We start from the raw sequence: 45,710 nt of genomic DNA on the forward strand, positions 1-45,710 counted from the left end.
GTCGCCCTCTTCATTCCACACTTCCGGCAGTCCCGTGTACCCGCCCATGGGCCGCCCGGCCGGCCCGAAGGGTACGGTCCGTTCCGAGGACTCCAGCAGTTCCTTGTCCTCGGCGGACAGCTTCACGCCGATGGTGGACCCGAATAGCCCGGCGAACATGTTGCCATTGACGAAGGCCCCCAGGTTGCCGAACATCGGTTTCACCACCACGCCAGGGCGGTCCGGGACCACGCGCCGGAAGCGCTCCTTCTCTTCCTCGGTTGCCTTGGGCATGTCCATGGCTTCATCTCCCGTTGAAAGGGCTGCGTCCGCAGATCTGGAGGCAGGATATGCCTATTCCCGCCGGTGGTCGAGGACGTGCGGGCGGCCGCTGCGGGGCCGGAAGAAACTCATGCCTGAACAGGTGAAACATCCGGAAGGAGTGCTATATATAGCTCAAGGCAACTATTTTTTGGTTGCCGTGCCGCAGGTTATGGATCCGGGTGCCACCCGGGGGCTGGAGGCAAAGGTGCTGAACATGCCGGGCCCGGCCTCCGCCGCCAGCAAGAAGTTCCTTGCCGCCCTGGCATTTTCCGCGCTCGCACTCCTCACCGCGTGCACCGGCAGCACCAGCGAAACGGTCGCGACGGCTGTCAAGGACAGCTCTTCGGCGGTCGCCACCGCGCGCCTCGCCCTGCGGCAGGACATGGACGGAAAGCTGACCCGGGCCGCAACCTCCACAGCCCTCGACGACGGGCTCAAGGAAGTCCAGGCCAGCCGCGGCACCGTCCTGAAGCTCTCGGCCGCCACCCAGGGGGACCGCGACACCCAAAAGCAGGCCCTTGATGTGCTGGACCAGTGCGCGGCAGGTTTCGCAACCGCCCGCGCCGCGCTGTCAACGTCCGACGGCGCTGCCCCCTCCCTGCCCGACGGGGACAGGGCGCTCGCAGCGGCCGAGGACGTCCTGGACCAGCTGGCCAGGAAGGTGGGGTCCACATGAAGCGGCTCCTCGGCGTCGCACTGGGAATCCTCACCGCCATCGGCGGGTTCGTGGACATCGGCGACCTGGTGACCAACGCCGTCGTGGGTTCACGCTTTGGCCTCTCCCTGGTGTGGGTGGTGGCTGTTGGGGTGGTGGGGATCTGCCTGTTTGCCAACATGTCCGGCCGGGTGGCAGCAGCCTCCGGCAGGGCCACGTTCGAGGTGATCCGGGAACGGCTGGGCGCGCGGGCCGGGCTGGCGAACCTTTCGGCGTCATTCCTGATCAACCTCATGACCGTCACGGCGGAAATCGGCGGCGTTGCGCTGGCCCTGCAGCTGGCCAGCAGCGTGAACTACCTGCTCTGGATCCCGGTGGCGGCCGTGGCCGTGTGGCTGGTGATCTGGCGGGTCAAGTTCTCCATCATGGAGAACGTCACCGGCCTGCTGGGCCTGACGCTGATTGTGTTCGCCGTGGCGCTGTTCATGCTCAAACCGGATTGGGGGTCCCTTGCGGGACAGCTGGTCCCCAGTGTTCCGGAGCAGGAGACCGCCTGGACCTACAGCTACTACGCCATCGCCCTGTTCGGCGCCGCCATGACGCCATATGAGGTGTTCTTCTTCTCCTCCGGCGCTGTGGAGGAAGGGTGGAACGTCAAGGACCTGATCCAGTCCCGGATCAACGTCCTGGCCGGCTTCCCACTCGGCGGCCTGCTGTCCGTCGCCATCGCCGGCTGTGCCGCCGTGGTGCTTCTGCCCGCCGGCATTGCGGTGACCTCGCTCTCGCAGGTGATCCTGCCCGTGGCAGAGGGCGCGGGGAAGCTCGGCCTGGCGTTCGTCCTGGTGGGAGTGGTGGCCGCAACGTTCGGTGCCGCACTGGAAACCACGCTCTCCAGCGGCTACACCCTGGCCCAGTACTTCGGCTGGTCCTGGGGCAAATTCCGCCGTCCCGCCCAGGCTGCGCGCTTCCACCTGGCCATGATCGTGTGCCTGCTCGTGGGCAGCGCGGTCCTTGCCACCGGCGTTGACCCTGTCCTGGTGACCGAGTACTCCGTGGTCTTCTCCGCCATTGCGTTGCCGCTGACCTACCTGCCCATCCTTATCGTGGCCAACGATCCGCAGTACATGGGCAAGCACGTCAACGGCCGGGCAGTGAACATGCTGGGCATGGTGTACCTGGTGATCATCCTGGTGGCGTCCGTGGCGGCAATTCCCCTCATGATCGTGACAGGAGGCGGCTCATGACTCCCTCCAAGGGCCCACTGGCCCCCGCGCCGCACCTGGCGGGGCGCACCCTGGACGCGCAACTGCACCTGATGGACCGGCAGGTCCTGGACCACGACGGCGTCCCGGTCACCACCGTTGACGACCTCGAGCTGAGCGGGCCTGCTGTGGACGAAGAGATCCCGCCCGGCACCCCGGCCCCGGTCCTTACCGCCCTGCTGACCGGCCCCGTCCTGGGGACACGCATCTTCGGCGGCAGGCCGCCGTCGGCCCGGCTGATCCGCATCCCCTGGAAGGACGTGGCCGCGGTGGACGTTGTCCTGACGCTGGGTGTCAGCGGCGAGAACCTGGACGCCGGCTGGGTGGAACGCTGGATCCGCGACAAGATCATCGCCCGCATCCCGGGAGGCCGCCGTGATCCTCGGTGATTTGCTGGGCACCGCCGTGCATGATCCCGACGGCGGGTGGCTGGGCAGGGTGGCCGACGCCCGGTTCGTCCTGGACGGCACCCCGCGCCAACTGCTGGCGGAGCCGCGGCTGCTGGGACTTGTGGTCAGCCCGCACAGCGTGGCCTCGTTCCTGGGGTACGAGCGCACCGGACTGACCCAACCCTGGCCGCTGGCGAACCTGCTGCGCTGGCGGCACCGGGGTTCGTTCCTGGTGATGTGGGAGGACATCGCCATGATTGGTGCCGGTTCCGTGCGCCTCCGGCCAGGATTCATCAGGTACAACCCACAGCTTGACGACCGGGGGCAGGAATAGCCGGGTTGTACGGCGTGGTAATGCGCGGCGGCAATGTCATGTAGTGTGGAACCTGTTGTTGTGTTTATGCAGTTGGTAGTTCAGGCAGTACGCGCGGTCGGAAGTCCGCGTTCTTCTGAAGTAGCGGTTTTTGAACACCCCACGCCGGAGGGCCCGAAAGTCGGGATTTTCCCTCCACCTTCACGAAGGACAAAAATAATGGCTACTGGTACCGTCAAATGGTTTAACGCTGAAAAGGGCTTCGGCTTCATCTCCCCGGACGACTCCTCACAGGATGTTTTCGCGCACTACTCCGCGATCAACTCCAACGGCTTCCGCTCCCTCGAAGAGAACCAGAAGGTTTCCTTCGACACCGAGCAGGGCCCCAAGGGTCCCCAGGCCACCAACATCCAGGCTCTCTAATTCCTTAGGGTTCCGGGACCGTTAGGTTTCCAAGCAGGGCTTGCCGTTCATCGGCAGGCCCTGCTTTTTGTTAACCCGGCTTAGCCATAACCGGCCCGTGACCGCATAAGCGGCGCTGGGCAGCAACGGTTATGCGGTGCGGGGCCGCCCTCAGGCCGGGCCCCATAGTCCGTGAGGCGGGAATGTCTGTCGTCTCGACAAAATTCAGTTGAAGGAGCAAGCTAAAAGTGCGTCCGCCTTACGCGTCCTAACCCCGCGTGAGGGACGGCGTGTGGAATAGATTCCAGCCCTGCGCGCACCAGTTGGGGTGGTGCAGGTCCGGCATGAGAGTGCCGGTTCCGGCTGCCAGCGCCCCGAGAGCCCAGGCGGCCGGTATCTCTACCGAAAAAAACCCTGGCCGTTTCGGCCCATCAGGCAATGTGCTGAACGGTCAGAGCCGTGTGCACCGGCCACTGCGGCCGGACGCATCCGAGAAAGCATTGCTATGAAGCACATTCGGGGAACCAATCCCAGATTCAGAATGCTGGCGTTTATTGTTGCAGTCGCTGTTGCGCTGCTGGCTTCAGTAGCCGCAGCGGTCCCCGCCTCGGCGGACGGGGGTGGCCACCGGACCTGGACGGTGCTGGTGGGCTCCGAGTCCCGCGACCAGGAGATCCAGGGCATGGCTTTCCTCCCCTCGGAGATCTACATCAATGAGAGGGACAGCATCAGGTGGGAGGCGAACTCCGCGGAAATCCATACCGTGACATTCCTGGCGTCAGGGCAGTCACTGCAACCCTTCAATCCGTTCAATCCCGATGAGTTACTGAAGCGCGGACGGAGCAGTTATGACGGGCATTCGTATTACAACTCCGGCCTCCTTGCCAATGTGGACGTCCCTGGCTTCCCCGATGCGAGGAGCTACACGCTGACGTTCCCGCGGGAAGGCGATTTCACTTACTACTGCCTGGTCCACGGCGAGATGATGAAGGGCACCGTCCACGTCCGGGAACAGGGCACTAAGTACCCGTACAGCCAGGCTGACTACGACAAGTCGGCGAGGGCCCAGGAGCGGTCCATCCTGCGGGACGGGCACCAGCTCGATGCCGCCCTGGCGCAGCAGGCCAGTAACCATCGGGTCATCGCAGGCGGTGACGACGGCGTGGCGATGGTCATGCGCTTCGTCCGGCCCACCGTCACGGTTCACGTGGGTGAGACCGTCGTCTTTGCCAATACCGGGATGGGCGCTCCCCACACTGTCACGTTTGGCGCCGAACCGGCCAACATCTTCGCCCCGTCCGGCGACCGGTCCCATTTCACCGGGGGAGACCTCAACTCCGGAATCATGTGGCCCGGCGATGAGTTTGCTGTGACGTTCCAGGCAAAGGGAACGTTCGAGTACATCTGCGCACTCCATGACTACATGGGCATGGTGGGCGAGGTGAAGGTCGTCGGCTGACGCCTTTTCCAGCGACGGTCCGGTAGGGGGTTGCCCCCGGCCGGACCGTTTGCGTTATGCCGGGCCAGTCCAGGCGGTCAGTGCAGCCCCATAGCCTCGCGCACCTCGTCGAGGATGTGGTGCATGGCCCGTTCCGCTACCGCGGTATCGCCACGGGACACGGCGGCGGCAACATCCTCGTGCGCCTGGAGCGCCTCCTTGCGCGGCTTGAACGGCATGAGCCCCTGCTGCGTCCGGCTGGTCAGGACCTCCGCCACCATGCCTTCGAGGGCGCGGAACATCTCGTTGCCGCAGCTCCGCAGCAGCAGTTGGTGGAAAGCTATGTCTGCGGCCAGGAAAGCCTGGAGGTCACCGGCCTCGCCCAGGCGCCTCAGGTCGGCAGCCAGCGAGACAAGCTGCGCACGCTCGGCAGCGCTCGCCCGGCGGGCCGCGCCGGCAGCGGCAATTGGTTCGACGGCGATGCGCAGCTCGGTGAGGCTGCTGTACTGCAGCTCCCGCCGGTCCGAGGCCAGCCGCCACCGCACCAGCTTCGGGTCAAAAACGTTCCACAGGGTCGGCTCCTGCACCACGATGCCGACCCGCCGCCGCGAATAGACCAGGTTCATCGACTCCAGGACCTTCATGGTGTCCCGGGCCACCGTGCGGGAAATCCCGTACTCCTGCTGCAGTCCTTCCAGCGTGAGGCGGGTGCCCGGGGCAAGGCCGCGGGATGCGATGGCTACCCCCAGCGCATCAAGAACCCGGCCCTGCATGGCAGGCGACAACCCGCCGTCCTGCACTTCATCGCCGTCCTGGACTGTCGCCGTCGACATTTTCTCCCCGTTCCCTTACGCGCCGCTGCGCCTTCCCAGAATACCCGCAGGAGCGTCAAAGGTATGACTTGTGACACGCAAAGATAGTATCTATGGACGAAAAAGGTGATACCTTATCGCGTAGCCCAATCGAGACAGGGCCCGTAACGCGCTTCTTCCAAAGCCAAAGACGTCTTCTCCGGAGGTATGACATGCAGTATCCAGCCACGCACCTGGTGGTCATGGGCGTTGCCGGTTCCGGCAAATCCACCCTGGCCGCGGCCCTTTCCCAGCAGCTGGGCTGGGCCTGCGCGGAGGCGGACGAGTTCCACCCCGCAGCCAACATCGCCAAGATGTCCCAGGGCGTTCCCCTCCAGGATGAAGACCGCTGGCCGTGGCTGCAGCAGATCCGGGACTGGATGACAGCCCGAGCCGTCGGGGGCCAGAGCACGGTACTTACCTGTTCCGCACTCAAGCAGAGCTACCGGGAACTCCTTTCCCAAGCCGCAGGCCGGGTGCTCTTCCTCCATCTCGACGGCGGAGCCGACCTGATCAGCCAGCGCATGGAGGGCCGCGAAGGCCACTTCATGCCGCCCACCCTGCTGCCCAGCCAGCTGGCCACCCTGGAGCCGCTCACCGCACAGGAGCTCGACGCCGGCAGCCTCCGCCTGGACATCTCGCGCTCACCCGACGAGCTGGTTGCCACCGTCGTCAACGCCCTTAGCCTCCCCGCCGGCCAGGCGCCCCAGGCGTCCTGACCCCCCTGATCCCCAACCCTGTTTCAAAGGAGAACCATGACCATCGAAGGATGGACCCAGACGCTGGGCGCAGGACCGCTGCTGCTCATCGCCGCGGCAGCGATTCTTGTGCTGCTGTTCCTCATCATCCGGCTGCGGATGCACGCCCTCATCGCGCTGATCCTCATCAGCCTCGCCACCGCCTTCGCCACCGGCATCCCCGCCAACAAGGTGGTCCCGGTCCTGGTGGACGGCTTCGGCACCACCCTCGGCACAGTGGCGCTGCTGGTGGGCCTGGGCGCGATGCTCGGCCGCATCGTGGAAACCAGCGGCGGCGCCAAGGTCCTGGCGGACTACCTCATCGGCGTGTTCGGTGAAAAGCGCGCCCCCTTCGCGCTGGGCCTGGCCTCACTGATCTTCGGCTTCCCCATCTTCTTCGACGCCGGCCTGGTGGTCATGCTGCCCGTGGTCTTCGCAGTTGCCCACCGCTTGGGCGGGGGAGTGCTGCGGTATGGGCTGCCCGCCGCCGGCGCCTTCTCCGTGATGCACATCTTCCTGCCGCCGCACCCCGGCCCGGTCTCCGCCGCCGCCTTCTTTGACGCGAACGTCGGACTCGTCCTGATCGCCGGCCTGATCACGGCCATCCCCACCTGGTACGTCACCGCCTACCTCTACGGCCTGTACACCGGCAAGAAGCTCGTCCTGCCCGTGCCCGAAATCCTGGGCCACGCCAGTGCCGAGGCCGAGGCGCACCCGCCGAAGTTCCGCACCATCATCGGGCTGCTGCTGCTGCCGCTGGTGCTGATCTTCCTCAACACGGGCCTGAACACCCTGGCGTCCTCCGGGGCACTGGATGAATCCGTCAAGAAGGAACAGTGGTTCCAGGTCCTCCGCACCATCGGCGAAACCCCGGTGGCGCTGCTGATCGCCGTCCTCGCAGCGCTGTTCGTCCTGGGCACCCGCCGCGGCCGGGACGCCACCGCCATGGAGAAGCTGCTCGAGTCCTCGCTGGGACCGGTCTGCTCCGTCATCCTCATCACCGGCGCCGGCGGCATGTTCGGTGGTGTGCTGCGCACCTCCGGCATCGGCAAGGCGCTGGCTGACGTGCTGGGCAACGTGGGTATCCCGCTGATCCTGGCAGGGTTCCTGATCTCCGCCATCCTGCGCATTGCCCAGGGCTCGGCAACGGTCGCACTGACCACCACCGCAGGCCTTATCGCCCCCGCCGTCGCCGCGGGCGGGCTGAACGGCATGCAGGTCGCCGCCATGGTCATCGCCGTGGCCGCCGGTTCCGTGGTGGTCTCCCACGTCAACGACTCCGGCTTCTGGCTGGTGGGCCGCTTCTTCGGGATGGACGTCAAGACCACGCTGAAGACCTGGACCGTCATGGAGACGCTCATCGGCGTGATGGGCTTCGCCATCGCCGGCATGATCTTCCTGGTGGCCGGCCTGGCGGGCTGACGCAGCACGCTTGGGAGCGGGGCGGGGCGGCTGGTGGGAACACCGGCCGCCCCGCCGTCGTTATCCCCAAAGCCACCGTCACCGGAAAGAACCGACCAAAGGACACCCCCTTGACTCCTCGCACCATTGTGATCACCGGCGCCAGCGACGGCATCGGAGCGGCAGCCGCACGGACGCTGGCCACGGCGGGGGAGCAGGTGGTCGTCGTTGGCCGGTCTCCCGGGAAGACCCGCGCTCTGGCCGCGGAGCTCGGCGCGGACCACTACGTGGCCGACTTCGCCGACCTTGCGCAGGTCCGCGATCTTGCGGAAAAGCTGAAATCCAACTACCCGCACATCGACGTGCTCGCCAACAACGCCGGCGGCATGATGGGCAAGCGCACGCTCACCGTGGACGGCAACGAGCTGACATTCCAGGTCAACCACCTGGCGCCCTTCCTGCTCACCAGTCTCCTGGTGGACACGCTGACCGCCAGCCAGGCGAAGATCATCAATACCGCCAGCCACGCCAACTTCCACGGCAAGCTGAATCTTTCCGACCTCAACGCCGAACGCGGCTACAGCACCTACCGCGCGTACGGCACCGGCAAGCTCGCCAACATCCTGTTCACTTCCGAGCTGCACCGCCGCTTCCACGACCAGGGAATCACGACGGCGGCCTTCCACCCGGGCGTGGTCCGCACCAACTTCGCGGCGGACTCCCCGAGCCCCTTCCGGCATGCCTACAAGACCCTGCTGAACCGCTTCATGCTCAGCCCGGACCAGGGTGCCGACACCATGCTCTGGCTCATCAACGGCACCGCCGGCACCGACTGGATCTCCGGCGCCTACTACGCCAGGCGTGCCCTGGCCAAGGCCAACCCGCAGGCCTACGATGCCGAACTGGCGCGAGGGCTCTGGGAGAAGAGCGAACACCTGGTCGCCGCCCTCGTTTAGCCGGACGCCGGTCCTGGAGCATTCGTGGCGGAAAGGCGTAACTTATGGACGCCGCAGCCGCCGCAATTCAGGTAAATCCCCGCGCTGCGGGCACCGCAGCGTCTTCATCCCTGCCGCGCCAGGGCCTCGCCGATGATCCGGGTGCCTTCCGGGTACGCGCCCGGGTTCGGGCCCGAGTAGTTGAGCCGGATGAAGGCGCCGGCGGGCTCGGCCGGGAACCATTCCGTCCCGGCTGCGATGATCACGCCGGCGTCCTCGCAGTCGCGCACCAGCCGGGGCAGGTCCGTCCCGTCGGGTAGGCGCAGCCACAGATTCAGCCCGCCCTTGGGCAGGGCGTCGATGTGCGCCTGCGGGATATGCCCGCGGACGCTGGTGGCCAGCAGGTCGCGGCGTGACTGGAGCTGGTGGCGGAGGCTGCGCAGGTGCGTCTGCCATCCCGGCTGGGTCACCACGTCCAGGGCAGCGGCCTGCAGCAGGCCGCTGACGTACATCGACTCCGCGGCGCGGTGGGCCAGGATGCGCTCCCGCGCCGGTCCGCGCGCGATGACCGCCGCGATCCGGATGGCCGTGGAAACGCTCTTGGTCAGCGACCGGATGTAGACCACGTGGCCCGCGTCGTCCTGGGTGGCCAACGGCAGGGGGTCCGAGGTGATGCCGAAGTCGTGGGCCCAGTCGTCCTCCACCAGGAACGCGCCGTGCCGCCGCACCACCTCCAGGATCTCTCCGCCGCGGCCGCGCGACCACTGCGCGCCGGTGGGGTTCGCGTAGTTCGGCTGGGCATAGAACGCGCGGGCCCCCGATTCCGCGAAGGCCCGGTCGAGATCGTCCGGGTCCGGACCCTCCGGGCCGCTGGGTACCGGCACGGTCCGCACCCCGGTCTGGGCAGCGGCGAGGATCGCGCCCCAGTATGAGGGTGACTCCATCAGCAGCGGCTGCCCTGCTCCCACCAGGGCCCGGAAGATCGAGCTGAGCCCGCTTTGGCTTCCGGGCAGCACGATCACGTCATTCGCTGCCGGGGGAGTGACGCCCACCGGAGTCGCCTGCCCCAGTTCGTGGGCGAACCACTGCTGCAGTTCCGGCATCCCGGCGGCAGGTGGCCGGGACAGCGCGGCATCCCCGCGCGCCGCCCGGGCCAATGCTGTCCGGACCAGCCGCTCGGGCAGCAGTTCCCTGGCCGGGTACCCGGAGTGGAACCAGATGGAGTCGCTGGGCACGTTGCGCATGGTGCTTGACGACGGCGGCAGTGCGGACGACGGCGAGCGCAGTGCTGCCGTCTGCCAGCCATAGTCCAAGGGCCGCGCGGTCCGGACGGCACGGACGAAGGTGCCCACTCCGGGCCGGCTCTCGATCAGCCCCTGCGAGGTCAGCGCCTGCAGGGCCTTCTGCACCGTCACCGGGCTCGCCTGGTAATCAGCCACGAGGGAGCGGGTGGATGGCAGCCGCGCCCCGGGGGCGGCGCTGGAAATCCACTGCTTGAGTGCCAGAACGATCCGCGCACTGCTATCGTTATTCATGAAAGTACATAGTAGCGCTACTCTTCTTTCCCGCCCAGTGATACCGCCTCGGCCCTTAATCGGGATCTGGTGGGGACTCCTCGGCGTGGCCGCCTTCTCCTTCACGGTTCCCTTCACCAGGGTTGCGGTGCAAGGCCTGTCCCCGCTGTTCATCGGTTCGGGCCGCGCCGTCGCCGCCGCAGTCCTTGCCGCCGCGGCCCTGGCCATTACCCGGCAGCGGCTGCCCCGGCCCCGCACCTGGGCCAGGCTGGCACTGGTGGCCGGCGGCGTCGTCGCCGGCTTCCCGCTACTCACCTCCTACGCCCTCACCGCAGTGCCTGCCGGACACGGTGCCGTGGTCATCGCGCTGCTGCCCGCGGCCACGGCAACTGCCGCCGTCCTGCGCACCCGCGAGCGTCCGCCGCGCGCCTTCTGGGCCGTGATGGCCCTTGGCTCACTGGCCGCCATCGTGTTCGCGTTCCTGCAGTCCGGCGGACCAGGCCACCTGCACTGGGCCGACCTGCTGCTGCTGGGAGCCGTGGGATGCGCCGCCGTCGGCTACGCCGAAGGGGGACTGCTGGCCCGTGAACTCGGTTCGTGGCAGACCATCGCCTGGGCCCTGGTCCTCGCCGCGCCGGCGATGCTGCTCCTGATGCTGGTCGCCATGGCCGCCCAGCCGCCGTCGGCCACCCCCGTCCAGTGGGCCACCTTCGCCTACCTCGCCGCGGTAAGCATGTTCCTGGGCTTCTTCGCCTGGTACCGCGGCCTGGCCATCGGCCCGATAGCGCAGGTCAGCCAGATCCAGCTGGTCCAGCCGGTCCTCAGCATCGGCTGGGCAGCGCTCCTGCTGGGGGAACCGCTCACCTGGACCACCGTCATCGGCGCCCTCGCCGTCATCCTCTGCGCCGCGGCAGCCGTCCGCGTCCGGCTCAAACCAGCCCGCTGACCTCCTGGAAGGACTTTCCCATGTACATTCCCGCCCATTTCGCCGCCCGATCCGAGGCCGTCCAGGACCTCCTTTCGAGCCCCGGGGCGGCCAACCTCATCACCGTGACGGACCAGGGACTGCTCGCCACCCTCCTGCCCTTCGACTTCGCCCCGGACGTGGGGGAGCACGGGGCGCTGCAGGCCCATATGGCGCGCAACAACCCCCAGTGGTCGGCGTCCAGCAAGGGCGAGGCGCTGGCCATCATCCAGGGTCCGGACGCCTATGTTTCGCCGTCCTGGTACGCCTCCAAGGCTGAGCACGGCCGCGTGGTGCCCACGTGGAACTACAGCACCGCCCACGTGTATGGCGAGCTGGTCATCCATGACGACGCCGGCTGGCTGGCGGGGCACGTCCGGCGCCTGAGCGACATGCATGAGGGCGCCCGGGAGCATCCGTGGTCGGTGGACGATGCTCCGAAGAAGTTCATCGCGGGCCAGTTGCGCGCCATCGTGGGCGTGGAGCTGGTGATCACGCGGATCGAGGCGAAGGAGAAGCTGAGCCAGAACCGCTCCGCCGCCGATGCCGCGGGGGTGGCTGCGGGGCTGCGGGCCGGCGGGAAGGAAGCCGGCGCTGCCGCCGTCGAACGCGTCCGGCGTTGACGCAGCGCCTCAGGCTGCCCGCTCGAGCAGGACCATCACTTCGTAGTGCGTGGTCTGCGGGAACATGTCCAGGACCCGGGCCCGCCGCGCGGTGAATGAGGGGAGCGCTGCGAGGTCGCGGGCCAGGGACTGGGCGTTGCAGCTGGAGTAGACCACGTGCTGCACGTCCGAGGACTCCAGCCAGCCGCACAGTTCCTTGCCGATCCCGCGCCGCGGAGGGTTGACGATCACCAGGTCCGGAGAATGTTTCGCGGCGAGGGCAAAGGCGGTGGCGTCGCCGGCCTCGAACTCCATCCCCTGCAGTCCGGCTTCGTCGCTGCTGAGACGGGCCGAGACGATGGCCTCGCTGCTGAATTCGATGCCGGTGACCGCGCGGCCCGGCCCTGCGCAATGCAGGGCAAAGCCGCCCACGCCGCAGTACAGGTCCCAGACGGAGGCCGGCGCCAGCTCGCTGACCCACTCCCGCCCCTGCCGGTACAGCGCGGCGGCCATGTCGGTGTTGGTCTGAAAGAAGCTCTGCGGCCGCAGGTGCAGGTTGACGTCGTTGACGCGCATCTCCAGCGTGGACTGCTCCGTCAGCAGGATTTCCCGGTCGCCTTCCAGCACCGCTTTGTGTTCCGGGAGCAGGTTGACCGAGGCCACCTTCACCTGCGGCAGGATGGCCAGCAGGTCCGGGAGGTTCTTGCGGATGCGGGGCAGCAGCTGCTCCGAGCGCAGGACCAGGCGGAGCATGATGCTGCCGTCCGGCGACTCGGTGATGATGACGTGCTTGAGTTCGCCGCTGCGCTTGGGGACGTCGTAGGGGGTAAGGCGGTTCCTGCGGATGAAGCCGGCCAGCGCGGGGAAGACAGCGCGGAGGCCCGGGGAGCAGACGCCGCATTTGCGCAGGTCCACGCCATGCCCGTCGGCGTCAAGGATGCCGATGGTGGGGTTCTGCGCTGTCCCGCCGACCACCATTTTGGCCTTGTTGCGGAAGCCGGATTCCTGGCTGGCAACCGGCGGCAGCCACTCCATGTCCGTGTGCCCGGCGAGGAGGGCCTGGCAGTGCAGCTGCTTGCCCGCCAGCTGCTCCTCGTAGGGCCTGCCCATGTGGGTGCAGGAACGGCAGCGGCCGGCATCAAAGTAGGAACAGTGCATGACCGGACAAGTTTACCCGCTCGCCTTCCCGGCCACGGAGCGAACGCCCGACGGCGGCACCCGGCCAGGTGCCGCCGTCGTCCCCAGGAAGACCGGCACGAAAGTAACACCGTGCAATATGTGCATGAAGAAATGCTTTTAATGATGAAAAGTTCGAGCACCGTGCTAGTTTCGCAAGGTCATCGTGCATTTCTTCGTTTGGAGACCCGTGGAACCCTCACCCCTCACGCTGGACCCCAGCCCGGCAGCGACGCAGGAGGCGGAGTCCGCCCTTCGCCGTTCCATGGGACCGCGGCATTTGGTGATGATCGCCATGGGTGGGGTCATCGGGTCCGGCTTGTTCGTCAGTTCGGGCTACACGATCTCCCAGGCGGGTCCGCTCGGTGCGGTGATCGCCTACCTGGTCGGGGCGTTCGTGGTGTACCTCGTGATGGCGTGCCTGGGCGAACTGGCCATCGCCTATCCCGTGTCCGGGGCCTTCCATATTTATGCCGCCCGTTCCATTGGGCCGGCCACAGGCTTCGCCACCGCCTGGCTCTACTGGCTGTGCTGGGCCGTCGCCATCGGCTCGGAGTTCACCGCGTCCGGCCTGCTGATGCAGCGCTGGTTCCCGGATGTGGACGTGTGGGTCTGGTGCCTCGTCTTCGGCGCCGTCCTCTTCGGCCTCAATGCCGTCTCCTCCCGGTTCTTCGGCGAGTCCGAGTTCTGGTTCGCGATCATCAAGGTCGGCGCCATCATCGCCCTGATCGTCCTGGGTGGCGCCGCACTGTTCGGCTTCCACCCCCTGGCCGGCGAGGGCGGCCACCCAAGCCTGTTCGGGAACTTCGCCACCGAATCCGGACTGTTCCCCAACGGTTTCACCGGCGTCCTGGTCACCGTGCTTGCGGTCTTCTACGCCTTCTCCGGATCCGAACTGATCGGCGTCGCCGCCGGCGAGACCAAGGATCCCGCCACCGCCATCCCCAGGGCGATGCGCTCCACTGTCATCCGGCTGCTCATCTTCTTCGTCGGCGCCATCGCGGTCATCGCCGCCACCATCCCGTACACCGAAGTGGGACTGGACGAAAGCCCGTTCGTCACAGTCTTCTCCGCCGTCGGACTGCCCTTCGCGGCGGACATCATGAACTTCGTCATCATCACCGCGCTCCTGTCCGCCGGGAACAGCGGGCTGTTCTCCTGCGCCCGGATGCTCTATTCGCTCGCGGACGAAGGCCACGCCCCGCGTGCCCTGAAGCGGCTCACCCGCCGGGGCATTCCCCTCACCGCGCTGGCACTGAGCATGGTGGGCGGCCTCGCCTCCCTCATCAGCAGCGTGGTGGCACCGGAAACGGTGTACCTGGTGCTGGTGTCCGTGGCCGGGTTTGCCGTGGTGGGCGTCTGGATGTCCATCACCGCCTCGCATTTCTTCCACCGCCGGGCCTTCGTCCGCAACGGCGGCGACGTCGCGGCCCTGCCCTACAAGGCCCCCTTGTTTCCGCTGGTGCCCATCCTGGCATTCACCCTCTGCGTCGTCTCCCTCATCGGCATCGCGCTGGACCCCGCGCAGGCTGCCGCCCTGTACTTCGGCGTCCCGTTCGTGGCAGCCTGCTACGCCTACTTCCACTTCCGGCACGGGCGCAAGGCAGTGTCCGTCAACTAACCACCGTGGAACGCGCGACGACGGCAACGGCGGCAGGTGCTTACGGCAGGTGCCGGGGCGCCGCCGTCGTCCATCTACCTTGGGTGCCGGCTGGGTGCCGGTCCCGTGGCGACGGCCGCCGCGGGACCGTGAACAATGCCGTGGAACAACCTCGTGGAACAGCGCCGTGCGACAATGGGGTGCGTAATGATGGCCGGGGACTGGTGGGTGAGCGTGGAGTCAACGTCGGTTGAGGCGTCGTCACTGGCGCAGGGCCTGCGGATCGTGCGGCTCGTGGCTGACCGCGAGAAGCGGGGACGGCAACTGCTCGGCGTATCCCAACTCGCCACGGAACTGGGCATGGAGCAAAGCCGGGTATCCCGGCTGACGCAGGAGCTCTGTGCGCTCGGACTCCTGGAACGCGGGGACCGCGGACCCTTCCGGACCGGTCCGCGCTTCTTCACGCTGGCAGCCTCACTCAACACGGGGTGGGTCCGGGAGGCAAAAGCAGAGCTCGAGGGACTCGTGGCAAGCCTGGGTCTGCGCGCCCGGCTCTCGGTCCGGGACGGCTTCCGCGTGGTCCTGCTCCGAAACTCCAGCAATGACTCGGTGCCAGGCAGCTTTGTCACCCCGGGCATGGTCACCCCCGCCTGGTGCACCGGCGCGGGCCGGGCCTTGCTGTGGGACTTTGACCGGGCCGCGCTGGACAGCCTGCTGGCTGACGTGAATTTCATCGGTATCGGCGGTCCCGGTGCCGCCCATTCCACCAACGGAATCTGGGAGCTTATGGTCCGGGACCGGGATGCCGGCTTCATTGCGGCCGACGAGGAGTTTGAGCACGGGGTACTGGAGCTTGCGGTGCCGGTGCGCGGCCCCGGGGGCTCCGTCATTGCCGCGGTCAGCGTCCTCGGCCCCCGTTCCGGGATGGTGCCAGGCTCCGCGGCGGAGGCGCTATGGCATTCCGCGAAGCGCCTCGGGGCCGCTGCAGGTCAGGGCTGAGGCGGGAAGCCCAGCCTCGACTCCAGCCACCGCCCCTGTTCCACGAGTGCCGCCGCGCAGGAGTCCCGCCGCGGCTGCAGCCGGTCCCTGATCCCGACGATCTGCAGGGCCGCCACCACGTCGCCTTTGAAGTCACGGATGGGGACGGCCAGGGAGTAGAGGCCGGGCTCGGCCTCCTCGTCCACGATTGAGTATCCGCGGGTCCTTGCCGCATCGCGCCGGGCAAGGAACTCCTCGATGCTGGCAGGGGTTTTTGGTCCGTGCCGGACAAAGGCAGCATTCGCAAAGACTGTGCGTACCTCCGCCTCCGGTGCTTCCCACAGGACAGCCTGGCCGGCGTCGCTGCAGTAGGCGGGGTAGGGCCGGCCCAGCCAGGAGCCCACCAGGTTGCTGCTGGCGGGAACACTCTCGCCGATGGTCACCGTACTGTCGCCCTGCAGCACCCCGAGGAAGCATGCCTCATCGGTGCCGGCGGCCAGGGCCTCCAGGGCGGCGGCGCCGTCAGACTGCAGCCGGCTGGCCGTGATGAGCTGGGCGTCGGTGAAGAAGTCCCATCCAAGGGTGTAGGCGCGGCCGCTGCGGACCAGGAAACCTTCCTGCTCTGCGGTGCGCAGGCTGCGTGCTACCTGGCTGCGGTCCTTTTCCAGGTCCACAGCGACCTCGGCCACGGAGGCGCCGGGACGCCCCGCGGCGTGGCGGGAGCCCACGGCCAGGACGGCCATGAGTCCGCGGCCCATGCTGGAGGTCTTCGACATGGTTCCGAGTCTAGCGATCAGGCTCCGGGCTCACCGCGGGCTTGCCGTACCCGCGGGATCGCGGTACGGCGGGCTTGCCGTACCGCGGGCTGACCGCGGGATCGCCGGAACGGTGCAGGGACGCCGAAGCGTTCCGGTGACTCCAGCGCTCTTCCGGTGACTCCAGCGCGTGGCCCTGGCCCAGGCGTTGGGGAGAGGCGTAACAGTCACGTGGAGCATAAGGAGATGCTTATAGTGATCAGATGTCTCCCACTTCATCGCTGTCTGCTGTACTGGCGTCAGGTCGGGCCGTGCTTTCCGACGGCGCCCTGGCCACGGAACTTGAGGCCCGCGGCTGCAACCTTAACGACCCGCTGTGGTCCGCCAAAGTACTGCTCGAACAGCCCGGGCTGATCAGGGACGTCCACCGGGATTACTTCGCGGCCGGCGCCAGCATCGCCACCACCGCCAGCTACCAGGCAACACCCCAGGGTTTTGCGGCGCGCGGGATCGGCGGCAAGGAAGCCCTGGACCTGGTAGCGCTGTCCGTCCGCCTGGCAGATGAGGCCCGGCGCGAGTACCTGGCCGAGGCGCCGGACGCCGGGCCGCTGCTGGTTGCCGGCTCCGTTGGTCCGTACGGCGCCTACCTCGCGGACGGCTCGGAGTACCGCGGGGACTACGCGCTGACGCCGGGGGAGTTCACGGACTTCCACGGTCCCCGGGTGGCTGCGCTGGTGCAGGCCGGCGTCGACATCCTGGCGTGTGAAACGCTGCCCTCCTTTGCCGAAGCGGAGGCCTTGTTGGCACTCACCGGGGAATACGGCGTCGACACCTGGTTCTCCTTCTCCCTGCGCGACGGCGCCCACATCAGCGACGGCACACCCCTGGCAGAAGTCGCGTCGCTCCTGGATGAGCAGCCCCACGTCGCAGCGGTGGGGATCAACTGCGTCCCGCTGCACCTGGTCACCCCTGCACTCTCGGCACTGCGGCTGGACACGGACAAGCCACTGCTGGCCTATCCCAATTCAGGGGAGGCCTACGACCCCGGGACCAAGACCTGGGGTTCGGGCGGCGGAGAGGGGGAGCAGGGTCCCGCGGACCTCGCACAGGGAACCCCCGCCTGGCAGAAGCAGGGTGCCCGCATCATCGGGGGCTGCTGCCGGACCACCCCCGGTGATATCGCGGCCATCGCAAAGGCCAGGTGAACCTGGGCCCGATCGGGAACACTGCAGTCTCCCCGGATGTTAATCCCAGTGGAGAGACGAACGATGGACAACAGGACTTACCTAGCACTCGTAGTACCGGCAAGCAATGCCGAAGCGATCCGCATCGAGCAGGTGGAAACCGACCGCAGGGCCCTCGAAGCCTTGGTGGGCGGGCCCCTGGAATCGGTGATCCGCGGCGACTGGCACGTGTACCTGAACGCCGAAAGCGTCACCACGTTGCTTCCTGTGAACTTCCGGGCCGGCCAGTTGCTGCACGAATGCGGCCTGGACCTTGACGGAATCCGGGGCACCGCGGTGTTCCTCGGCCGCGGCGAACACGGGGCCGAAGCGGACCTGCCGGAGCACCTGGCCCGGCTGGCGGAGCAGCTTTTCGGGGCACCGCTGGCCGCGTGAAGCCAATGCGGACAGCGGCGCCCCGAACCGGATGTCAGCTGATGGCAGCGCAGACATCCGTCACAGTGCCCGAACCAGTGAACATGCCACCGACTTCGCGGCCCTTCTTATCCAACGTCCAGCTCACAGTCCCGGTGGTGTAGTAGAGGCCCGCCGGATGGCCGTTCGCTTTGGGGACCGTGATCAGGTTCGGTCCAGTCGCCGTCACAAACTGGCCGCCGTCGGACAGGTTCTGGACCATGACCACGCCTGTAATGACGTAGCTGAGCGAATCGCCCGGACCCGTAACAGTAATTCCCAGGTCGGGGGCGGTAAAGAACTGGCGGTCGCCGGGGAGGTTGATGACCCCGAGTTTCCCAGAGGCCTGCAACTCGGCTTTGAAGCCGGGGCAGTCCGCTGTGAAGGAGACATCGATCGGCTCTGGCACGGCGCTGGCTGCCGAGGCTGCCGGTGTCGACGCCGCCAACGCGCCCACGGCAAGGCTTGCCGCGGCCAGTCCACGCGTAACGCTGTTCGTCTTCATTGGATTTCCTTTCGCTTTGTGCGGTTGGGTGCACCAAGAATCGCGTGTCGCGCTTAAGCCGTCCTTAATTTGCCCCTCGTCCCTCTCCGGATGCGGTGCTGCGGCCGCTGCCGCCCGCCGTCGCGGGGCACATCAACAGCGATCTGCCCCGTCCCGGCCATGAATCCCGGCGTGTCCGTGTCAATGTGCCCCACGTTGGCCGCAACAGCCGCAGTCGACGGCGGCCGCTATTCGCCGCGCAGCCCGTAGGTGGTCAGCACGTTGCCTTTGCTGGTCCGCGACTGCTCCTGCAGCACCAGGCGGGTCAGCGGGTCGCCCTCCCCGAACAGGTGGCGGCCGCTGCCGGCGATCACGGGATGGGTCATCAGCGTCAGCGAGTCCAGCAACCCGGCAAACAGCAGCTGCCGCACCACGGAGATGCTGCCGCACACGGCGATTTCACCGCCGTCGCGTTCCTTCAGCCGGGACACGAACTCCTCAAGCGGCGCGTCCATCAGCTGCGAGTTCTGCCATTCCAACGGTGCGGTCAGCGTGCGTGACGCCACGAACTTCTCCACTGGATTGATGAAGCGGGCGAAGTCCTCATCCGTGGCGGCGGTGGGCCAGTAGCCTGCCCACTCCTGGTAGCTGACGCGGCCCAGCACCACGGTGTCCACCGTGTTGATCATCGTGGCCAGGCCCTGGCCGAGCTCCTCGTCGAAGCTGTCGAACTGGAACTTAAAGGGATCGGACACCACGCCGTCCACGGAGTGGAACAGGCCGGCGGTCACCTTGCGCATCGGAGCCTCCAATGGTTGAGCGGACAGGCTTTAGGCTATGCGCCGGGCACCGCTCGGGGAAGGGTTTTTCGGACGACGGCGGGCGCCCACGTTACATTCATCACTCGCCGTTGCGTCTTGCGCAGTTTCGCCCCGGCTGGGCTTCATACTTGTCTTTGAACGGCTTATGCCGTCCCCCGGCCAGGCAGGAGGAAGTGCATGGAAACCCTGAAAAAGATCGTGACCAACCAGTACTTTCCCGCCGGCGCCGTGCTCACCGCCGTGCTCCTGTTCTGGGTGGTGGGCATGCTGGGCGGCCTGTCGCTCCTGAACAACAGCCAGCCGCCGCTGACCACCCTCACCTGGATGCTGTTCGTCTACTCGGCCGCGGTGCTCACCCCGCTCGCCGGCCTCCTGGCAGCCCTTGACCTGCTCCGCCGGTGGCGCAGCAACCGGACCGCGGCCTCCGCGCCCGTTGAACATACTGACCCTGCCGCCATGCCGGCGTCGGACCCTGCTCCGGTGCCGCACCCCGCCCCGGCAGAGGCTGCCCCGCAGTCCGCAGCGCCGGCCCCGCAGTCCAACGCCACGGCCCCCAGGCCGGCCCAGCCCGCATCGAAGCCGCGGCCCGGGCGCAACGAAGCAGCCTGAGCGCAGCTAGCGCCCCTTCAGCGCGTTGAGCGCTTCCTCCGCGTGGTCCAGGGCGTGGGCGAGCCGCTCACCGGGTTCCGGCAGCGAGAACAGGAACCCCTGCAGGGAATCGCACTCCAGTGCCGTGAGGTAGTCCGCCTGCGCCGGCGTTTCAATACCCTCCGCCGTGACGGTCAGGCCCAGGCTGTGGGCCATGTTGATCATGGAACTGAGGATGGGCAGCCGTTCGTTGCCGGTGCGCACCATGGAGACGAAGGTCTTGTCGATCTTGACGGTGTCCACCGGCAGGTCCTGCAGCCTGCCGAGCGAGGAATAGCCGGTGCCGAAGTCGTCCAGGGCCACGCGGGCACCTGCATCCCGCAGGGTGCTGAGCTGGTTGATCAGGCTGCAGTCGGCGTCGAAGAAGACGCTCTCCGTCACCTCGAGGACCAGCTGGTAAGGGGCAACGCCGCTCGCTTCCGCGAGGCCGAGGACGGTCCCGGCGAAATCCGGTTCCTGCAGCTGGACACCGGAAACATTGACCGCCAGGGACCGCGACGGGTCCTCGCTCAGCCAGTCCGCCAGTTGCACCATGGCGGATGCCATCACCTCGGCACCGACCTCGCTGATCAGTCCGGTGCGCTCGGCCAGCGGAATAAAGACCGACGGCGGCACGCGTTCGCCGCCGCGGTCCCACCGTGCCAAGGCCTCCAGCTGGACCACCTGGCCCATCCGGTGGGAGACGATCGGCTGGAAATCCACGGTGATTTCGCCGCGCGGGACGGCCAGCTGCAGGCCGCTTTCCATGTGGGTGCGCTGCACCAGGGCCTGCATCATGTCCGGGTGGAAGCGCAGGAACCGGTTCTTCCCGGCGGCCTTCGCCGCGTACATGGCGATGTCCGCGTGGCGGAGGAGCTCCGACGGGCCCACGCTGTCCTGGCCCAGGGACGCCAGGCCCAGGCTGAGCCGGGGCCGCAGCACGGTCCCGCTGATGGTCACCGGCACGTGCAGGCAGCGCACGATGCATTCGGCGATCGCGTCCGCGTCGGGGCAGGCCGTCAGCAGCACCACGAACTCGTCGCCGCCCAGCCGCGCCACCACGTCCGCCGTGGGAACGCAGCCGCGCAGCCTTCGCGCCACTTCGATGAGCATGTCGTCGCCGGCCTGGTGGCCCAGGATATCGTTGACTTCCTTGAAATCGTCCAGGTCCAGCAGCAGCACGTCCACGGTCTTCAGCCGCGGCTCCTGCAGGGACCCGACCAGGGCCTCGTTGAACACCGCCCTGTTCGCCAGCCCCGTCAGCGGGTCCTGGAACGCCATGGTCCGCAGCTTTTCGGCCTGCGCGGCGAGGTCCAGCATGGCCTGCTGCGCCTGCTCCTGGGCTTTCCGGCGGGGCGTCACATCACGGAAGCTCCACACCCTGCCCACGATGTTCTCGCCCACGCGCTGCGGCCGGGAATAGCGTTCAAAGGTACGGCCATCCTTGAAGTCCACCACGTCGTGGCTTTCAGCGGCCGGATTGTCCTGGAGTTCACCGAGCCGGGCCATGAAGGCTGGCAGGTCCGCCACCTGCTCCACAATGAGGCGCATGACAGGTTCGTCGCTGTCCCCCTCCATGAGTTCAGGCGGGATGCCCCACATGGTCAGGAACTGGTCGTTGAATCCTGCCACCCGCCCGTCGTTGCTGATCACCAGGATGCCGTCCGCGGTGGATTCAAGGGTGGCGGTGAGCAGGGACATGGCTTGCCGGAGGTTGGTGTCCTCGGTTTTGCGGTGCGCCATGCTGCGCACCGAGAGCAGGAGGCGCGGACCGGCATCAGTCTCCGCTGGCGCGTCGCCTGGCGCCGGTTGGGGGAACAGGGCGGCGGCCACCTCTGCGGAGAATTCTGTCCCATCCCGGTGCAGCCAGCTCATCTCCCGGGGCGGGTGCTGTTCCTGCGGTTGCCTCAGCAGCAGCTGGAACATCTGCTCCACCTCGTTGCGAGACCCTGCCGCGAGCAGCGACCGCTGGTCCATTCCGATGAGTGCTTCCTGGCTGAACCCCAACAGCGTTGCAGCTGCGGCGTTGGCTGCAAGGATGGTCCCGTCCTCGTCCAAGGCGAGAAGGGCGTCCGGTGCCGCCTCCACAATGGCGCCGAACCTTCGTAATGCCACATTGTCGCCACGGCCGCGAAAACCGGTCATTGCACCACCCCTTCGCCATCATAAATGGCACCTGCGCAAATTGGAGGAGTAGCGCCAAATACGTTAAAAGACTGTTGTCCGCGGTGATGCCGCGGACATGAAAAAGCGCCGTCCTCCAAGGGAGTCCGGCGCCTTTCGCTAATGAATCAGGGGTGCTGTTACACCCGGCGTCCGCTGCGGTTCGTGACTGCCCCGTAGATGAGCAGCACGACGATCGAGCCGAGGATGGCCAGCAACCAGGTCCTGAGATCGAAGAATTCGGCCAGGCCGCCGCCAAAGATCAGCGATCCGATCCAACCGCCAAGAATGGCCCCTACAACGCCGAGGACCATGGTTACCACCCAGCCGCCACCCTGGCGGCCCGGCAGGATCGCCTTCGCGATAGCGCCAGCTATCAGGCCCAAAATGAGAAATCCGAGAATGCCCATGTTGTCACTCCTTGTCAGTAAGTTATGCCGGGTCCCCCAACTCCGGTTCCCTCATTCAATCAGCATGCTTACTTACCTGCAAGGGTTTGAATATCACAGGATGACTGTCAGTTTGCCGGAATTGCAGGCCGCCTTTAAGCCGGTCAAACCGGCTGGCTAGTATTGGGTATTCGCGAACGAAGACCAAGGAGCCCCGGCATGTCCAGCCATTCCCACCGCCCGCGGGCCATCTTCCTGGACGTCGACGGCACGTATGCAGACCACGGATTGGCGCCGCAGGCGCACGTGGACGCCGTGCGCACCGCCCGCCGGCTGGGCCACCTTGTCTTCGTATGCACGGGCCGGCCGCTTTCCATGGTTCCGGACCACATCCTCGACGCAGGCTTTGACGGCACCATCACCGGCGCCGGCGCCCGGGTGGAGCTGGAAGGGGAGGTCCTCAAGGATACGCGCTTCAAGCCCGAACTGGCCCGGCTCATCGTGGACACGCTGGACGCCCACGACGCCGCCTACATCCTCGAGGCGCCTGAGGCCCTGCATGCCCGCGCCGGCATGGACCAGCGCCTCCGCCGGGTGCTCGCCCCCGTCTTCGCCGGCCGCGTCCGCCACGACGGCGTCCTCATGACGGACGTCGATCCGGTGGAGGACATCCTGGGCCCGGTGCAGTACAGCGATGACGTGCGCGGGATGTCCTTCGCCAAGATTTCCTGCTTCGACTCGCCCGTGCCACTACCCAGGCTGATGGGCGCCTTGGGGCCGGAGATCGGCCTCATCCCGAGTTCGCTCTCCGCTCTCGGCGACGGCGCCGGCGAGATCTTCATGGCGGGTACGCACAAAGCAGTGGGCATCGCGGTTGTGGCTGCCCGCCTGGGACTGGACCGTGCGGACATCGTGGCCATCGGCGACAGCGCCAATGACATCGAGATGCTTGAATACGCCGGCATCGGCATCGCAGTGGAAGGCGGCCATCCAGACGTCCTCGCCGTCGCCGACAAGGTCACCGCAGGGCCGGCCGGCAACGGCGTTGCCCTGGCGTTCGCCGAGCTGGGACTCCTGGACTAGGCGTACCCGGCCAGGTTTCAGCCCACGGCCGCCGAAGCGGCAAAGGCACCTGCAGAGGTCCCAAGGCCGCGCACCACCCAGCCTTCCTCCCGCCACGCCGGCGCATCCAGTGCGTTGCGTGCGTCCAGCACCACCCGGCGCCGGACCAGCGAGCCGGCAACGGCCGGGCGCAATCGGCGGTACTCGTCCCACTCGGTCAGGAGCAGGACCAACTCGGCCCCCTCAAGCGCGCGCGGCGTTGACGCTTCGAAGCGGAGGCGGGGGTAGCGCAGCCAGGCATGGTTCACTGCCTGGGGGTCGGTCACGGTGACGTGCGCGCCGGCGGCAGCGAGCCGGTCGGCGACATCCAGGGCGGGGGAGTCGCGGATGTCATCGGTGTCCGGCTTGAAGGAGGCGCCAAGGACAGTAATGGCGCGTCCGGCCAGGGTGCCGCCGCAAAGCCCGCGCGCCAGGTGGACGGTGCGCTCGCGCTGGCCCATGTTCACCGAGTCCACCAGTCCCATCCAGTCCCGGATGGCGGGGATTCCGAGCGCCGCGGCATGGGTGCGGAAGCTGCGGATGTCCTTGGGCAGGCAGCCACCGCCAAAGCCCAGGCCGGCATGCAGGTACCGGCTGCCGATCCGGGGGTCCAGGCCCATCGCCTCGCTGAGTTCCGCCACGTCCGCGCCCGAAGCGTCGCACAGTTCGGCGACGGCATTGATGAAGCTGACCTTGGTGGCCAGGAACGCGTTCGCTGCCGACTTGATCAGTTCGGCAGTGGCGAAGTTGCAGACCAGCCGCGGTATCCCTGCCGCCAGGAGTGGTTCGTAGACAGCATCGAGGACAGCCGTCACGCCCAGCGGCGCCCCGGTGGCTTTAGTGAAGGCGGCAGCGCGGCCGCCGTCGACGCCGTACACCAGCCGGTCGGGCACCAGCGAGTCCTTCACCGCGGTGCCCTGCCGGAGGAACTCGGGGTTCCAGCCCAGCAGTACGTCCGGTCGTTCGGACATCAGGCGGCGAAGCAGTTCCACGGTGCCAACGGGCACCGTGGATTTGCCTACGACGACGGCGCCAGCGGCCAGGTGCGGCAGCAGGGCTTCCGCCGCGGAGACAAGGAAGGTGAGGTCGGCGGCGTCGGACGTTTTGTCCTGGGGCGTCCCCACGCAGAGGAAGTGCACCTGGGCGTCCGTGGCATCGGCGGCCTCCGTGGAGAACCGGAGCCTTCCGGTGGCCCGGCCGTGCTGCAGGAGCTCGTCCAGCCCGGGTTCGTGGAACGGTGCGCTTCCGGAGGCGAGCTGTGCCACTTTGTGATGGTCGACGTCGATGCCCACCACCGTGTGCCCCATGGACGCCAGGGTGGCGGCGTGGACCGCGCCGAGGTAGCCGCAACCGATGACAGAAACTTTCATAGCCTTGCTCCCTTGACGTTGGTTGTGCGTGTGAGGACAGGACCGCTGGCGATGACGTCCGTGTAGTGGCGGACCAGTTCCCGGCAGAGCGCGGGCCAGGTCCGGTCCTGGACCGAGGCGTGGGCCGCGGCCGCGAACGCCCGGCGCTTGGCGTCGTCGCCCACCAGGTCCTGCACGCGGGCACGCATGCCGGCCAGATCCCCGGGTTCGTAGAGCCATCCGGTCCGCGAATTTTCCACCAGGTCCAGCGGGCCGCCGCGGCCGGTGGCCACCACGGGTACGCCCGATGCCATGGCTTCCTGGATGGTCTGGCAAAAGGTCTCGAACTCGCCCGGATGGACGAAGAGATCGAAGGATGCCATGGCGCGGGCCAGGTCCTCGCCGCCGAGGAATCCGGTGAAGGCCGCGTCCGGCAGGGCCTCTTCCAGGGCCGACCGCTGGGGCCCGTCGCCCACCACCACCAGCCGGGTATTGGGGATTGCGGTGAGGGCAGCAAGGTCTTCCACCTGCTTCTCCACGGCAAGCCTGCCGACGTAGCCGATGATCCGCTCCCCGCCGGGGGCCACCGAAGCCCGCCAGCCGCCGTCGCGCTTGTCCGGCGAAAACCGCACGGTGTCCACGCCGCGGCGCCACATCCGGACCCGCGGGATCCCCCGGCCGCGCAACTGGTTCAGCGCGAACGTTGAGGGGGCCAGGGTGCGGGTGGCCAGCAGGTGGATGTTCTCCACACGGCTCCAGGCCCAGTTCTCGAGGAAGGGCACGCCATACCTGGCGGCATAGCTGGGGACCTCGGTCTGGTAGATGGCCACGGCCGGGATGCCCAGCTGGTGGGCGGCCTGCGCGGCCCGCCAGCCCAGTACGAACGGCGAGGCGAGATGGACGACATCAGGTGCGTAGTCGGCAAGGATGCGCTTGACCCGGTACACACCGCCCATCGCCACCCGGACATTCGTGTATCCCGCCAGCGGAACTGCGGGAAGCCTGTGGATCTCCGCACCGTTGACGTAGGCCGGTGCTTGGCTGTCGTGGGCGGACGGGGCGATGACCAGGACGTCGTCGCCCCGGTTCTGGAGGTGGTCCAGCACCCGCAGGATGGAGTGCGTGACTCCGTTCATCAGCGGCAAAAATGATTCAGCAACAATCGCGATCCTCACCCTTCAACCGTGGGCGCCGTCCTTGAAATGGCGGGGGAGAAAGCGTTACCCGGAAGAGAAGGCCGGGTGAACAACAGATCGGCGGGTTCAAAAAAATTACTAAGTAGGCTTGGCATCTGATGCTAAGCATGCTTACGGTAGAGGTGCAGTCAGCGCAAAGCCTCAAGCAGCCGGGGCGGAAGCCGGACACTTGGGAAACCCCCGGTCCGGTACGTCCATCGCTGGCAGACCCAGTGCAAAGACAGATCCAAGGAGAGTCATGCTCAACAGGAACAATCTTGAAGACCTGCTCAACCGCGGCGGCCACGTTGTTGGATCCGACGGCGCGAAGATCGGCTCGATCGGACAGCTGTACGCCGACGACGACACGGGCGAGCCCACGTGGGTCACCGTCAAGACGGGCCTCTTCGGCACCTCCGAGTCTTTTGTGCCCGTTGAGGGCGCACACCACCAAGGCGACGACCTCGTGGTTCCGTACACCAAGGAACACGTCAAGGATGCCCCCCGTGTAGACGCGGACGGGCACCTCACCCCCGAGGAAGAGGACCGCCTCTACACCTACTATGACCGCGGCGCCCGGACCTACACCGAAGCGCGTACCGGCACGGAGCGGGACGTCGACCTGCAGGGCGACGCCGACTTGAACGCCGGCACCCCTACGACCGGACTTACCGCCGGCCGGGACACTTACGACCGCGACGAGACCGCGCGCGGAACCGTCGGCCACGACACGTCGGGGCCGACCACCGATGACGCCATGACGCGTTCCGAGGAACGGCTGCACGTCGGCAAGGAACGGGAAACCACCGGCCGCGCACGGCTGCGGAAGTACGTCACCACTGAGAACGTCACCAAGACGATCCCCGTGGAACGTGAGGAAGTCCGCGTTGAGCGCGAGCCCATCACTGACGCGAACCGCGGCGCCGCCCTCGACGGACCGGCGATCAGCGAAGAGGAGCACGAGGTTGTCCTCCACGAGGAACGCCCGGTCGTCGAGAAGGAAGCCGTTCCGGTGGAGCGGGTCCGGCTGGACAAGGACGTGGTCCGCGACGACGTCACGGTGAATGAAGAAGTCCGCAAGGAGAACATTGACACGGATGGCGACACCCGCCGCTGATCCGGTCCCCGCAGGCTGAACCCCGCGCCTGGAGGCGCACCGCCACAGCGGCACCTTCAGAGCGTTAGACGGCGCCGGGAGTCCCACCGGGACTCCCGGCGCCGCTGTGTGCCGTCATGGCCGTGGCCTGCCGGCACAAAAATGCTGGTGCAGCCGCAACAACGGCGCCTGCACCAGCCAGTAGGACGAATATCTTCAGAACTTACGGTTCATCTCTCATTCGCGGCTCCTGTTTTCCCGGTTTACGGATTCCGGGCCCGTAGCTGGCGTGTCCGAAACCGGAAGCCAGCGAAAATCGCAGTACACCCTCGGCGGGGGTCGGTGGTGGTATCAGATATCAATTTTACGGCCCGCCCCGGGAAAAAGCGCCGGGGCGGTGTGCACTGATTATGCGGCCGTCAGGCGCCTGTCGTTCGCAGGCGCGGGGCACGCCCCGTGACACCATGGAACACGATGAAACTGCGTGCTGATCAGACCGGAGACCGTGGCCTTCCCATGCCCCTGTGGCTGCAGGGCGCCCTCGAGACGGCGCAGGCTGCCATCATTTCCGCGCTGGTGGTGGTGGCGCCTATCGTGGCTGTCTGGGCCACTGCCGGATTCCGGAACGGCCAGTTCGAGGTCCTCGCCCGCCTGGCCGGGCAGTCCTGGCTCCTGGTCCACGGCGTTCCGCTGGAACTTGCTGGCGCCGGGCCAGCCTCCGCTTCCCACGGCACTTCGGACCTCCTGAGCCTGGTACCCCTCGGCCTGACCCTGATCCCCTTCCTCCTGGCATGGCGAGCCGGCCGGCGGTTGGCGCGCGCCTCCTACACGGACCAGCTCTGGCAGGCGCTGCTGGGGTCGTGGGCGGTGTATGCCGCGTTCGGTGCCGCCACCGGCTTCGTGTGCCGGACGCCCGACGTCGTCATCAACCTTTGGTACGCCCTGCTGGTTCCGCTGATCCCGTACGGGTTGGGCATGGTGGTCGGAGCCCGGAGGGAAGCGGGGTCCTGGAGCCGGCTGATCGGTGTGGACGCAGTGGACTGGATCTCCCGCACCAGCCAGCACTCACGCTGGGCCGGCTCGTATTTCGCTTCCGCCGCGAAGGCAGGTTTCGTGGCGGTGGCCGCCGCACTCACCCTGGCCGCCGTCCTGCTGGCCGTCGACCTGTTCATCCACTGGAACCTGGTGGTGGCAGTCTATGAAGCGCTCGACCCCGGCCCGGTAGGTGGTGCCGCCCTCACCATCGCGCAGCTTGGGTTCCTGCCGAACCTGGTGGTGTTTGCCCTGGCCTGGACCTCGGGCGCCGGATTTGCGATGGGCGCCGGTTCCCAGGTGGGACCCCTGGGCACGGCTGTGGGGCCACTGCCTTCGGTCCCTGTGCTGGCAGCCATTCCCTCGGGGCCCCTGGATTACGCCTTCGTGGCACTGATCGTCCCCGTGCTGGCCGGAGCCGTTGCCGGCTGGTGGTTCCTCAGGGAAGGCGAAAACCACTTCGACGAATGGCTCGCCATCAAGGTCCGGGCGCGCTGGTTCACGGCGACGGTGTCCACCCTGGTGCTCGGCGTGCTGGTCGGCGCGGCGGGAGGGCTGCTGACGGTCTGCCTGGCCTGGGTGGCCAGGGGATCGGCCGGCATTGGCCGCCTGACCGACATTGGACCTGACCCATTCTGGACGGCCCTGTGGGTGGCCGCGGAGGTGGGGGCCGGCGTCGTGATTGGCTACGCAGCGGGCCCGTGGCTGGAACGCGAGAAAATCGTTGCCGCGGAACAGGATGTGGAACTGGTCCGCTAGGACCAACGGCCGTGGCCGGGCTACCGCACCCGGGTGGGCAGCACATCCTGGAACTGCACCATGCAGGCGTGGGTGGCGCAGTCGGTCAAGGCGCGGGCCACGCAGGCCTGGTACTCGCGCACCTGGTCAAAGAACACCATGGTGCTGACGATCAGCAGCACCATGACAGCGGCGACCACCAGGCCTGAAATGGTGCCGAACAGCACCAGCCTGGATTCCCTCAGCCGGACCGCCCTGACCAGCAGGACCACGCCGAGGACAATCCCGGCGGCCGTGAGGAACGTGGTCAGCCACAGGTAGTTGACGTCAAGCTGGTAGACGAAGAACGCGCCGAGCACGGAGACAACGAACATGCGGAACAGGGTGTGGGTCTTGGCGAGGGAGGCCTTGGCCGCCTCGCTGGGCGCAGGCCTGGCCTGCTGCTTCCCGCCCTGCCCCGGTGTGCTGTTCATGTTTTCCAGCGTACGCGAGCGTGCACCTAAGCTGGACCAATGCGAATCGTCGTCCTCGTTTCCGGAACCGGGTCCAACCTCCAGGCCGTCATCGACGCCGTGAAGGCGGGCCAGCTCGACGTCGAGATCGCGGCGGTGGGGGCAGACCGTGAAGGCACGTTCGGCGTCGAGCGCTCCGCCGCGGCGGGCATCCCCACGTTCGTGGTGGACTTCAAGGCCTATCCGGACCGGGCCGACTGGAACGCCGCGCTGACCGAAGCCGTGGCCGCGTACAAGCCGGACGTGGTGGTTTCCTCCGGCTTCATGCGGATCGTCAGCCCGGATTTCATCGACGCGTTTAACGGCCGGTACCTCAACACCCACCCCGCGCTGCTCCCGGCTTTTCCCGGAGCCCACGGCGTGCGGGACGCCATGGCCTACGGCGTGAAGGTGACCGGCTGCACCGTGCACTGGGCCGACGCCGGCGTGGACACCGGACCCATCATCGCCCAGGAGGCCGTGGCTATCGAGGAGTCGGACACCGAGGAGACGCTGCACGAGCGCATCAAGGTCGTCGAACGCAGGCTCCTGGTGTCTACCTTGGCCGCCCTCGCCGCCCACCCCTCGTTCTCCGCGTCCTGAAGCCGGCCTCGACGTGCGCGAAAAGGAACCTGCGTGTCGACTATGAGCGGCCGCGTCGCCGAACGCCCTACTCGAGGCGGCGCTGGCGGGTTTCGGGGGAGAAGAACGCCATCCACAGGACGGCGGCCAGCACCAGCGCCCCTGCCAGCGCAAAGGACGTGGCCAGCCCCAGTTCGGGCCAGAAATAGTTCGCGAAGATGAGCGGACCGAACCCGGCCCCCAGCCGCGAGAACGTCGACGCCCAGCCGAACCCGGTGCCGCGCAGCTCAGTGGGGTAGAGCTCTGAGACGTACGCATAGAGCACCGGGATGGCCACCTGGACCACGAACCCGAACACCAGCAGCCAAAACACCGCGGCCGTGGGGATATCCACCACGATCGCCACGATGACCAGGGTCAGCGCGGACAGCGGGCCGGTGATGGCCAGAATCCATTTGCGGCCCACCCGCTCCACCAGCAGGGCTGCCACCACCACGCCCAGGAAGCCGACGGCCGCCATGGACGCAGTGGTCACGAACGCCTTGTATTCGGCGAACCCGGCCCCAATCAGGATCCGCGGCATCCAGGTCAGCGACAGGTAGTACACCAGGAGGATGCTGAAGAAGAGGGACCACGCAGCGGCGGTGATCTTCCAGTTGAACTGCCAGACGGAGCGGAGCTGCGTCCAGGCGCTGCCGGCCGAAAGCCGCGGCACATCCCTGGCATCGGGCAGGCTGTAGGCGCGCGCCTCTGCTCCGGTGGCTGCCACCAGCCCGTCGATGATCCGGGCCGCCTCCTCGCGGCGGCCCTTGCGGATCAGGAACAGCGGCGACTCAGGGACGCTGCGGCGGACCCAGAACACCAGCAGTGCCGGCAGCACCATGACCAGCATGGTCAGGCGCCAGTCACCGTACAGTGCCACCAGCCCGGCGGAGACGAACCCTGCCAGGGCGGCCCCGATGGGCCACCAGCCGTCCATCGCCGTCAGCACCTTCCCGCGCTGCTTCCGCGGAGTGAACTCACCCACCAGGGCGTAGTCCACCGGGATGCACCCGCCCAGCCCGAAGCCGGCCATGAACCGGAAGACGCAGAACCACGCAAAGTCCGGAGCAAACGCACCGAGCACGGTGAACACGGAGAACAACAGCAGCGTGGCGGTGAATGCCTTTTTGCGCCCGACCGTGTCAGCAATCGTGCCCCAAATAAAGGCGCCCAGCGCCATGCCGACCAGGTTGGCGGTGCCCACCCAGGCCGCGTCGCCGGCGGTCAGGGACCAGTGCTTGGACAGCAGCGGGATCAGGATGCCGTTCAGGGTCACGTCCCAGGCATCGAACATGAAGCCCAGGCCCCCGATCAGGAAGATCCTGCCCTGGACTTTCCAACGCCAGGGCAGTTCCTGGACCACCTGTTCGCCGCTGGGCACAGTGGTGTAAGTATTCATCGCCGCCTCCTGGGAAAACTCTAGCCCGGCCCCGGGTGTTCATACTCGGGCGGACACACCTGCCGAAGCTGCGCTTCGCGATAAACTGGCCGTATCCCCACCAACCGCGGCACTGGTCCGCGAGATAAGACGGAGACATTTGTGAGCTTCACGCAGCATGAGCGCGTATCCATTGACCGTGTACCCATCCGCCGGGCCCTGATCTCGGTTTACGACAAGACCGGCCTGGAGGAGCTCGCCAAGGGCCTGCACGAGGCGGGCGTGAAGCTGGTGTCCACCGGCTCCACGGCCAAGAAGATCGCCGCCGCGGGCATCCCCGTCCAGGAGGTGGAGGAAGTGACCGGGTCGCCTGAGATGCTGGACGGCCGCGTCAAGACCCTGCACCCGCGCGTGCACGGCGGCATCCTGGCCGACCGCCGCGTCGCGGCGCACATGGAGACGCTCACGCAAATGGACATCGAGCCGTTCGACCTCGTCGTGGTGAACCTCTACCCGTTCGTGGAGACCGTCAAGTCCGGTGCCGCGCAGGACGACGTCGTCGAGCAGATCGACATCGGAGGCCCCGCCATGGTGCGCTCGGCAGCGAAGAACCACGCCGCCGTCGCCATCGTGGTGGATCCGTCCTTCTACGGCCAGGTGGTGGAGGCCGCAGCCGCCGGTGGCTTCGACCTCAAGACCCGCCGCCGCCTCGCGGCCAAGGCCTTCGCCCACACCGCGTCCTACGACAATGCGGTTGCCACCTGGACCGCCAGCCAGTTCCTTGACGAGGACGGCGACGGCGTCATCGACTGGCCCGCCTACGCCGGCTTGTCGCTGGAACGCTCAGAGGTCCTGCGCTACGGCGAGAACCCGCACCAGCAGGCCGCCCTCTACGTGGACAACGCCGCGCCCGTGGGCATCGCGCAGGCAGACCAGCTGCACGGCAAGGCCATGAGCTACAACAACTTCGTTGACGCTGACGCCGCCCTGCGCGCCGCCTTCGACTTCAGCGAGCCGGCCGTCGCCATCATCAAGCACGCCAACCCGTGTGGCGTCGCAGTTGGCTCCGCCGACGCCGCCGACCCCATCGCCGACGCACATGCCAAGGCCCACGCCTGCGACCCCGTCTCCGCATACGGCGGCGTCATCGCCGCCAACCGCACCGTCACCGCCGGCATGGCCGACACCGTCAAGGACATCTTCACCGAAGTGGTCATCGCGCCAGGCTTCGAGCCCGAAGCCGTGGAGATCCTGTCCAAGAAGAAGAACATCCGCCTCCTCGCCCTGCCCGAGGGCTACGGCCGCTACCCCACGGAGTTCCGCCAGGTCTCCGGCGGCATGCTGGTCCAGGTCACCGACAAGGTGGACGCGGAGGGCGACAACCCCGCCAACTGGACCCTCGCCGCCGGTGAGGCCGCGGATGAGAAGACCCTCGCGGACCTCGCCTTCGCCTGGACCGCCTGCCGGGCAGCCAAGTCGAACGCGATCCTCCTCGCCGAGAACGGCGCAGCGGTGGGTATCGGCATGGGCCAGGTCAACCGCCTGGATTCCTGCCGGCTGGCCGTGGAGCGGGCCAACACCCTGGGCGTGAAGGTGGAGTCCGACGTCGACGGTGCCGGCGGTGCCTCCAACGCCGACGCTGCCGGCGCACCGGAGCGGGCCCGCGGCGCCGTGGCAGCTTCGGACGCGTTCTTCCCGTTCGCTGACGGACTGCAGATCCTGATCGACGCCGGCGTCCGGGCAGTAGTGCAGCCCGGCGGATCCGTGCGTGACGACGAGGTAATCGCCGCCGCCAACGCGGCCGGCATCACTATGTACTTCACGGGAGCCCGCCACTTCTTCCACTGATCCCCATCAATAGATCGTGTTAAAGACGACGGCGCCCGTCCCCTCGGTGGGGACGGGCGCCGTCGTCGTTTGTTCGTTGAGCCGTGGCCCGGTGCGTGCCTAGCGTTCCGGGCCGGGGGAGCCGGATTCTGGTTCTCCAGTGCCCGCGCCCCTCTGCTTGAGACGCGGACCTTCCTCCGGAAACCGGAGCTCCCGGGGCTTGGCTTCCGCCATCCGTTCCTCTGTCCAGTACTCGAGGACCTCGTCGGGTGACTGGTTCAGGTCGACGTGGCTGACGTCGCCCTGGCTGGCCCCGCCGTGGCCCGGCGCTGGTTCTTTATGCTGCTGCTGCACTGTTGTAGGTGGCCTCGATGACGGAGCCCCAGTACGGGCCGTACATCACTGCGGAGCGGTTGTAGCCGTAGCTGTTGATGGAGTTCTGCAGGCCGTCGGAGCTGGTGCCGATGAACCACGGGCCGCCGGAGGAGCCGCCGGTCATATCGCAGGGAATGCCCTGGCTGCCGAACTGCGGGTTGTTGGGGTCGTCCGTTGCCGTCCCGGTGCAGCTCTTGAGCGTCTCACCGTTGAACGGTGCTGCGGCGGGGTAGCCGTAGGACTTGTAGGTCAGCCCGCGGGCCTGGTTGAAGGCCACACCCGAGCCGCCGACCACGGACGTCAGGGTCTGGTTCTGCGTGTTGCGGTTCACCACGGCGAACCCGGTGTCGTAGGTCATGTCGCCGTTGGTGACCCACTGGGTGGGGGCGTACAGGGCACGTGCGGCCCATTTGCCGTAGGGGGCGTTGCCGTTTTCGTAGGCGGGCACGAAGACGAAGTTGGTGGCGTAGGCGCCGGGGCCTTCGTTCACGCAGTGACCGGCCGTGGACACCGTGCTGCCGTTGGCTGAGGAGACGGCGTTGCCCGAGCAGACGTAGTTCGACCCGCCCAGGGTGAAGAAGACCTTGCCGATGTGGGAGACGGGGACTTCGCTCTGGGCGATGGTCTGCTTGCCCCTGGTGGCCTTGGTGGTGCTGGCCTTGCCCTTTTCCACGATGTCGGCGCTGGAGCGGTTGCCGCGTTCCAGGGCTTTCCCGGCCAGGACGTCTCCGGGGATGGCGCTCTGCATCCGCTCGGCGGTCCAGTAGTCGGCGGCACCTGCTGCCTCCACGGACGCCTTGGTGACCGAGGGATTCGCCTGGTCCCCGGACGGTGCCGGTGCAGCGGAAGCTCCGCCTGCTGAGGTGAGTGCCAGCACGGCGGCTGCCGAGAAGGCCAAGAGGCCGGAGGCCAGAGACCTGGTGCGTGTCATTGTTGTCCTGTCTTAACGGGGTTGGGCCCGGGGTCGGGAGTGACGTAGCGAATTTATCGTCATATGACAAGTTTGTAAACAGTAGTGACGTCTCATGTAGGGGTTGCCCGGCCCTTCCCGTCCCCGGGGGACGGGAGATGCCGACGGCGCCACACACCTAGGTGCGCCATCCCGCCGTCGTGCGTTCTCCATCGCTGTAATCCTGCTCTCAGCGCGGTAATGCGGGGGGCCCGTTGAGGTTTGAACGGGCGTCCTCGGGTAAGTTGTACATGGTGAAATAGACCGAAATTTTCACAACCAAGCCGACCCACAGGGAGACGCCCGCGCATGTCCAAGATTATCTACACCCACACCGACGAAGCGCCGATGCTGGCTACCTATTCGTTCCTGCCGATCATCGAGGCGTTCGCTTCGACAGCAGGTGTGGAGGTGGAGACCCGCGACATCTCGCTCGCCGGCCGCATCATCGCCGTCTTCGGTGACTACCTGACCCCCGAGCAGCAGATCGGTGACGCCCTTGCTGAACTCGGTGAGCTGGCAAAGACGCCGGAAGCAAACATCATCAAGCTGCCCAACATCAGCGCCTCCATCCCGCAGCTGAAGGCCGCGATCGCAGAGCTGCAGGGCCAGGGCTACGCACTGCCCGACTACCCGGACAACCCCAGCTCCGACGAGGAAACTGCCATCCGCTCGCGCTACGACAAGATCAAGGGCTCCGCCGTGAACCCGGTCCTGCGTGAAGGCAACTCGGACCGCCGCGCACCGCTGTCCGTCAAGAACTACGCACGCCAGAACCCGCACTCCATGGGCGCCTGGACCCCGGACTCCAAGACCAACGTGGCCACCATGGGCCAGGACGACTTCCGTTCCAACGAAAAGTCGGTGGTCATCGAATCCGAAGGCACCATCGCCATCCAGCTGGTCCGCGAGGACGGCTCCGTCAAGGTCCTGAAGAAGGCCTTCCCGGTCCTGGCCGGCGAGGTCATCGACGGCACCGTCATGCGCGCCGCCGCCCTCGATGAATTCCTGAAGGCCCAGGTTGCCCGCGCCAAGGAAGAAGGCGTGCTGTTCTCGGCGCACCTCAAGGCCACCATGATGAAGGTCTCGGACCCCATCATCTTCGGCCACGTGGTCAAGGCATACTTCTCCGAGCTGTTCGAAACCTACGGCAAGCAGCTCGCCGCCGCCGGCATCAGCCCCAACAACGGCCTCGCCGCCATCCTGAGCAGCCTCGAGGACCTGCCGGAGGACGTCCGCGACGGCGTCCAGAACCTGATCAAGAAGGGCCTGGAAGACGGCCCCGCCCTCGCCATGGTGGACTCGGACAAGGGCATCACCACCCTGAACGTCCCCAGCGACGTCATCGTGGACGCCTCCATGCCCGCCATGATCCGCAGCTCCGGCCACATGTGGGGCCCGGACGGCAAGGAAGCCGACACCCTCGCCGTCCTGCCGGACAGCTCCTACGCGGGCATCTACCAGGTGGTCATCGACGACTGCCGCGCCAACGGCGCCTACGACCCCACCACCATGGGCACCGTGCCGAACGTTGGCCTCATGGCCCAGGCAGCCGAGGAATACGGCAGCCACGACAAGACGTTCGAAATCCAGGAAGCCGGCACCGTGCAGGTTGTGGACGGCTCCGGCAACGTCCTGATCGAACACGAGGTCTCCGTTGGTGACATCTGGCGCGCCTGCCAGACCAAGGACGCCCCCATCCGCGACTGGGTCAAGCTGGCCGTGACCCGCGCCCGTGCATCCCAGACGCCGGCCGTGTTCTGGCTGGACGAGGAGCGCGCGCACGACGCCAACCTCATCGCCAAGGTCAACGAGTACCTGAAGGAGCACGACACCGAGGGCCTTGACATCCAGATCATGTCCCCGGTCAAGGCCATCGCCTTCACCCTGGACCGCATCCGCAAGGGCGAGGACACCATATCCGTCACCGGCAACGTGCTTCGCGACTACCTCACGGACCTGTTCCCCATCCTGGAACTGGGTACCAGCGCCAAGATGCTCTCCGTTGTTCCGCTGATGAACGGCGGCGGCCTGTTCGAGACCGGCGCCGGTGGGTCCGCCCCCAAGCACGTCCAGCAGCTGCTCAAGGAAAACCACCTCCGCTGGGACAGCCTGGGTGAGTTCCTGGCCCTGGCCGTCAGCTTCGAGCACCTGGCCACCACCACGGGCAACGCCCGTGCGCAGGTCCTGGCCGACACCCTGGACCGTGCCACCGGCACCTTCCTGCTGGAGAACAAGTCCCCGAGCCGCCGCGCCGGCGAGCTGGACAACCGCGGCAGCCACTACTACCTGGCCCGCTACTGGGCCGAGGAACTGGCCAAGCAGACGGACGACGCCGACCTGGCCGCCGCGTTCAGCTCGGTCGCCGGCGAGCTTTCCTCCAAGGAAGAGACGATCGTGGGCGAACTGGCCGAGGTGCAGGGCTCGCCGGTGGACATCGGAGGCTACTACCACCCGGACGACGCCAAGGCTTCAGCTGTGATGCGTCCGTCCGCGACGCTTAACAAGGTCATCGGCAGCCTGAGCTAGGCATCGGCGCGGCCCGGCACCTGCGGTGCTGGGCCGCTGGCCAAAAGAGGCGGTGCTCCGGGATCCCGGAGCACCGCCTCTTTCATTCAGGGTTCTGTTATGGCAAGGCAGTACCCCTGCCTCAGTTCTTGCCCTTGCCCTTGTCACCATTGTTCTTGCCGGCGTCCGTGCCGTTGCCGGAGGCAGCGCCTGGGGCAGGGGCCGGGGCGGCCTGGGACACCTTTGCTTCGGGGGCGGGGGAGGGGCTTTGCGCGGCCGCCTGCTCTGCGGCGATCCGGGCGTCCTCCGCGGCCTTGGCCTGTTGGGCGGCGAGGGCCTCGTTCAGGTCTGCCCGGACGGCCGTTGCCACGGTGGTGATGCTGCGCCGCCGGTCCTCTGAGACCCGGCCTTTCGCCTGCGCGGCCGAGAGATCGGACTCAAGTCCGTCCAGCGCTTTCAAGGCTGAGGCCGCATCGTTTTGGGACGACGCCTGTGTGACCTCCAGGACCCGTGCCTGCAGCTGGGTGGCGACGTCCCGCTGCAGGCCGTTGTTGGCGGGCGCGCAAGCACTGAGGACAATGGCTGAAAGCACCAGCGCCGAGCAGCCAAGTAACAGCCTGGCGGCGCGGCCCGGGGGGAGTGTCACGGCTCCACGCTCTTCTGAAGTTCCTGCAGGTGGTCGCCAAGGACCCCGGTCACCGCCGGGTAAGGGACGACGTCGGCGGGGGTCTGCGCTGACACGGTCATCATGACAGCTGCCACCGCGGCAGCCACCACCACGAGCCCCAGGACCAGCGCCAGCCAGAAGCGCTTTGTCCGTGTTTGGGGATGAAGATTCCGGGCGGTCGCGGCAGCGGGCTTTTCGGTTGCCGCTTCGCTGCTGGCTTCAACGCCCCCTGTTCCGGCTGCTTCCCGCAGCTCATCCACGGATTCCTCCGCGGTGATGGAGGGCGGGTGGAAAGGCATGGCCGGCAGGACGCGGGTGGTCTCGGGTGCGAGCTCACCAGGTGTCGACGCCGGGGAGACAAGCGCCTGCCGCAACGACGTTTCGATGTCGGCGGCGGTGGGCCGCTCCAAAGGTTCGATGGCGGTCATGGAGCGGATCAGCTCGGCCCACTCCGACGGTACGTCTTCGGGGATCTCTGGTGCGCGGTGAAGGCGGGCAACAGCGGATTCCACCGGGCTGCCGGGGTACTCCACGGTGCCCTTGATGCATTCAAGCAGCACAAGCCCCAACGAGTAGATGTCTGTGGCCGGAGACAGGGGCTTGCCGAGGGCCTGTTCAGGGCTGAGATAGGCGGCGGTGCCCACCATGGTGCCGGTGGCGGTCAGCCGGGTGGAGTCGACAATCCTGGCGATACCGAAATCGGTGAGTTTGGGGCGCAGCGGCTCGCCGGGGCGGATCTGGACCAGCAGGATGTTGCCGGGCTTGATGTCGCGGTGGATGATCCCAAGGCCGTGCACATATGCCAGCGCGTCAGCGATGCCGGCGCCGATGACCGAAAGCTCCTCCACGGGGACACGGCTGTGGCGGATGCGGCTGCGCAGGTCCTGGCCCTCCACAAGCTCCATGGTGAGGAAAGGCCTGGGCTCATCCGGAATCCGGTCGTCGATGCCCGCGTCAAACAGTGTGACAAGACCGGGGTGGTTCAGCGTGGCAAGAAGCTGGATCTCGGCTTCCTGCCGCTTGAGTTCGTCTGCGTCCGGAGCCTGCGGGGCAAAAAGTTTCAACGCCACGTCCCGGCCGAGGTTTTCGTCCCGGGCGCAATACACCGAGGACATCCCGCCCCGGCCTATGACATCCCCCAGTCGATAACGTCCGCCGACCACTTCATTCTTGATGGAGCTAGGCGATTCCGCCACCATGACCGTTCCTCCCGGTGCGCCGCGGCACTCTCGTACCTCAAATTATACGGGCGGTGGAGTAATGCCGACGATTGGGGGGTGCCCCGTATCCGTGACACGCCGACGGCCCGGCGGCGAACCAAAGCTGGTCCGCCGCCGGACCATTGGCTACAAGGACATGTGTGCTGGACATGTTTTGTATTTCTTTTCGTAGTTTCCGGGCGGGTCCTCCTCTCGTCAGCTCGCTGGATGCTGCCGCTTCAGGCGCATGTGTGCGGGATTGCGGATGGTGCGTGGAGGGCTGCTACGACATCCTGCGCTTGCGGAGGAGCAGGACCCCCGCGATCAGGAGCAGCAGGGCCAGGGGAACCAGTGAGGCGTCCCAGCCGGTCTTTGCAAGGCCGGTGTTGGCGAGGCCTGCGTTGCCCAGTGCCGCGTTGCCGTTGGCGGAGATGCTCCGGGGAACCTCAACGGTTGCGATGGCGCCGCTTACCGCGGTGGACCCTGCGCCAGCCGCCGGCAGGCCACCAGCGTCTGCGGTGCCGGCGGCACCGCCCGTGCCGGTGGAGTTGTCACCGGGGTTGGCTGCTCCCGGATCAGGCGTTCCCGGATCGACCGTGCCGGCGTCACCGATGGTGCCGTCGCCCGGGGTGGAGGTTCCCGGGTCAGTGGTGCCAGGAGTGCTGGCGCCGGTGTCGCTTGCGCTACCCACCCCCAGGTCAACGGCCAGGCCGACCACGGCATCAAGCCCGCCGGTGCCGGAGGTACCGGTGCCCGGATCTGCGCCCAGGTCCACAGCGGCGTCAACCCCGCCAGCGGTCCCGTCACCGATGATGCCGTTGATGTTCAGGTCCAGGGCCGCATCGAGGGCGGCGCCGAGCCCGGAGGTGTCGGCGGTACCACTGTTGGTAATGCCGCCGAGGCCGAGGTTGATGGCTGCGTCGGCGGTGAGGTCCGCCGTCGTGCCGTCCGTGGTGCCGGTGCCGTTGGTGCCGAGGCCGAGGTCGACGGCTGCTGCTGCGATGTCGGTGGTTCCGGGGTCGGTGACCGTTCCGGTGCCGAGCCCCAGGTCTACGGCTGCGTCGGCGGTGAGGTCCGCCGTCGTGCCGTCCGTGGTGCCGGTGCCGTTGGTGCCGAGGCCGAGGTCGACGGTTGCGTCGGCGGTGAGGTCGGCGGTGGTGCCGTCCGTGGTGCCGGTGCCGTTGGTGCCGAGGCCGAGGTCGACGGCGGCTGCTGCTGTGACGTCGGTGGTTCCGGTGGTGCCGGGGTCGGTGACCGTTCCGGTGCCCAAGCCGAGGTCGACGGCTGCGTCGGCAGTGAGCTCGGCGGTGGTGCCGTCCGTGGTGCCGGTGCCGCTGGTGCCCAGTCCGAGGTCGACGGCGGCTGCCGCTGCGACGTCGGTGGTCCCGGGGTCGGTGACCGTACCGGTGCCGAGGTCGACGGTTGCGTCGGCGGTGAGGTCCGCCGTCGTGCCGTCCGTGGTGCCGGTGCCGTTGGTGCCCAGCCCGAGGTTCACGGCGGCTGCTGCTGCGACGTCGGTGGTTCCGGTGGTCCCGGGGTCGGTGACCGTTCCGGTGCCGAGCCCCAGGTCGACGGTTGCGTCGGCGGTGAGATCCGCCGTCGTGCCGTCCGTGGTGCCGGTGCCGTTGGTGCCCAGCCCGAGGTCGACGTCGGCTACGGCCGCGACATCAGTGGATGTGGTGGCCGTCGGATCTGTGGCGCTTACGGTGCCCAGCCCGAGGTTCACGTCAACCGCAGCGGCGACGCCCGTTGAGTCGGCCGGCGTTGGGTCACCCAGCAGGCCCAACGACGTCGAGTCAGCGGGAGCCGCCGCCGAGATCAGTGCCGAAGCGGAGAGGTCCGCTCCGGTCGTGGTATCCGCGGCATTTGCGGCTGTGCAGCCGAGGGCCAAAAGGCCGCCGGCAAAGAGGGTGCCAAGCAGCCCCCTGCAAAGGTTGGAACTCATGGTGGATTCTCCTGAGAAAGTTGAGGTTCGGGCGCTGTTCAGCTGCCCTGGTGGCCACGTGCTGCCCCAAAAAGGGCAGACGGGTCTCAACTAGTCAGGAGAAGAACCGGGGTCGAACGACACCGGTGCGGGCGCATGCTCGGGGCTTTCGAGGCCCAGCACGGCTCCGGCAATGCGGAAGAGGTAATCGAAGGAATTAAGCCAGGCGGCAGCCCCGGAAGGTCCGGCAGGCGATCCGCCGGAGCCCGTGCCGGAGCCCGGGGCCGCAGGTGCCTGGGCAGGTAGGGGTGAAGGATCGAGGGACAGGGGGTCCTCTACGGCGATTCCAGCGGGCGCCGATTGGCCGGCAGTAGTGGCTGCCAGAAGTGCAACGGCTTGGCTTGCCGGCTGGAGCATGCTGCCCGGAAGGGACCCTTCAGCGGCGGAGTCATCCGCCTCGGAGATGTTTTCAGCGGCCCGGGAATCTGTGGCGGCGGCCGCAGGGAGCGCCCCTGCAGCAGCATCCGCAGGACTCGTCGGCAGTTCGGGGCCCGAAACGACAGCGGGCAGCTCCGGCAGCTGGACGGGCAGCGCCTCAACCCCGGTGAGAAGATCGGAAACCGGCTGGAGTACAGGTTCCAGCGCCGGGACGGACTCGGCTACAGGGGCAACGGCCACCTCCACCACATCCGCCGCCAGGCTGTCAGCAGCACCTGCGATGGGTGCTGAAACGGTTGACACGGTCCCGGCAGGAATCACCTGGCTTACCACCGGCACCGACGCAATAAGATCGTCTGCCAGTGCGGAGACCGGGGCGGCCACGGGCTGCAGCACCCCGGTGGACGCCGCAGCATCGGAAGCGGAAGCTGTGGGAATGGATTGGGCCGGTCCGGTGACGGTTTCGGCCAGGGACGAGACCGAGCTGGTGATGCCGCCCAACAGGGATGAGGAGTCAGGACCGGCGTCCGCCGCTGCGGGCGTTGAGGAGAGCGTCAGCCAGGTGACGGCGGCGGCTCCGGCAAGGAGCGCCGGGCGCAGGGCACGCCATGGCGAACTCATGAGAGCCATGCGTACCACCCCCCAGTGACTGTTGCAATCGACACTGCCTACATCGTAAGACTGCTTATTACCGAAGTCCAGAAGCGGGTAAAACAAATTTACAAACGGGAAGAGCGCACTCGAAAGCCATCAACGGCCAAACCTTGGCCGTCACGCCGCTGACCCACCGGCGAACGCCGCACCACGGCGTCGTACCCGAGCGCTGTTGGTCAGTGGCTGTCGTTTGGATAGGTGACACCCAACTGGGCACGGACCCCATCGAAGAGGCGCATAGTGTTCAGCGTGTCTTCCAGCGGCATCACCGGGCTCTCGGTCAGGCACTGCTGGATGCAGCGTGTCACCTCCCGCAGTTCATAGGCGTAGCCCTTGCCTACGACATCAAAGGTTTCTGTCCGGCGGTCCTCCCAGCCCTTGGCGATGACCAGTTCCAGGGGGTTGTTGATGGAGCCGATGCTCTGCAGGTAGCCCAGGCTCCCGGCTACGGTGGCCGTCCGGGGACCGTGGGCGAGCAGGGAGGAGGTGAGCTGCACCTGGGCGCCGTGGTTGTAGCCGAGGGTCATGGCGTTCTGGGCGTCCACGCCGTCGTCATTGACGAAGCCGGTGGCACTCACGGTCTGCGGAAAGCCGAGGGTCCCAAGCGCCCACAGCAAGGGGTAGACGGCGAGGTCCAGGAGGGCGCCTCCACCGTCCTTTCGAGCCCACAGCCTGGCCGTGGGGGAGTACGGCGCCGGAAACCCGAGGTCGGCGGTGATCCAGTGGATGTCTCCCAGTTCGCCGGACGCTGCGATTTCGAAGGCGCGCTGCATGGAAGGCAGGAACCTGCTCCAGACCGCCTCCATCAGGAAGAGCTTCCGGCTACGGGCGGCGTCGATCAGCTCCGCGGCTTCGCGCGCGTTGATGGTGAAGGCCTTCTCGCAGAGCACATGCTTGCCGGCGTTGAGCGCGGCGAGGACGATTTCGTGGTGCTGCGCGTGCGGCGTGGCGACGTAAACGACGTCCACGGCCTCATCGGCGAGAAGCCGCTGGTAGCCGGGGACTCCGCCGTCGTCCCCGTAGGCCTTGGCGAAATCGTAGGCCACGGCAAAGGCGTCCGCGGTGTCCTGCGTCCGGGAACTGACGGCGTACAGTTCGGCGTCGGCGAGCAGGGCAAGCTCCTGCGAGACGGCGCGGGCAATGCTGCCTGTTGAGATGATGCCCCAGCGCAGCGGGTCCCCTGTGGCGGAACGTGGATCCTGGTCGGACTGGCTCGAAAGCCACGGCGTGGCGATGGGGGCACTCATAGCTGCCATCCTGTCACAGCGGGTGGGGGCCCGGTGGATTCCGGCCGGCAGGAAGGGACGCGGCGGAAAGAGGCCGACGGCGGCGGAACCGGAGTCCGGTTTCCCCCGCCGGCGGCCCCGGGGCGTCACGCCGTGGCCGTGACGGCGGTCCGGCCCCGCACCGGTTCCTCCGTGAGCTTGCCCTGCTGGAGCCGGAAGCGGCGGTCCGTCTTGTTCGCCAGGGCCCGGTCGTGGGTCACTACCAGGATGGTGGTGTTGTGCTCCCGGCTGAGCGAGCTGAGGAGCTCGATGATGTGGTCACCCGTCTGCTCATCCAGGTTGCCCGTCGGTTCGTCGGCGAGGATCAGTTTGGGCTCGTTGGCCAGTGCCCGGGCGATCGCCACACGCTGCTGCTCGCCGCCGGAGAGCCTGTTGATACGCCGGTCATGCTTGGTCGGATCCAGCTGGACCTGCTCCAGCAACTCCCCGGCGCGCTGCAGCCGGGCCGCCTTGCCCATCCCGGCGAACTCCATCGGCAGCATGACGTTGTCCACCGCCGACAGGTTGGGGATCAGGTTGAACTGCTGGAACACGAACCCGATGTCGCGGCGGCGGTATTCGGTCAGCTTGGTGTCGGGCAGGCTGGCCAGGCTTACGCCGTCGACCACCACGTCCCCGCTGGTTGGCTTGTCCAGGGCGCCCAGCAGGGAAAGCAGCGTGCTCTTGCCGCTGCCGCTCTTGCCTACGATGGAGGCCAGGGTTCCCTGCTCCAGGACGAAGCTGACGTCGTTCACCGGCTTGATGGTGCGGTCTCCGGAGCTAAAGGTGCGGACCAGGTTCTTGACTTCAATCATGGCTATTCTCCTCGCAGGACTTCGATGGGGCGGATACGCGCGGTGAGCAGCGCGGGAACCAGGGCTCCGATGACGGCGACCCCGAAGACGGCGGCGATGCCGCCGGCGATCACGCCGGGGGAGGCGCTTGCGGTGACGGAGTTGAGCAGCTGGGAGGCGCCGCCGAACGGGCCACCCTGGCCGCCGGGGAAGCCGCCGCCCGCTCCGCCGCCGGGGAAGCCGCGGCCCGTGGTGGCCGTCGTGGTGGTGTTGCTGCTGATGAGGGCAGACGCGATGCCGCCGCTGGCGAAGGAGGCGATGGCCGCGCCCACCGCACTGCCGAGGGCGGCCAGGACCAGGGCTTCCAGGACGAACTGGAGCCCGATGGTGCGGTTCGGTGCGCCGATCGCCTTCAGTACGCCAATTTCCCGGCGGCGCTCGCGGACCAGCATCACCATGATGAGCAGGATGATGATCCCGGCGGTGCCCAGCGCGGCGATGAAGGCGACGAAGGAAATGTTCTTCACGCTGTTAAGGGAGTTGAGGGCGGTCTGCAGGTTCTGGCCCTGCGTGACATCCGCCTTGTCGGTGCCGAGGGCGGCCTGCAGGGCCGCCTTGGTGGCGGCGACGTTTTCCAGGGAGTCGACGGTGACGATCATGCTGGACAGTTCACCCGGCGTTCCGGCGAGGGCCTGGGCGGTGGGGAGCGTCACGTAGGCGGCGTTGTTGCCGAAGGCGGTGCCGGCGTCGAACACTCCGGCCACGGTGTAGGTCTGGTCGCTGATGGTGAAGGTGGAACCGACGGCCAGGTTGTTCTTCCCGGCCAGGGTGGTGCCCAGCAGGGCGCTGGTGGATACTGCCGAATAGTCGCCCAGCCCGGCGCCCTGGGTGATGTCCAGGGCCTTGCCCGTGGTGTCGAGCTCCGCCCCGATGCCGGTCAAGGTGATCGGCAGGGACCGGGCGGGCTGCGCGGTTCCGGAGGCGCCAGCCGTTCCGTTGGCCTGCTGGTTGCGGTTGCCCAGCGTACCCGCGTCCACTGCGGCGGTGAGGCTGGTGGTCAGTGTTGCGGCGGCCTGGCCGCCAGGTCCGCCCTGTCCGCCGGGGCCCGCCTGGGTTCCGGCCTGGGTTCCGGCCGCGGTCTGCGCTGCCGCCTCACTGGCGTTGCGGAGCCGCAGGGAGGAGGTCCCGACGACGGCACTAACGTTCGCCACGCCGCTGGCCGTGGCCGCCTGGTCGGCGGTGAGGGGCTCACCGCCGCCTTCGAAGCCTTGCCCGCCCGCGGGATTGACGGTCAGGACGGTGCCAACGGAGGCATTGAGCTCCTGCACTTTCGCTCCAACGGCCTGGTTGGCCACCAGCATGGCCAGGGCCAGGCCGATGGCGACTGCCAGCACCGCGACGACGGCTGCAGTGCGGACCTTGTTTCTGACGGCATTGCCTGCGCTTCGGGCGAGGACGCTCACGTTACTCCTATTGTTCAGGCGCCGGCGCGGAAGGCCGGCTTCGCCTCCACCTTCACCGGGGATGCTGTGCAGGAATCCGGCCCTGCCTGTGTTTGGGCTGTGAACTGCGCTGGCGTGGTCCGCAAACGCCGGAAAGCCCGGCCCCACGAGTGAACTGGTCCCCAAAAGTTGGACTCGTGAATGTGCGAAGAGTCCACTTTAGCGTCCAGTGATCCGTTACTTCTCAGGAAAGCGCTCCGTCCCATTGCGGACGGAGCGCTTTCTTGT

The 45,710-nt window shown here is 67.3% G+C and carries 44 protein-coding genes (1 of these 44 only partly in view); 22 read left to right on the forward strand and 22 right to left on the reverse strand.

Translation table 11 applies throughout. The features are described 5' to 3' along the window. Positions 1-279 carry the 5' portion of a TfoX/Sxy family protein gene (locus K4G53_RS03900; protein WP_221384193.1) on the reverse strand. Its footprint begins 135 nt before the window's first position, so only the first 279 of its 414 coding nucleotides appear in the window; the start codon lies at positions 277-279; its stop codon lies beyond the left edge, outside the window. Between the two features lie 181 nt (positions 280-460). On the opposite strand from K4G53_RS03900, the gene K4G53_RS03905 reads away from it, so the two are divergent. The 6 genes from K4G53_RS03905 (at position 461) to K4G53_RS03930 (ending at position 4,783) form a co-directional block, all read left to right on the forward strand. Continuing rightward, positions 461-979: a hypothetical protein gene (locus tag K4G53_RS03905; protein ID WP_221384194.1), complete on the forward strand. Its 519-nt coding sequence runs from the start codon at positions 461-463 to the stop codon at positions 977-979. After that, positions 976-2,202, forward strand: a complete 1,227-nt coding sequence (locus K4G53_RS03910; RefSeq protein ID WP_221384195.1) for an Nramp family divalent metal transporter — start codon at positions 976-978, stop codon at positions 2,200-2,202. The genes K4G53_RS03905 and K4G53_RS03910 overlap by 4 nt, the downstream gene beginning before the upstream one ends. Further along, on the forward strand, positions 2,199-2,609 hold the full coding sequence (locus tag K4G53_RS03915) for a hypothetical protein (protein WP_221384196.1): 411 nt from the start codon (positions 2,199-2,201) through the stop codon (positions 2,607-2,609). The genes K4G53_RS03910 and K4G53_RS03915 overlap by 4 nt, the downstream gene beginning before the upstream one ends. Then, the gene (locus tag K4G53_RS03920; protein ID WP_221384197.1) at positions 2,596-2,943 is read left to right on the forward strand and encodes a PRC-barrel domain containing protein; all 348 of its coding nucleotides are present in this window, start codon (positions 2,596-2,598) and stop codon (positions 2,941-2,943) included. The genes K4G53_RS03915 and K4G53_RS03920 overlap by 14 nt, the downstream gene beginning before the upstream one ends. A 198-nt stretch (positions 2,944-3,141) precedes the next feature. Continuing rightward, on the forward strand, positions 3,142-3,345 hold the full coding sequence (locus K4G53_RS03925) for a cold-shock protein (protein WP_009372930.1): 204 nt from the start codon (positions 3,142-3,144) through the stop codon (positions 3,343-3,345). Positions 3,346-3,865: 520 nt separating this feature from the next. Then, on the forward strand, positions 3,866-4,783 hold the full coding sequence (locus K4G53_RS03930; RefSeq protein WP_260323188.1) for a plastocyanin/azurin family copper-binding protein: 918 nt from the start codon (positions 3,866-3,868) through the stop codon (positions 4,781-4,783). Positions 4,784-4,860: 77 nt separating this feature from the next. Here K4G53_RS03930 and K4G53_RS03935 read toward each other — a convergent pair whose 3' ends face one another. Then, a complete protein-coding gene (locus K4G53_RS03935) occupies positions 4,861-5,595 on the reverse strand; it encodes a FadR/GntR family transcriptional regulator (RefSeq protein ID WP_221384199.1) in 735 nt (244 codons plus the stop codon). A gap of 191 nt (positions 5,596-5,786) precedes the next feature. On the opposite strand from K4G53_RS03935, the gene K4G53_RS03940 reads away from it, so the two are divergent. The 3 genes from K4G53_RS03940 (at position 5,787) to K4G53_RS03950 (ending at position 8,707) form a co-directional block, all read left to right on the forward strand. Further along, positions 5,787-6,332, forward strand: a complete 546-nt coding sequence (locus K4G53_RS03940; RefSeq protein ID WP_221384200.1) for a gluconokinase — start codon at positions 5,787-5,789, stop codon at positions 6,330-6,332. Between the two features lie 36 nt (positions 6,333-6,368). Further along, entirely contained in the window at positions 6,369-7,772 is a 1,404-nt protein-coding gene (locus K4G53_RS03945) for a GntP family permease (protein WP_221384201.1), read from the forward strand. A 110-nt stretch (positions 7,773-7,882) separates the two neighbouring features. Further along, on the forward strand, positions 7,883-8,707 hold the full coding sequence (locus K4G53_RS03950; protein WP_221384202.1) for an SDR family NAD(P)-dependent oxidoreductase: 825 nt from the start codon (positions 7,883-7,885) through the stop codon (positions 8,705-8,707). Positions 8,708-8,811: 104 nt separating this feature from the next. Here K4G53_RS03950 and K4G53_RS03955 read toward each other — a convergent pair whose 3' ends face one another. Continuing rightward, complete coding sequence (locus K4G53_RS03955) at positions 8,812-10,221, reverse strand: PLP-dependent aminotransferase family protein (RefSeq protein ID WP_221384203.1); 1,410 nt, start codon at positions 10,219-10,221, stop codon at positions 8,812-8,814. Between K4G53_RS03955 and K4G53_RS03960 the strand changes: the two genes are divergently transcribed. Both K4G53_RS03960 and K4G53_RS03965 read left to right on the forward strand, forming a co-directional pair. Then, the gene (locus tag K4G53_RS03960) at positions 10,220-11,146 is read left to right on the forward strand and encodes a DMT family transporter (protein WP_221384204.1); all 927 of its coding nucleotides are present in this window, start codon (positions 10,220-10,222) and stop codon (positions 11,144-11,146) included. The two genes, K4G53_RS03955 and K4G53_RS03960, sit on opposite strands and share 2 nt — an antisense overlap. 20 nt (positions 11,147-11,166) lie before the next feature. Further along, positions 11,167-11,787 carry an FMN-binding negative transcriptional regulator gene (locus K4G53_RS03965; protein WP_221384205.1) on the forward strand — a complete coding sequence of 207 codons (621 nt, stop codon included), beginning with the start codon at positions 11,167-11,169 and terminating at the stop codon, positions 11,785-11,787. Positions 11,788-11,796: 9 nt separating this feature from the next. Here K4G53_RS03965 and rlmC read toward each other — a convergent pair whose 3' ends face one another. Then, positions 11,797-12,924 carry a 23S rRNA (uracil(747)-C(5))-methyltransferase RlmC gene (rlmC, locus tag K4G53_RS03970; RefSeq protein WP_221384206.1) on the reverse strand — a complete coding sequence of 376 codons (1,128 nt, stop codon included), beginning with the start codon at positions 12,922-12,924 and terminating at the stop codon, positions 11,797-11,799. A 208-nt stretch (positions 12,925-13,132) separates the two neighbouring features. Between rlmC and K4G53_RS03975 the strand changes: the two genes are divergently transcribed. Then, the gene (locus tag K4G53_RS03975; RefSeq protein ID WP_221384207.1) at positions 13,133-14,563 is read left to right on the forward strand and encodes an amino acid permease; all 1,431 of its coding nucleotides are present in this window, start codon (positions 13,133-13,135) and stop codon (positions 14,561-14,563) included. 186 nt (positions 14,564-14,749) lie between these two features. Next, complete coding sequence (locus K4G53_RS03980; RefSeq protein WP_260323192.1) at positions 14,750-15,541, forward strand: IclR family transcriptional regulator; 792 nt, start codon at positions 14,750-14,752, stop codon at positions 15,539-15,541. Here the strand turns inward: K4G53_RS03980 and K4G53_RS03985 are convergent. Further along, a complete protein-coding gene (locus K4G53_RS03985; RefSeq protein ID WP_221384208.1) occupies positions 15,532-16,296 on the reverse strand; it encodes an IclR family transcriptional regulator in 765 nt (254 codons plus the stop codon). The two genes, K4G53_RS03980 and K4G53_RS03985, sit on opposite strands and share 10 nt — an antisense overlap. Positions 16,297-16,538: 242 nt before the next feature. On the opposite strand from K4G53_RS03985, the gene mmuM reads away from it, so the two are divergent. Together mmuM and K4G53_RS03995 are read left to right on the forward strand one after the other, a co-directional pair. Then, positions 16,539-17,480, forward strand: a complete 942-nt coding sequence (gene mmuM / locus K4G53_RS03990; protein ID WP_221384209.1) for a homocysteine S-methyltransferase — start codon at positions 16,539-16,541, stop codon at positions 17,478-17,480. Positions 17,481-17,543: 63 nt separating this feature from the next. After that, a complete protein-coding gene (locus K4G53_RS03995; protein WP_221384210.1) occupies positions 17,544-17,894 on the forward strand; it encodes a hypothetical protein in 351 nt (116 codons plus the stop codon). A gap of 34 nt (positions 17,895-17,928) precedes the next feature. Here K4G53_RS03995 and K4G53_RS04000 read toward each other — a convergent pair whose 3' ends face one another. Both K4G53_RS04000 and K4G53_RS04005 read right to left on the reverse strand, forming a co-directional pair. Continuing rightward, complete coding sequence (locus K4G53_RS04000) at positions 17,929-18,417, reverse strand: hypothetical protein (RefSeq protein WP_221384211.1); 489 nt, start codon at positions 18,415-18,417, stop codon at positions 17,929-17,931. A 227-nt stretch (positions 18,418-18,644) separates the two neighbouring features. Next, the gene (locus tag K4G53_RS04005; RefSeq protein ID WP_221384212.1) at positions 18,645-19,196 is read right to left on the reverse strand and encodes a dihydrofolate reductase family protein; all 552 of its coding nucleotides are present in this window, start codon (positions 19,194-19,196) and stop codon (positions 18,645-18,647) included. 198 nt (positions 19,197-19,394) lie between these two features. Between K4G53_RS04005 and K4G53_RS04010 the strand changes: the two genes are divergently transcribed. Next, positions 19,395-19,826, forward strand: coding sequence for a hypothetical protein (locus K4G53_RS04010; RefSeq protein ID WP_221384213.1), 432 nt, complete (start codon positions 19,395-19,397; stop codon positions 19,824-19,826). Positions 19,827-19,832: 6 nt separating this feature from the next. Here K4G53_RS04010 and K4G53_RS04015 read toward each other — a convergent pair whose 3' ends face one another. Both K4G53_RS04015 and K4G53_RS04020 read right to left on the reverse strand, forming a co-directional pair. Then, complete coding sequence (locus K4G53_RS04015) at positions 19,833-21,989, reverse strand: bifunctional diguanylate cyclase/phosphodiesterase (RefSeq protein ID WP_221384214.1); 2,157 nt, start codon at positions 21,987-21,989, stop codon at positions 19,833-19,835. A gap of 158 nt (positions 21,990-22,147) precedes the next feature. Continuing rightward, the gene (locus K4G53_RS04020; RefSeq protein ID WP_221384215.1) at positions 22,148-22,417 is read right to left on the reverse strand and encodes a GlsB/YeaQ/YmgE family stress response membrane protein; all 270 of its coding nucleotides are present in this window, start codon (positions 22,415-22,417) and stop codon (positions 22,148-22,150) included. Between the two features lie 198 nt (positions 22,418-22,615). On the opposite strand from K4G53_RS04020, the gene K4G53_RS04025 reads away from it, so the two are divergent. Continuing rightward, on the forward strand, positions 22,616-23,479 hold the full coding sequence (locus K4G53_RS04025; protein WP_221384216.1) for an HAD hydrolase family protein: 864 nt from the start codon (positions 22,616-22,618) through the stop codon (positions 23,477-23,479). Positions 23,480-23,496: 17 nt separating this feature from the next. On the opposite strand, the gene K4G53_RS04030 is transcribed toward K4G53_RS04025, so the two are convergent. Together K4G53_RS04030 and K4G53_RS04035 are read right to left on the reverse strand one after the other, a co-directional pair. Then, positions 23,497-24,867 (reverse strand): UDP-glucose/GDP-mannose dehydrogenase family protein, encoded by a 1,371-nt coding sequence (locus K4G53_RS04030; RefSeq protein WP_221384217.1) that lies wholly within the window; start codon positions 24,865-24,867, stop codon positions 23,497-23,499. After that, a complete protein-coding gene (locus tag K4G53_RS04035) occupies positions 24,864-26,021 on the reverse strand; it encodes a glycosyltransferase family 1 protein (RefSeq protein ID WP_221384218.1) in 1,158 nt (385 codons plus the stop codon). The genes K4G53_RS04030 and K4G53_RS04035 overlap by 4 nt, the downstream gene beginning before the upstream one ends. Positions 26,022-26,280: 259 nt before the next feature. Here K4G53_RS04035 and K4G53_RS04040 point away from each other — a divergent pair, with 259 nt between their 5' ends. Together K4G53_RS04040 and K4G53_RS04045 are read left to right on the forward strand one after the other, a co-directional pair. Beyond that, entirely contained in the window at positions 26,281-27,138 is an 858-nt protein-coding gene (locus K4G53_RS04040; protein ID WP_221384219.1) for a DUF2382 domain-containing protein, read from the forward strand. 453 nt (positions 27,139-27,591) lie between these two features. Further along, on the forward strand, positions 27,592-28,908 hold the full coding sequence (locus K4G53_RS04045; RefSeq protein ID WP_221384220.1) for a DUF6350 family protein: 1,317 nt from the start codon (positions 27,592-27,594) through the stop codon (positions 28,906-28,908). A 20-nt stretch (positions 28,909-28,928) separates the two neighbouring features. Here the strand turns inward: K4G53_RS04045 and K4G53_RS04050 are convergent, their stop codons facing one another. Then, positions 28,929-29,360 (reverse strand): hypothetical protein, encoded by a 432-nt coding sequence (locus K4G53_RS04050; protein ID WP_221384221.1) that lies wholly within the window; start codon positions 29,358-29,360, stop codon positions 28,929-28,931. Positions 29,361-29,399: 39 nt separating this feature from the next. On the opposite strand from K4G53_RS04050, the gene purN reads away from it, so the two are divergent. Further along, positions 29,400-29,981: a phosphoribosylglycinamide formyltransferase gene (purN, locus tag K4G53_RS04055; RefSeq protein WP_221384222.1), complete on the forward strand. Its 582-nt coding sequence runs from the start codon at positions 29,400-29,402 to the stop codon at positions 29,979-29,981. Between the two features lie 67 nt (positions 29,982-30,048). Here the strand turns inward: purN and K4G53_RS04060 are convergent, their stop codons facing one another. Next, positions 30,049-31,401, reverse strand: coding sequence for an MFS transporter (locus K4G53_RS04060; RefSeq protein WP_221384223.1), 1,353 nt, complete (start codon positions 31,399-31,401; stop codon positions 30,049-30,051). A gap of 141 nt (positions 31,402-31,542) precedes the next feature. On the opposite strand from K4G53_RS04060, the gene purH reads away from it, so the two are divergent. After that, positions 31,543-33,228 carry a bifunctional phosphoribosylaminoimidazolecarboxamide formyltransferase/IMP cyclohydrolase gene (purH, locus tag K4G53_RS04065; RefSeq protein ID WP_221384224.1) on the forward strand — a complete coding sequence of 562 codons (1,686 nt, stop codon included), beginning with the start codon at positions 31,543-31,545 and terminating at the stop codon, positions 33,226-33,228. A gap of 99 nt (positions 33,229-33,327) precedes the next feature. Here purH and K4G53_RS04070 read toward each other — a convergent pair whose 3' ends face one another. Beyond that, positions 33,328-33,561: a hypothetical protein gene (locus K4G53_RS04070; protein WP_221384225.1), complete on the reverse strand. Its 234-nt coding sequence runs from the start codon at positions 33,559-33,561 to the stop codon at positions 33,328-33,330. Then, on the reverse strand, positions 33,545-34,513 hold the full coding sequence (locus K4G53_RS04075; protein ID WP_221384226.1) for a serine protease: 969 nt from the start codon (positions 34,511-34,513) through the stop codon (positions 33,545-33,547). Before K4G53_RS04075 ends, K4G53_RS04070 begins: the two co-directional genes overlap by 17 nt. 327 nt (positions 34,514-34,840) lie before the next feature. Between K4G53_RS04075 and K4G53_RS04080 the strand changes: the two genes are divergently transcribed. Next, positions 34,841-37,060, forward strand: coding sequence for an NADP-dependent isocitrate dehydrogenase (locus K4G53_RS04080; protein ID WP_221384227.1), 2,220 nt, complete (start codon positions 34,841-34,843; stop codon positions 37,058-37,060). 121 nt (positions 37,061-37,181) lie between these two features. Here K4G53_RS04080 and K4G53_RS04085 read toward each other — a convergent pair whose 3' ends face one another. The 7 genes from K4G53_RS04085 to K4G53_RS04115 all read right to left on the reverse strand — a co-directional run bounded on the left by K4G53_RS04085 (position 37,182) and on the right by K4G53_RS04115 (position 45,443). Next, a complete protein-coding gene (locus tag K4G53_RS04085) occupies positions 37,182-37,685 on the reverse strand; it encodes a hypothetical protein (RefSeq protein ID WP_221384228.1) in 504 nt (167 codons plus the stop codon). Beyond that, entirely contained in the window at positions 37,682-38,905 is a 1,224-nt protein-coding gene (locus K4G53_RS04090) for a serine/threonine-protein kinase (protein WP_221384229.1), read from the reverse strand. The genes K4G53_RS04085 and K4G53_RS04090 overlap by 4 nt, the downstream gene beginning before the upstream one ends. Positions 38,906-39,188: 283 nt before the next feature. Further along, positions 39,189-40,850, reverse strand: a complete 1,662-nt coding sequence (locus K4G53_RS04095; protein WP_221384230.1) for a hypothetical protein — start codon at positions 40,848-40,850, stop codon at positions 39,189-39,191. Positions 40,851-40,940: 90 nt separating this feature from the next. Next, the gene (locus tag K4G53_RS04100) at positions 40,941-41,888 is read right to left on the reverse strand and encodes a hypothetical protein (RefSeq protein ID WP_221384231.1); all 948 of its coding nucleotides are present in this window, start codon (positions 41,886-41,888) and stop codon (positions 40,941-40,943) included. A 209-nt stretch (positions 41,889-42,097) separates the two neighbouring features. Next, the gene (locus K4G53_RS04105) at positions 42,098-43,168 is read right to left on the reverse strand and encodes a Gfo/Idh/MocA family protein (protein ID WP_221384232.1); all 1,071 of its coding nucleotides are present in this window, start codon (positions 43,166-43,168) and stop codon (positions 42,098-42,100) included. 125 nt (positions 43,169-43,293) lie between these two features. Then, positions 43,294-44,001 carry an ABC transporter ATP-binding protein gene (locus K4G53_RS04110; protein ID WP_221384233.1) on the reverse strand — a complete coding sequence of 236 codons (708 nt, stop codon included), beginning with the start codon at positions 43,999-44,001 and terminating at the stop codon, positions 43,294-43,296. A gap of 2 nt (positions 44,002-44,003) precedes the next feature. After that, positions 44,004-45,443, reverse strand: a complete 1,440-nt coding sequence (locus K4G53_RS04115; protein WP_221384234.1) for an ABC transporter permease — start codon at positions 45,441-45,443, stop codon at positions 44,004-44,006. Positions 45,444-45,710 lie beyond the last annotated feature (267 nt).

Source organism: Arthrobacter sp. MAHUQ-56, assembly GCF_019710585.1.
Taxonomy (GTDB): Bacteria; Actinomycetota; Actinomycetes; order Actinomycetales; family Micrococcaceae; genus Arthrobacter.

Bases quoted from the DNA above. Each gene is read 5' to 3' on its own strand.
- mmuM (WP_221384209.1), top strand. From the start codon at position 16,539: ATGTCTCCCACTTCATCGCTGTCTGCTGTACTGGCGTCAGGTCGGGCC.
- K4G53_RS03930 (WP_260323188.1), top strand. From the start codon at position 3,866: ATGCTGGCGTTTATTGTTGCAGTCGCTGTTGCGCTGCTGGCTTCAGTA.
- K4G53_RS03980 (WP_260323192.1), top strand. From the start codon at position 14,750: ATGATGGCCGGGGACTGGTGGGTGAGCGTGGAGTCAACGTCGGTTGAG.
- K4G53_RS03960 (WP_221384204.1), top strand. From the start codon at position 10,220: ATGAAAGTACATAGTAGCGCTACTCTTCTTTCCCGCCCAGTGATACCG.
- K4G53_RS04105 (WP_221384232.1), bottom strand. From the start codon at position 43,168: ATGAGTGCCCCCATCGCCACGCCGTGGCTTTCGAGCCAGTCCGACCAG.
- K4G53_RS04040 (WP_221384219.1), top strand. From the start codon at position 26,281: ATGCTCAACAGGAACAATCTTGAAGACCTGCTCAACCGCGGCGGCCAC.
- K4G53_RS03935 (WP_221384199.1), bottom strand. From the start codon at position 5,595: ATGTCGACGGCGACAGTCCAGGACGGCGATGAAGTGCAGGACGGCGGG.
- K4G53_RS04015 (WP_221384214.1), bottom strand. From the start codon at position 21,989: ATGACCGGTTTTCGCGGCCGTGGCGACAATGTGGCATTACGAAGGTTC.
- K4G53_RS04090 (WP_221384229.1), bottom strand. From the start codon at position 38,905: ATGGTGGCGGAATCGCCTAGCTCCATCAAGAATGAAGTGGTCGGCGGA.
- K4G53_RS04000 (WP_221384211.1), bottom strand. From the start codon at position 18,417: ATGAAGACGAACAGCGTTACGCGTGGACTGGCCGCGGCAAGCCTTGCC.
- K4G53_RS04025 (WP_221384216.1), top strand. From the start codon at position 22,616: ATGTCCAGCCATTCCCACCGCCCGCGGGCCATCTTCCTGGACGTCGAC.
- K4G53_RS04010 (WP_221384213.1), top strand. From the start codon at position 19,395: ATGGAAACCCTGAAAAAGATCGTGACCAACCAGTACTTTCCCGCCGGC.
- K4G53_RS03955 (WP_221384203.1), bottom strand. From the start codon at position 10,221: ATGAATAACGATAGCAGTGCGCGGATCGTTCTGGCACTCAAGCAGTGG.
- K4G53_RS04095 (WP_221384230.1), bottom strand. From the start codon at position 40,850: ATGAGTTCCAACCTTTGCAGGGGGCTGCTTGGCACCCTCTTTGCCGGC.
- K4G53_RS04110 (WP_221384233.1), bottom strand. From the start codon at position 44,001: ATGATTGAAGTCAAGAACCTGGTCCGCACCTTTAGCTCCGGAGACCGC.
- K4G53_RS04030 (WP_221384217.1), bottom strand. From the start codon at position 24,867: ATGAAAGTTTCTGTCATCGGTTGCGGCTACCTCGGCGCGGTCCACGCC.
- rlmC (WP_221384206.1), bottom strand. From the start codon at position 12,924: ATGCACTGTTCCTACTTTGATGCCGGCCGCTGCCGTTCCTGCACCCAC.
- K4G53_RS04005 (WP_221384212.1), bottom strand. From the start codon at position 19,196: ATGCGCAAGGTGACCGCCGGCCTGTTCCACTCCGTGGACGGCGTGGTG.
- K4G53_RS04075 (WP_221384226.1), bottom strand. From the start codon at position 34,513: ATGACACGCACCAGGTCTCTGGCCTCCGGCCTCTTGGCCTTCTCGGCA.
- K4G53_RS03965 (WP_221384205.1), top strand. From the start codon at position 11,167: ATGTACATTCCCGCCCATTTCGCCGCCCGATCCGAGGCCGTCCAGGAC.
- K4G53_RS03910 (WP_221384195.1), top strand. From the start codon at position 976: ATGAAGCGGCTCCTCGGCGTCGCACTGGGAATCCTCACCGCCATCGGC.
- K4G53_RS04060 (WP_221384223.1), bottom strand. From the start codon at position 31,401: ATGAATACTTACACCACTGTGCCCAGCGGCGAACAGGTGGTCCAGGAA.
- K4G53_RS03915 (WP_221384196.1), top strand. From the start codon at position 2,199: ATGACTCCCTCCAAGGGCCCACTGGCCCCCGCGCCGCACCTGGCGGGG.
- K4G53_RS03945 (WP_221384201.1), top strand. From the start codon at position 6,369: ATGACCATCGAAGGATGGACCCAGACGCTGGGCGCAGGACCGCTGCTG.
- purN (WP_221384222.1), top strand. From the start codon at position 29,400: ATGCGAATCGTCGTCCTCGTTTCCGGAACCGGGTCCAACCTCCAGGCC.
- K4G53_RS04100 (WP_221384231.1), bottom strand. From the start codon at position 41,888: ATGAGTTCGCCATGGCGTGCCCTGCGCCCGGCGCTCCTTGCCGGAGCC.
- K4G53_RS04045 (WP_221384220.1), top strand. From the start codon at position 27,592: ATGAAACTGCGTGCTGATCAGACCGGAGACCGTGGCCTTCCCATGCCC.
- K4G53_RS03995 (WP_221384210.1), top strand. From the start codon at position 17,544: ATGGACAACAGGACTTACCTAGCACTCGTAGTACCGGCAAGCAATGCC.
- K4G53_RS03940 (WP_221384200.1), top strand. From the start codon at position 5,787: ATGCAGTATCCAGCCACGCACCTGGTGGTCATGGGCGTTGCCGGTTCC.
- K4G53_RS04080 (WP_221384227.1), top strand. From the start codon at position 34,841: ATGTCCAAGATTATCTACACCCACACCGACGAAGCGCCGATGCTGGCT.
- K4G53_RS03925 (WP_009372930.1), top strand. From the start codon at position 3,142: ATGGCTACTGGTACCGTCAAATGGTTTAACGCTGAAAAGGGCTTCGGC.
- K4G53_RS04050 (WP_221384221.1), bottom strand. From the start codon at position 29,360: ATGAACAGCACACCGGGGCAGGGCGGGAAGCAGCAGGCCAGGCCTGCG.
- K4G53_RS03985 (WP_221384208.1), bottom strand. From the start codon at position 16,296: ATGTCGAAGACCTCCAGCATGGGCCGCGGACTCATGGCCGTCCTGGCC.
- K4G53_RS04020 (WP_221384215.1), bottom strand. From the start codon at position 22,417: ATGGGCATTCTCGGATTTCTCATTTTGGGCCTGATAGCTGGCGCTATC.